Source organism: Pontibacter beigongshangensis (assembly GCF_014332515.1).
Lineage (GTDB): Bacteria > Bacteroidota > Bacteroidia > Cytophagales > Hymenobacteraceae > Pontibacter > Pontibacter beigongshangensis.
In genome coordinates this window covers 1-57,671 of sequence record NZ_VFSD01000007.1, presented here as the reverse complement: position 1 = coordinate 57,671, position 57,671 = coordinate 1, and the positions used below count along the sequence as shown (strand labels likewise).

General features: G+C 51.7%; 29 protein-coding genes (1 of these 29 running past the window's edge). 4 read left to right on the top strand and 25 right to left on the bottom strand.

Annotation, left to right across the window (positions count from 1 at the left end; all coding sequences use genetic code 11):
* A protein-coding gene (gene ccsA / locus FJM74_RS07835; protein ID WP_187262036.1) for a cytochrome c biogenesis protein CcsA crosses the window boundary here: on the top strand, window positions 1-716 show its final stretch. It extends 2,422 nt beyond the left edge of the window; 716 of the gene's 3,138 nt are visible here — the last part of the coding sequence; its start codon lies off the left edge, out of view; its stop codon occupies window positions 714-716.
* A gap of 336 nt (window positions 717-1,052) precedes the next feature.
* Here the strand turns inward: ccsA and FJM74_RS07830 are convergent, their stop codons facing one another.
* Window positions 1,053-2,267: a DUF4861 domain-containing protein gene (locus FJM74_RS07830; RefSeq protein WP_187262035.1), complete on the bottom strand. Its 1,215-nt coding sequence runs from the start codon at window positions 2,265-2,267 to the stop codon at window positions 1,053-1,055.
* 250 nt (window positions 2,268-2,517) lie between these two features.
* Complete coding sequence (locus FJM74_RS07825) at window positions 2,518-2,853, bottom strand: L-rhamnose mutarotase (RefSeq protein WP_194349963.1); 336 nt, start codon at window positions 2,851-2,853, stop codon at window positions 2,518-2,520.
* 503 nt (window positions 2,854-3,356) lie between these two features.
* On the opposite strand from FJM74_RS07825, the gene FJM74_RS07820 reads away from it, so the two are divergent.
* Window positions 3,357-3,569, top strand: coding sequence for a hypothetical protein (locus FJM74_RS07820; RefSeq protein ID WP_187262034.1), 213 nt, complete (start codon window positions 3,357-3,359; stop codon window positions 3,567-3,569).
* On the opposite strand, the gene FJM74_RS07815 is transcribed toward FJM74_RS07820, so the two are convergent.
* The 20 genes from FJM74_RS07815 to FJM74_RS07720 form a co-directional block, all read right to left on the bottom strand.
* A complete protein-coding gene (locus FJM74_RS07815; RefSeq protein ID WP_187262033.1) occupies window positions 3,541-4,545 on the bottom strand; it encodes a glycoside hydrolase family 5 protein in 1,005 nt (334 codons plus the stop codon). The genes FJM74_RS07820 and FJM74_RS07815 overlap by 29 nt on opposite strands.
* Window positions 4,546-4,806: 261 nt before the next feature.
* Window positions 4,807-7,269, bottom strand: coding sequence for a glycoside hydrolase family 3 C-terminal domain-containing protein (locus tag FJM74_RS07810; protein WP_187262032.1), 2,463 nt, complete (start codon window positions 7,267-7,269; stop codon window positions 4,807-4,809).
* Window positions 7,270-7,502: 233 nt separating this feature from the next.
* The gene (rbsK, locus tag FJM74_RS07805; RefSeq protein WP_187262031.1) at window positions 7,503-8,459 is read right to left on the bottom strand and encodes a ribokinase; all 957 of its coding nucleotides are present in this window, start codon (window positions 8,457-8,459) and stop codon (window positions 7,503-7,505) included.
* A gap of 502 nt (window positions 8,460-8,961) precedes the next feature.
* Window positions 8,962-10,173, bottom strand: coding sequence for a glycoside hydrolase family 88 protein (locus tag FJM74_RS07800; RefSeq protein WP_187262030.1), 1,212 nt, complete (start codon window positions 10,171-10,173; stop codon window positions 8,962-8,964).
* A 69-nt stretch (window positions 10,174-10,242) separates the two neighbouring features.
* A complete protein-coding gene (locus FJM74_RS07795) occupies window positions 10,243-11,250 on the bottom strand; it encodes a nucleoside hydrolase (RefSeq protein ID WP_187262029.1) in 1,008 nt (335 codons plus the stop codon).
* Between the two features lie 96 nt (window positions 11,251-11,346).
* Complete coding sequence (locus FJM74_RS07790; RefSeq protein ID WP_317175543.1) at window positions 11,347-13,347, bottom strand: heparinase II/III domain-containing protein; 2,001 nt, start codon at window positions 13,345-13,347, stop codon at window positions 11,347-11,349.
* 272 nt (window positions 13,348-13,619) lie between these two features.
* Complete coding sequence (locus FJM74_RS07785) at window positions 13,620-15,008, bottom strand: BNR-4 repeat-containing protein (RefSeq protein WP_241738991.1); 1,389 nt, start codon at window positions 15,006-15,008, stop codon at window positions 13,620-13,622.
* A gap of 76 nt (window positions 15,009-15,084) precedes the next feature.
* Window positions 15,085-17,460, bottom strand: a complete 2,376-nt coding sequence (locus FJM74_RS07780) for a cellulase family glycosylhydrolase (protein WP_187262027.1) — start codon at window positions 17,458-17,460, stop codon at window positions 15,085-15,087.
* Between the two features lie 464 nt (window positions 17,461-17,924).
* Window positions 17,925-18,911, bottom strand: a complete 987-nt coding sequence (locus FJM74_RS07775) for a DUF4466 family protein (protein ID WP_187262026.1) — start codon at window positions 18,909-18,911, stop codon at window positions 17,925-17,927.
* Window positions 18,912-18,938: 27 nt separating this feature from the next.
* Entirely contained in the window at window positions 18,939-19,343 is a 405-nt protein-coding gene (locus FJM74_RS07770; protein WP_187262025.1) for a DUF5018 domain-containing protein, read from the bottom strand.
* A gap of 46 nt (window positions 19,344-19,389) precedes the next feature.
* Window positions 19,390-21,240, bottom strand: a complete 1,851-nt coding sequence (locus FJM74_RS07765; RefSeq protein ID WP_187262024.1) for a RagB/SusD family nutrient uptake outer membrane protein — start codon at window positions 21,238-21,240, stop codon at window positions 19,390-19,392.
* A gap of 15 nt (window positions 21,241-21,255) precedes the next feature.
* Window positions 21,256-24,429: a SusC/RagA family TonB-linked outer membrane protein gene (locus FJM74_RS07760; RefSeq protein WP_206684015.1), complete on the bottom strand. Its 3,174-nt coding sequence runs from the start codon at window positions 24,427-24,429 to the stop codon at window positions 21,256-21,258.
* A gap of 1,008 nt (window positions 24,430-25,437) precedes the next feature.
* Window positions 25,438-26,493: a glycoside hydrolase family 5 protein gene (locus tag FJM74_RS07755; protein ID WP_187262023.1), complete on the bottom strand. Its 1,056-nt coding sequence runs from the start codon at window positions 26,491-26,493 to the stop codon at window positions 25,438-25,440.
* Window positions 26,494-27,643: 1,150 nt separating this feature from the next.
* Entirely contained in the window at window positions 27,644-32,356 is a 4,713-nt protein-coding gene (locus tag FJM74_RS07750; protein WP_187262022.1) for a cellulase family glycosylhydrolase, read from the bottom strand.
* A 792-nt stretch (window positions 32,357-33,148) separates the two neighbouring features.
* On the bottom strand, window positions 33,149-36,808 hold the full coding sequence (locus tag FJM74_RS07745) for a cellulase family glycosylhydrolase (RefSeq protein WP_187262021.1): 3,660 nt from the start codon (window positions 36,806-36,808) through the stop codon (window positions 33,149-33,151).
* 738 nt (window positions 36,809-37,546) lie between these two features.
* Window positions 37,547-38,917, bottom strand: coding sequence for an alpha-L-fucosidase (locus FJM74_RS07740; RefSeq protein WP_187262020.1), 1,371 nt, complete (start codon window positions 38,915-38,917; stop codon window positions 37,547-37,549).
* 313 nt (window positions 38,918-39,230) lie between these two features.
* Window positions 39,231-40,643 (bottom strand): alpha-L-fucosidase, encoded by a 1,413-nt coding sequence (locus tag FJM74_RS07735; protein ID WP_187262019.1) that lies wholly within the window; start codon window positions 40,641-40,643, stop codon window positions 39,231-39,233.
* Between the two features lie 857 nt (window positions 40,644-41,500).
* On the bottom strand, window positions 41,501-42,502 hold the full coding sequence (locus FJM74_RS07730; RefSeq protein ID WP_187262018.1) for a multidrug DMT transporter permease: 1,002 nt from the start codon (window positions 42,500-42,502) through the stop codon (window positions 41,501-41,503).
* Window positions 42,503-43,777: 1,275 nt separating this feature from the next.
* The gene (rbsK, locus tag FJM74_RS07725; protein ID WP_187262017.1) at window positions 43,778-44,713 is read right to left on the bottom strand and encodes a ribokinase; all 936 of its coding nucleotides are present in this window, start codon (window positions 44,711-44,713) and stop codon (window positions 43,778-43,780) included.
* 588 nt (window positions 44,714-45,301) lie between these two features.
* Window positions 45,302-47,440: a glycoside hydrolase family 3 N-terminal domain-containing protein gene (locus FJM74_RS07720; protein WP_241738995.1), complete on the bottom strand. Its 2,139-nt coding sequence runs from the start codon at window positions 47,438-47,440 to the stop codon at window positions 45,302-45,304.
* Between FJM74_RS07720 and FJM74_RS22360 the strand changes: the two genes are divergently transcribed.
* Both FJM74_RS22360 and FJM74_RS07715 read left to right on the top strand, forming a co-directional pair.
* Complete coding sequence (locus FJM74_RS22360) at window positions 47,424-47,591, top strand: hypothetical protein (protein WP_241739004.1); 168 nt, start codon at window positions 47,424-47,426, stop codon at window positions 47,589-47,591. The genes FJM74_RS07720 and FJM74_RS22360 overlap by 17 nt on opposite strands.
* Window positions 47,592-48,534: 943 nt before the next feature.
* Complete coding sequence (locus tag FJM74_RS07715) at window positions 48,535-50,073, top strand: hypothetical protein (protein ID WP_187262016.1); 1,539 nt, start codon at window positions 48,535-48,537, stop codon at window positions 50,071-50,073.
* A 289-nt stretch (window positions 50,074-50,362) separates the two neighbouring features.
* Here the strand turns inward: FJM74_RS07715 and FJM74_RS07710 are convergent, their stop codons facing one another.
* From FJM74_RS07710 to FJM74_RS07700, 3 genes are all read right to left on the bottom strand, one after another.
* A complete protein-coding gene (locus tag FJM74_RS07710) occupies window positions 50,363-51,991 on the bottom strand; it encodes a RagB/SusD family nutrient uptake outer membrane protein (protein ID WP_187262015.1) in 1,629 nt (542 codons plus the stop codon).
* A gap of 22 nt (window positions 51,992-52,013) precedes the next feature.
* Window positions 52,014-54,983 carry a SusC/RagA family TonB-linked outer membrane protein gene (locus FJM74_RS07705; RefSeq protein ID WP_187262014.1) on the bottom strand — a complete coding sequence of 990 codons (2,970 nt, stop codon included), beginning with the start codon at window positions 54,981-54,983 and terminating at the stop codon, window positions 52,014-52,016.
* A 465-nt stretch (window positions 54,984-55,448) separates the two neighbouring features.
* Window positions 55,449-57,506: a DUF2264 domain-containing protein gene (locus tag FJM74_RS07700; protein ID WP_206684014.1), complete on the bottom strand. Its 2,058-nt coding sequence runs from the start codon at window positions 57,504-57,506 to the stop codon at window positions 55,449-55,451.
* Between the last annotated feature and the right edge of the window lie 165 nt (window positions 57,507-57,671).

Below are 57,671 nucleotides of genomic sequence, written 5' to 3'. Positions count from 1 at the left end.
GGGGGGTGCTCCTGTTTGGTTTGCTTTTCTCCGGCAAATCGAAATTCACCGTTCCGCTGAGCCTGCTCTTCTCAGGCACCTTACTGTTTGTAGGCTTCCTGGATTGGCTCAACCCCGAAATCACAAACCTGATGCCTGTGCTGCACTCCTACTGGCTGAAGATACATGTGGCTATCATTGTGAGCGGCTATGCCCCGCTGGCGCTGGCCGCCATACTGGCTTTGCTGAGCCTGGCGCTTATGATATTTAAGCCTGCCGCACCAAAAAACAAATGGTGGGTGAGCATGCAGGAGCTGAATATCGTCAACGAAGTGTCTATTACCATTGGCCTGTTTCTGCTCACGGTGGGCACTTTTCTGGGTGGCGTGTGGGCCAACGAGAGCTGGGGCCGCTACTGGGCCTGGGACCCGAAAGAGACCTGGGCGCTGATCTCCATTATCGTGTACGCCTTTGTGCTGCACCTGCGCCTGATCCCGGCCTTCAAAAACGCACTCCTCTTCAACCTGGCCAGCCTGTGGGCTTTCTCTTCTATTATCATGACCTCGTTTGGCGTTAACTATTATCTCTCGGGCCTGCACTCGTACGCAGCCGGAGATCCGGTTCCTATTCCGGTTTGGGTATATTGGGTAGCGGCACTGCTGCTGCTAATTTCGGCCATGGCGGTGCTCAGGTTCCGGCAATTAACGGAAGAGGAGAAAAAGGCGCTGGTGGTGTAAGATAGGTGGCAGCAGGCAGTATTCCAGCTTCAGCGCCAGGCCTGGACTAAATTATTTGAATGGTTTTGGCCCTCCGGCGTGTTCCGCTGCTGCTGCTGCTGCTGCTGCTGCTGCTGCTGCTGTAGGATACTTTGCCAAATCGTTATTAGTTCCTGGCATACTTTCACCACGCCTCTCCCATTTTGTCATCCTGACAAGGATCCTGTGGGCGAGAGCCTAAGGCAATGGCTAACTCCTTATTTCAAATGGCCATAAACAGAAAACTGCCCCTGATTCACCAGCACAACGGCCAGGCGAATCAGGGGCAGTTTTCAGCTACCACAACAAAAAGTCTTCCTAAAATTTTACTTCCAGCGGCGAGGCCATGCGTTTGGCGAAGTCAGCCAGGTAAGCGTCCCATTCGGCAGCGGAGCTAAACTGCCCGCTTTTTAGCCAGCCAAAGCCGGCGTAATAGGTGAGCTTGTTTTGCTGCGGCGTAGTAAGCACCAACAAGTGGCTTTGGTCTTGCGCCTGCACTCGGTGTTCCAAATACTCCTGCACCACTGCCGGATCCACAACCACACCTACCCCCAGTTCCGATCCGTCTATGGGCTCCCAGTAGCGGAACCAGCCCTGCTCCTGGTTAGCTTTTACTTCTCCTTTTGCATCGTGCAGCGTAATGCCGATAGTGGCGTTTGGCAGCGGCTGGTCGCTTTGCAGGAGCACTTCGTAGCGGCTCAGGTTATCGCCCAGGTCCAGGCTGATGCGCTTGGTCTCGGACACGGTGCGGCCACTGGCCTGCCAGAGATCATACCTGAGCTCGAACACTGTGCGGATAGGTCCCTCGGCAATGGTCTTATACGAGACAAAGTTTTTAGACACATGCAGCGTGTCGTTCTCCCATACCCCGATACCACCCATGCCCCGGCTGGGGCCCACATGGTAAGGGTCGTAACCTTCGCCGGTATCTTTGTGGTAAGCCCCGGGGCTGTCGATGTTGTTCTGGTACCATTTGTTGATGATCGGGTAATCCACACGCTTCAGCCAACCGTCTATGCCGCTGGTCAGGGTGCCGCCCTGCTCGTTCCGCTCCACCAGCTGCTGCGCCACCGGCCCGTAGGTTCTAAAAGCCACACGGTCGTTTTCCCAGGTATAGTCGTCGGTGCGTTCGGGCACGAAGCGCGAATAAGTGGTTAGCTTACTTTCGGGGCGCTGGGCGTCGGCATCGGCGGCCCCCACAATGGCAAACTTCTTTTGCTGGTTGGGCTGCATGTCTACCTGGAACAGGATTTCGTCTATTGTGCCGTCAGCGTCAGTATCGATCGCCTGGCTCACCAGCACCTCACCGGTGTCGGCGGTTTTTACCAGCAGGTTCTGCGCGCCATACTTGGTGGCCAGCCCGCTCACTTCGGCAATCGGAATGGCCACGGTTTCGGTGGTTCGTGCTATGTCCAGCTTATTCGTTACCAAAAACGGCTGGCTGGTGATTTCTTTCTGGCAGGAGCTGAAAGAGGCTGAGAAAAGGACGGCTAGGCCCCAGGCGGCCGTCTGTCTTAACTGTTTTGAAAGCATGTTTTTCTGATATGACAATAGTGCTTGGCCAGATTAAAAATTAGAATTTCAAAATTAGAAATTATGGCAGATAGGCTTGCTGGCTGCTTTAAGAGCATTAAACCTTTCTAAAAATCGAATTGGAGGAGTGCTAATATAGTTGTCAGCTAATGGCAGCAATTTAAGAGAACAGCAGAGAATGCTCCCTGGTTTGGAGTTAAAGCAGGTTTTCTGTCGTTTCTATCATTAAACTATTTTATAGCCAGGCTCCTTAGCCGTTTAAGCTGAATAATTTGGCCATCGGCTGCCACTTTTCTCCGGGTTTTGTGCCGGGCAAGGCCTGCTGGTATTTCCACATCAGCTTCTCCCACTCCTGCACCTTGGGGTTGGCGGCATCCAGCTCGTTTTTCCGCTCAAAACTGAAATCTTCTTCTACCTCCATGATCATAAACAGGCGGTTGCCCCATCGGTATATGTCCATCTGGCGGATGCCTGCCTCCTGTATGCTTTCCAGGATCTCGGGCCATACGGCGCTGTGGTGCTGCTCATACTCCGAAATTAAGGCAGGGTCTTCTTTTAAATCAAGTGTGAAACAATGTCTGGGCATACTTATATCAAATCGTATTTAGCTTCTTCCATACTCTCACCCTATAGCCTCCTTTTGTCATCCAGGAGGGATCTTGTGGGCGAGAGCCTAAGGCAATGGTTCAGGAGTTTAAGTTAGAATAGCCGCCTTTGAGCTTTGACAGCTGCAGCAGCTTATTTTATTGCCCATGTCTTTGTTCTTTTTGTCTTGATACAAAAAGAACCAAAAAAATCAAGACGATTTTGTTTGTCGAGGGCCCCTTCCCCCACTCGCTGAACGCTCAAACAAAAAATCGTCAATCGGTGCACCGGGCAACCTCATCTGCCCTGTGGCTCCTGTAGGGTATTCTCTATTTAGCGAAAGAAATATGGAACCTCCTTTTTACCAGATGGTATTATTACTGATGTTACGCAGCAGCAGCAGCCAGAGGGCTGTTGGCGCTTTTAGATAACTGAATAGTTTATTTTTATGGATCTGAAGATGCGGCAGCAACCGTTGGAGGCACTATTTGAGCAGAAGAACTGATGTTACGCAATTATTCTAATCAAATAGTACCTCCAGGCAAATTGCTGCTGCTGCTGCTGCTGCTGCTTTTAAAGCATCGCTGGCAGCATAATGTCAGCTATTCAAAAATTATAGCCGGGAAAGAGTTGCTTCTTTATTTATTCAGGAAAGCATTTTCTGCCCCGATTCTTGCTGAAAGCCGGATTACAAATTTCGCTGCAACACCTTTTTGAAGAAACGACCCTGCCGCGACGGGGTAAAGTTAAAGTCCTCGAGCATGGCTGGCGACCAGGACGGATCGAAACACCAAACCGTGTAAGACACTCCTTTTTTATCGAAATAATTGATGATGGCTTCCGCGTAAACCTCATCGCCGACAACGGGTATGTGCTCCCCACGCTCCCCTTCGCCCACAAAACCAAACTCAGTTGCCACAATCGGGTAATGGTCGGCTACCTTGCCCCAGTCTGCCTCCCACTTGCTCTCCCAAGGCTGCGATCTTTTTTGCGGGTAAGGGTGCGTTACATAAGCCACATTGGCATGGTCTATCGGCTTCTCAATAACTTCGTCGAGCAGGTAAGCCCAATCCATGCCAGCCACCAGAAATATTTTCTGGTCGTCAACGGTTTTGATTTCGGAGATAAGTTTCTCCATTACGGGTTTCCAGGTATCCCAGGACAATTCGCCTTTGTCGGCGGTGGGCTCGTTATACAGCTCGAAGAGGGCGGCTGTTGTATTGCCCTTGTATCTTTCCGCCATCATTTTCCAGAAATCGACCGTCTCCTCCCAGGTGGTGGCATAGTTGGCAGACGGGTATTTACCCTCTACCAGGTTACCGATAGAGTGCCAGTCCAGGATAACATACATGTTGGTTTCTGTTGCCCACTGCATGCCCTTGTCCAGCAGCGCCACATAATTCTCGGGGCCACGCTTGCGCCACGCACCCGGGTGTATGGCAAACCGCACTACGTTGCAGCCCCAGTTGCTGGCCTCCTGGAAAAACTCGCGGTTCCATTGCCCCTCGCTCTCCAGCTTGTCAGGGTCGGCAAAACTCACGCCCTCCAGCCTTACGGTCTGCCCGGTACTGTTCGTAAAAACATTGCCCGACACCTGTAAGGCCGGCAGTCCCTGCTGCCCTTCTTGTTCTGCTGACGCACAGGAGAAACCAAGCAGGACAAGGAGGAGGAAAAGCAAATTGTTCTTTTTCATTACAACTAAAGTTAAATAAGGAGGATAACTAATTACATTTAAATTTTTCGGGTGCGGCGACAGGCACAGGCCATACAAGTAGGCACAAGCGGCCATAAACTATTTGCATAAAGAGGGCCTTTTGAGTGTGTCTCTCCAGACCTCTGAATTTATGATCCGGCAAGTGCTGAATCTTCTGTTTACCCTTTAGCCCATCAGCACCTTCATCAGATTATTCTAATCAAAACAGCCTTCCGGAGCTTTCCGCTGCTGCTGCTGATTTTATTCTGGTAAAATCGCTTTGGATATTTCTTCAGTTATGGTGAAATCGCCTTTCAGCCTGATGTCCTGGGAGGAACTTCCTACCCGAACTTCGAAATCGCCTGGCTCTACTACCCAGTTCATGTTGCGGTCGTACAGTGATAAATCGTCGGGGCGCAGCCGGAACGTGACGGTTTTGCTTTCGCCTGGGGCCAGCATTACCCGCTCAAATCCGCGCAGCTGGCTTTCGTAGGTCGTAACGCTGCTCAGTTTATCCTTTATGTAGAGTTGCACCACTTCGTCGCCTTTCACGCTGCCGGTATTTTTCACCCATGCCTGCACCTCCATTTCGCCGGCAGCCCCTTCGTTAGCCGGGCTTATCACGAGCTTGCCATACTCGAAGGTGGTATAGCTGAGGCCATGCCCGAAGGGATACAAGGGGCCATTGACCCGTGTTTTCCCAAAACCGTTATCTCCGGAGGAGGGCTGGTCGGCATGTGAACCCGGTTTGAATGGAAAGTTCAGCTCCAGCTGGCCTGTTGATTTGGGGAACGTAACTGGTAATTTACCACCCGGGTTGTAGTCGCCGAAAACAGCCTCTGCTATGGCTCTTCCTGCCGATGGGCCGGGGAACCAGGCCTCCAGAATGGCCGGCAAATGTGCATCGGCCCAGTTAATGGTAAGCGGGCGCCCGTTAATCAGGATAACGACAACAGGCTTTCCGGTGGCGTGCAGCGCCTGCAGCAACCGCTCCTGATGGCCCGGCAGGTCTAAACTGGTTCTGCTCAGGCTCTCGCCAACCCGCTCCTCGTCTTCGCCTACCACGGCAATAATCACATCCGACTCCTTTGCCTTTGCTACTGCCTCGGCTATCTGCTGCTGCTCCTTCTGGTTCAGGGGCTGAGGCAGCAGCTCTGTGTTTGGCCAGCCCTCGTTTACGATGTCACAGCCTTTGGCATAATCGAACTGCAGTTGCTCCGACTGGTACTGCTTCAGGCCATCCAGCACCGAAATGCTCTGGTGGTTAGAGGGCCCGTACCTGCTGATCGTATATTTTGTCTCGGCGGCAAGCGGGCCGGTTATCAGTATCCTGCTTTTCTTGTTTTTGTCTAAGGGCAGCGTGTTGTCGGTATTTTTCAGCAGCACCAGCGATTCACGGTTGAGCTGCAGGGCAAACTCTTCGGCAGCTTGGTTATACACCACTTTATCGGCCAGCTTAGGGTTCTGCACGTACGGCTGGTCAAACAAACCCAGCTGAAACTTCACGCGTAGCACCTCCCGTACATTCTGGTCCAGCGTCTCCATCGGCACCTTCCCCTCTTTCACCGATTCACGCAGGTTGCGGATATAAGTCTCCGGTGTTCTGAAATTCGTCCAGACATTAAGCCCCGCATTTACCGATTGCTCAATTGCTCCTTTAAAATCTGCTGCTACACGGTGTTTAGAGGCAATAAACTCCACGGCCTCGCTATCAGACACCACGTAACCGGTAAAGCCATACTGCTCGCGCAGCAGCTCCCGCAAAAAGTAGTGGCTGCCTGACACCGGAATGCCGTCCCAGTCGTTGTAACTGCTCATTATGCCCAGCGGCCTGGCCTCCTGCACCACCCTTCTAAAGGGGTAGAGATACAGCTGGTGCATTTCGCGGGGCGCCACATGCGGGTCGGTGCGGGCATTGCCGTCGCGACCGCCTTTAGGCACGCTGTACACGGCGTAGTGCTTCAGCGTGGAGGCGACTCCTTCGCTTTGGATGCCGGTGACCATTTGCTTGCCCAGTTCAGCAATAAGAAAGGGATCTTCGCCATAGCATTCTACCACACGGCCCCAGCGCGGGTCGCGGGCGGGGTCCAGAATAGGCGCATACACATTGGTGTAACCCAGCGCTTTTGCCTCGCGGCCAACAATGTGGCCTGCCTGCAGCACTAGGCTCTTGTTCCAGGTACTGCCTATGCCGATGGGCGCGCATAAGGGCGTGGCTCTGTCGTGGCAAAGGCCGTGGATACCCTCATTCGTGAAATCAACCGGAATGCCCAGGCGGGTTTCCTCCACAAACCATTTCTGCACGGTATTTATGGCAGAGGCATGCTTGCTGAAAGGATAAGAGTGCTGGCTCTGCGCCCGCGGATGATAAGCGAGGCTGTTGAGGTGCTCATCTATGTTGGCGATGCCGTCTTTCCAGATTTCGTTTTTCCAGGCGGGGGTTGGGAGTTCGTCTTTCAATACTCTGCCAAAACCGTAGAGGGTGGCCGACTGGTTTGTTTTCTCCTCCAGGGTCATTTGCCCGAGCAGGTCTTCTACCCGTTTATCAATGGGTTGTGAGGCGTCCTCAAAAAGGTCTTTTATGCCGTTTTTGTTAAAATCAATCCAACCCTTGTGGTAAATCCTGCTCTGATTAACTTTTTTCTGCGCAAAAGAGCTTTGCTTCCCGATAGCCAGGCAGCAGATAGTGGTTAAAAGTAAAACCGGCAACAAAGATTTTTTCATTATGCAAATAAGGTGAATGGTATGGAATAAGGGAGCTCCAGGATCAGAAATTGCTACAGCTAAAATCAGAGGCTGCGTTGATTTTGATCGAATCTCCAGGGCAGCCTGCTAACACGCAACAACCAGATTATTCAAATAAAAATGGCCTTCCGGAGCTGCTGCTGCTGCTGCTGCTGCTGCAGTTTTTCAGCGTTTGCTTCCGGGCCTCCATATTGGTTTGGCAGCAAGGCCTGCTATGGGGCTGAACTTACTACGCTTGCCTGATTGTCTGCATCGAGCACGGTGGCTACCTCCACTTCTCTGCGGTAAGGAATAGAGGTTTGGGCGCCCAGGCGGGTAACAGAAATGGAAGCAGCCTTACAGGCAAAAGCCACGGCCTGAGCCAGGGGCTGGTCCTCGGCCAGCGCCACTGCCAGGGCACCGTTAAAGCAGTCGCCGGCTGCGGTTGTGTCTAAAGCCTCTACCTCAGGGGCAGGAATCAGCTCCGAAATAGTGGCCGTGTGGAGGTAAGCGCCTCGGGCTCCCAGCGTAATGATAACGTTGGGCACTCCCTTTTCCTGCAGCTTGCTGGCAGCCCGGCGTGCGCTTTCCGTGTCGGTTACCCGGACTCCTGACAGCAGTTCAGCTTCGTTTTCGTTTGGCGTAATCAGGTAGAGGTGCGAGAACAGATCGGGCGGCAACGTTAGAGCCGGTGCCGGGTTCAGCAGCACCCGCAGCCCCTTGTTGTAACTTTCCCGCACCACGTGCTCTACGGTCGGCAGCGGGATCTCAAGCTGCAGCAGCACCAGCGTGTCACTCTCCACCAGCCCCATCGCTGCCTCAATATCTACAGGCCTGAGCTGCCCGTTGGAGCCCGGGGCCACCGAGATGCGGTTTTCGCCTTTCTTGTCTACATTAATAAGGGCAACACCCGATGGGTGATCGGCATCTATGGTTATGTACTTGTCGTTGATCGACTCCTGCCGGAACTGCCGCAGGGCCTGACGCCCGAAAATATCGTTGCCGACTTTGGCGATAAAAGTAACATTGCCTCCCAGGCGGGCTGCCGAGATAGCCTGGTTGGCTCCTTTGCCCCCAGGGTTCATGAAGAACTTCCCCCCCAGCACCGTCTCGCCAGGCAATGGGAATTTCGCGGCTTTAATAACCATATCAGTGTTGGAGCTGCCAACTACCAGAATTTTTCCGTGCATAGTAACTTGCAAATGAGTAGGTGAGAATTAATCATTCCGGCTGCTCCAGTTCTACTTCTGACTGCGTGACCGGCTCGTTTATAAATGTATTGAATTAATTGTTTTTATGACATTAAAATACTGCGCCACCAGACATTCCTGAACTGCCAAAATAATGGCAATTATCAACCTAATGAGTATACTTTTTAATTTATTCCGACATTCCTATTAGCAGAAAGCGCCTGCTCAGGAAACCTTTTAAGCCTGTAGGTAATGGTATGCTAACTATAGTTTTTCTCTGTCGGATTAGATTTTCCAGTTGCCTTTTATAACCAGAAAGCTGCGGTAGGCCAGTTTCAATTATTCGGCTGATGTTATGCAGCTGCCTCCGGAAGGGCAATTTTATTCCAACAATTGCCTGACAGCAGATTATTTGAATAGAAACTGCCCTCCAGACGGTTGCACTGCTGCTGCTGCTGCTGCTGCTGCTGAGGCGCCACCCCAAACCAACAGTTGCACTGCCTTACTTAGCCGCCTTTTTTTCTTTGTTCATCTGCTCCAACCTTACCATGCCTTCAATAAAATAATAGTCGGCGTAGTTTATAGGCACATCAATCTCTGACTTACCTGGCATATGCCCTGTGGAGTGCATCAGCACGAAGTTGTTGTTGGTATTGGGTTTGGCCAGGTAGGCAGGCGAGGCTAAACTGGCCAGCATCTGCGAAGCCGCTTTTTTGTAGGCCTCCCCCTTTGCGCCCGAATAGCCGCTTAATTCCAGCAGACCAGAGGCTGCTACGGCAGCCGCAGAGGCATCTCGTGGCAGGTCGGGGCGCGACGGCGCATCAAAATCCCAGTACGGTATTTTGTCGGATGGCAGGTTTTTGTGGTTGATAAAGAAATCGGCGATACCCTGCGCCTGCTTCAGGAAACGATCATCTTTTGTTTCTCGGTAGGCAACCGTAAACCCGTACAGGCCCCAGGCCTGTCCACGGGCCCAGGAAGAGGCGTCGGCATGGCCCTGGTGGGTTTGCTTGGCTCGTGCTTTGCCGCTCAGCGTATCATAATCAATAACGTGGTAGCTGCTGTAGTCTGGCCGGAAATGGTTCTCCAGTGTTGTGATGGCGTGCGTGGTGGCTACCTTAGCGTAAGCCGGATTGCCGGTTTCTTTAGAGGCCCAGTACAGCATCTCCAGGTTCATCATGTTATCTATAATCACCGGAAACTGCCACACATCCCGAAAAAAGTCCCAGGAGCGGATAGCGCCGGTTCTTTCGTCGAACCTCGACATCAGGGAGTTGGAGCCTTCAATCAGAATATCTCTGTACTTGGGATCTTTGGTGAGGCGGTAGCCGTTGCCGAAGCTGCAATAGAGCATAAAGCCCAGGTCGTGGGTCGTTTTGTTGAACTGCTCCTGCTCAAGGCCGGCAGTCCATTCACGGGCAAGCGTTTCCCATTTTTTGTCGTTGGTGTACTCGTACATGTACCAGAGCGAGCCCGGGAAGAAGCCGCTCGTCCAGTCGTCGGATGTAACGGTGGCCAGGGTTCCGTCTTTGGCAGTGGAACGGGGGTAGCGGGTTAGGTCGGTGTTGGTTCGGGTCATATTTGTTAAGTGCGTCTGCACAGTTTGCATGGCACTTTTCACCGGCACTTTAGCTTTCTGGCCAAATGCGAAGGCAATGACAGTACCCAGCACCCCAACTAACAACACCAGTATTAATTTAGATGATTTCTTCATGCTTTTTTTGATTGTAATAAAACGTTGCATCTAGTATGATTATCTGCGAAAGGTCTTTTCTTAAGCCGCCTATTTCAGACCTGTAACCGAAAGCCGCGACAGTACTGCGTCAAATGCTTCTATCACCTGTTCCGGCTCAACTCCTTCTTTTAAATCAGAAATGTAACTGTGGTTGGGCTGATCCCGGTTTGTTTTCCAGGTATTTCGCCCATACTGGTCTATCTCGTTATAACCCATTGTGGTCTCCTTAAAATAAGGGGCCGTTCCGCGCACCGCCGTCCAAACGGTTATCACATCGGCTGAGTGGTGAGACCAGTCTTTGGAAACATCGCCCTTGGCTAGCTCATAGGCCCTCCGGACAATGTTGTTTTGGGGCAGTTGCTTCAGAATATTGCCACTTTTAAGTTTAGCTGCAAAGTCTCCTCCGCCCGTGAACACAAGCCGGGTAGGCCAGTGCTGAGAAACATAAGCCGTAGAAGCCGGGTCGGGCCTGAAGTTGCCGTAGTAGATGGAGCTGTCTTGTGTGTCGGCGGGGTAGGTTCCGCCCATGCAGTAATAAGATGCCACCTTTTTTGCAACCAGTTCCGCTCCTGTTAGGGGGCTGTATTTGTCTGCCGAAGAAAGCAATAAATCTTTCAGGTTATTCAGATAGCCCAGCGAGATGATCACCACGCTTTTGTCTGGCTGGCTGGCCAACACTTTTCTGTACAGCTCGGCCGCCGGCATGGTCTGTTTCCGTTTTGCCTTAGAAGGAAACTCTTTTAGGAGCGTTTCGCTCTTCAGAGCCCAGGCATGCTTTGGTGCATCGGCCCGGGCGGCTCCCAGCAGAATGCCGGGGCGGTTAAAAGCGGTATTGATGGCATGCACTAACTGGTCTGAGTACCGGTCTGAGGAGCAGGAGACGGTGGCTAATATTTCAACCTCTCCGAGATCCGCAAAATGATGCAGCATGGCCAGGGCAGCCACATCGTCTATATCAGAATCCATATCGGTGTCGAGAATTACTTTGATCGGATTGGCATACAGCATACTGCCCAGCATTACTTGCATTATCAGACTTAAAAAAATTTTCTTCATGCTTAATAGGTTATTCAAATTTCTGGTGTGGTTCAGTTTGGTTTCCTGCCGACCGTTAGCGGCCTGGCGATTTCTCCTTTTTAGTTAGAGGTAAAGCTATTTAGAGGCGACAATCTCAAAATTTAACTTATCGCTTACTTTAGGCTGCGTTATATTAAAGTTGATGCGGTAAATGGTGTCGCCCCACTTCTGCCTTATTCCCTCATCTTCCTTCGACTCCAGCTTCACTTTCTCTACTGTCGGCTGCATCTGGTTCGGGTTATACTTCACCACGAAATTGCGTGCCTTGCCTTCTTTCGGTTTGTAATAGATGAGCAGTTCGCCAGGCTTCTTTACCTCGGCCGGGTAGCAGGTCATCAGGTGCTGGGTAATTGCCTGGGCTTTTGACAGGCTGATGACATCCGACACCTGCACGTTTTTGCCACGGTTTAGCCGCACAGTGCGCTGCCAGCTGTTGATGCCCGCATCGGCCGGGTAGGCCTTTGCTATATCCAGCGAAAACTCGGCAAAGGCCCGCCCCTGGTTGTACTTCACCTGCGATGCCTGGTAGCGGTGCCCCGGCAGCTGTGTTTTGCCGTTTACGGTGGGTGTGTTGTGGTGGTCGGAGCAGTTATTCCATATTTCGTAGCGCCCCTGCTTGCTAAACGTTCTGCTTGTGTAAGTGCCCCGCCCAACATCAATCAGCAGTGGTTGCCCATCGTAGTACACCACGTAGTTGCCGATATCGTTGTGGTTGTGGCTTTCGTCGTTGTGGCCGCCTTTGGCTGCCACGTACAGGCCTTTGGTGGTGCCTGCCTGGTCGCGCGCCACCATTACCTGCAAGTCAGGCAGCCACACATCTTTGGGCAATGGCAGACCGGCTTTGGCATTGCGGAACTCCTCCTGCATAAAAAGGCTAAAGAAGTTGCGGAAAAAATGGAAGCGGTCTATCTGCCCGTTCTCAGGTTCGCGGTAGTAGGCGCCAAATCGCATCATGTCTACATCTTTAATGTCTTTGCCATAGCGGTAAATCATGGTGGCAGACATTTTTGGCTGTGGATCGGCATCGGCAAAATTAAGGAAGTAGGCAGGGCTAATCTGGGCACGGTAAATGAACTTGCCCATGTTCTTAATCTTTTCGTCCTGAAACACATACCCAAAGGCATTGTTGCTGGCCAGGTTCAGCATCGAGATGTTGTCGTAGAGAGAGGCGGCAGCGGCTCCCCAGTAGCTCGGGCCTTCGTCGCAGCCCCCATCCTGCGGGTATGGGTCCAGGAACTCGTCCAGCACGTGCAGCGCCCGGTACACCAGGTCTGCCCGCTTCTGGTCGTCTCGCTCCAGCAGCAGCGCCGTGTTAATCCAGTTCGACGTTATCCAGGGGTTCCAGTTGTTGGGGCCACGCCCGTCCTCGCCTCTCGCCATCCAGAAGTGCGGCCGGCTCATCAGGGGCTTAAACAGGCGGTTGTTGGTTTCATGGTAAATCCGTTTGCGGATTTGCGGAGACACGGCATCCAGCTTCTCGCCCAGGTAGTAGTCTACCCAGGCCAGGTAGGTGCCGGTTTCGGCGGCAAACAGGTCTACAAAAGGCTCGGCCACATTCATCAGGCCAGCATACTCCGGCGAGCCGGGCAGGTGCGCCGGCACTCCCCAGAAAGACTCCTCACAGATAGACCATACCCCGTTGATGATGGGGTCGACAAAGCGGCCTTTGTTCTCATAGATCTCTGCCAGCAGCATGGTGCCCAGCACTCTTCTTTTCATAAAGCTCATGGACTGGTACTCATCGCGGTCGCCGGTGCGCACAATCAGCAGCGACTTGGTGGCCGGAATGTGCGGCCACTCGTAATTCAGGTAGGTTTCGGCCTGTTTTAAGTAAGCCTGCATCATTTCCTGGTCGGCTTTAGACCAGCTCTCGCGGTCCTGCAGCTTCGGGAAGGGCTGCCAGCCAGCCTGCGGAATCAGGTTTGCTTTTAGTTCTTCTTTGGAGTATTTGCCACTGAGCAGTTTTTTGTCCTGTGCTGTGGCAGTTAATCCAAACAGAACGATTACAAATAACAACAACGCGTTCTTCATGTTACATCTATTCATGCAGATGGAGTAGTATGGTAGCAGTCTCATTTTGATTTCTCCGCTTTAGGTTTTTGTGCGTTGCCCCAGACAGGGCACTTTGCGTAAAACACAGTGATTTACTTTTATTTATAATCTGAACTGCCGGCTACAGCAGCTCCTGATAGTCAGTTCGTAGCCTGATGGATTACGGCCTGTTGGCTCAGGAGCAATTATTCTAATCAAACAGGTCCTCCGGAGCGATTTGCTGCTGCTGCTGCTGCTGCTGTAATGATCTATGGGAGGCTCTTATTATCAGCGTAATTTATCTAGCAGGCACAGGCTTACTTTACTCGCCTGGGCTTCATAAGTTCTTTTTCCATCTGGTAAGGCAGCTCCCATACTTTGTTTCCTTTTTTGTTTGTGAAATACAGCTTCGACTCCGAAAACTCATTCGCGTGGCCGTCGGCCCAGAAAGCGTAGAAGTCGGGATGGGCGTTTACTGGCCTGCGGACATAGGAGTGGTTGCGGGGGCTGTTTTTGGTCAGGTCGCGTTTCTTTTCCCAATCCTTGCCGTTGTTTTTGCTTACCCAGAGGGCTGTTTCGCCACCTGTGCCATGCTGCTGCGGCCCCGGCTCTGTTGGCCCGATGATCTCCCAATAATCTCCGTTGATGTACAGAGAGCCTACATCGTAATTATGAGTCGACTCCAGCACTTTTGAGATGTTCCACTGCCCGTTTTGCCAACGGATTAGCTGCCACTCGCGGGGGCTGCCTTTGGGGCCCGGTTGGTAATGGCCGCTCACGATAGCCAGAATAACAGGGTTCCCGTCTTTGTCGAAGTTCAGGTCGTTCATGTACACCAGTTTTCCCTCGGCTTCGTAGTTTTTCACCAGGGCCTCGTTGCGGATGTCAGCTAGGGGCGTTTGCACAGGAGTGCCGTTCATGGTTTTCCAGGTTTGCCCCATATCATCGCTTTGCAGAACGTACAGGTTGGTGCGGGTGTCGGCATTGTCGTTTTTAAGGTATACGAACGATGTTACCAGCTTCCCGTTGTTCATGCCCGACAGCTGATACTGCCCGCCCATACTGGCCAGCTTCTGAGCGGGCTGCCAGGCGGTGCCGTCGGGGCTGGTGCTCCAGTACAGCTCACGGCCCTTGGTATAGCGGGTAAACAGGTACAAAAAGCCTTTGCCGGGCACCCACCAGGGCTGCGGATAGGTCATGTCGCCTGTATACATTTTATCGAAAGCGTCGATCTCGTACGGTCGGCGGCTTTTAAAAATATGGCCCAGCCGCGATACGTTGCGTCCGCTCACAAACACCCAGATGTGCCCGTTTTCATCAATCGAAAGTGAGGCATTGTCGTGCGGATCGTCTACGCCCAGTTTATCGAAAACGACTACCGGTTTAGGCACCTGCTTTTTTTTGTGGTCGTAATACGAAAGCATGATGAGCAGGTGCTTCTCGTTTTGATGCCGGGTGCCGCCATATACAAAAAACGTTTTGTCTGCTTCGGGCGAGTAAACCGCTATCGGGTTATGGTTAGCGGTATAGGTGCCAAGCCCACCCGAGTACTTGTCGCCATACTCCGAGAACTGATCCAGGGTAAACCAAATCCCTTTATAGCCGTCTATCCTGCTTTTGTTAGGGTTTTTATTCTGAGCCACCGCCGGAGCCGTCAGCATTACCAAGCTCACGCACACGTAAATAAAATTTCTTAATGTAAGCATATTTCGTTTCATCAATATCAGGTTTGTCGGGCTGGCTGCGGTTAAGGCTAACCAACCACCACTGCCCAAAGCTTCTTCAGTTTTTCTTTTTCTTTGCCGGTTTGGCGACCGTATATTTTTCGAGCACTTTCATTTGTGGCTGGTCTTTGCCCTCCCGGGGTTCTACTGCCATAAAATGCTTGCCCCACCAGGGGCCGGCAGCCCAATAGGTGCCCCCTACTCCATTCTGCTGCAGGTAGCGCATCAGGTTGTCCAGTGTTACAAACCAGCGTTCATCAGAGTCGGGTATGCCGTATTCGCCCACAAAGCCTTTTAGATTGTGCTTTTGCAGCCACTCCACAAAGGGCTTTGCTCTTTCTACTCCTGTTTCGGGAGAGCCGCCTTCCTGCTCGTAGCTTTGCCGGTAGGTTCCGGAGCCGTCGGCATCAAAGTAAAGGTGGGCCTCAAACACGAGGTTGTCCGAAGGGTCTTGCAGGTCTTTTAGGTTATCGCTTACACTCAGCCACCTGGAAGCGCCGCTCCACTCGTCGCCGCCCACCACGATGGTGGTCTTTTGGTCGGATTCCCTGATGGCGCTTATGCAGGCCTGTGCTATGTTAAACCAGGGAGTAGAGGGCAGCATGTCGTGTGGCTCGTTCATGAGGCCATAGCCCCAGATATTGTCGTATTCCTTAAACTCATGGGCCAGCCTTCCCCACAGGTCGGCTACGGCAGCTACGGGCAGGTCAGGAGAACCTATAATGGCGGAGGCTCCGTTTACTTTGCGTCGGCCGTAGTTGTGCAGGTCCAGCAGCACCCACTGGTTTCGCAAACGGGCGGCTTCCACTACAGCTTTCATTCTGGACAGTTCCCCCTGATGCAGCTCTCCATGCAAAGACCGCTGTATGCGCTCCCACTTAAAAGCAAACCGGATCAGCGAGAAGCCTTTTTCCTGCATATAGTCGAGTTGCCGGGTGGTGGGGTACGCATAGTCTACAAGGTGCTCGCCCGGCTGGTTTTTACCGAACTCGGCACCTGCCTGGTTCAGGCCAAAATACATGATGTCTTTATCGGGCATCTGGGGCAGGGCGGTTAACCTGTATTCGTGCTCGGCCGGTTTGTTGATGCTGTAGATGGTTTTGTTCAGTTCCTGCAGCTTTGCCTCCAGCGCTGCTTCCTCAGGTTTCAGCTGCAGGTAGTTGTCGTAGAACTTTTTCGCCTCGGCATACTTCCTGCCGTTGCTGGTGTTCAGAAAATCCAGCCGCTCGGTGATGTGTGCCTCTACCTGGGCGATATCTGTGTTCCAGAGGCCTTTGGGCAGATGCCGGTACTGCACCCATTTAATGTCGCGCAGCTGTTGTTGCACGGCTCTGTAACTGGCGGCAAGTTCTTTTACCTTCAGCGCCTGCTGATACTGTGGCGTGTTGTGGTATAGCGCCAGGTTTACGCCCCTGGCCAGGTCATCGCTGCCGAGCGTGGCTATAAAGGTGCCATCGATGCTGAGCGCATACCTGCCTTTTTTTAGTTTGTTTATCTGCAGCATCTCCCGGTTTAGTTGCTCCACCAGGGGCACCAGGCTCAGCGCGCGGGTAGTCTGCGGCTCCTGCGCCAGCGGAAACGGCAGGCTTTCGGATTTCATTTTAAAGCTCATGCCCTGCTTATTGGCTTTAAGGGCGGAGACCTCACAGTTGGTGCATTTCTTAACGGTATTTTTCTCCAGCTCTACCGCCGACACGGTTGATGGGGCCCCTGTTTCTTTCAGGAACTGGTAGGCCATGATCAGGCTGCCGGTGCCCCAGGGGTGCACGCGGTCGATGCTGATGATGGTAGCTTTAGGGTCTTTTTGCTGTAGCCGCTGGTTTGTTTCGTTCATAAAACTCCAGTAGTCTACCACATACGTATTATACTTTTTTGCGAGTTCATCTACAATGCTGGCGCATTGCCCCAGGGCATCGTTTACCCCCACCAGATTCTCGGAACTCAGCTCAGCTGTCTGGTCGTAAATAGTTGGTTTCTGCAAAATAATGGTGGTGCCGGTCTGCGACAGCTTCTGCAGCACCTTGTCCAGGTGGTTGCGGTAGTTCTGAATGGCTTGTCGCTTTTGCTCTTCCAGGCCTGCTTCTCCCTGCCGCGCAGGGGCGTATAGGGCGCGGTTCACATCGTTCATGCCAGCCATTATGACCGACCAGGTGGCTTGCCTGGGCAGTATATCTTCGTCGATTCGCCGGAGAATGTCGTTGGCATTGTCGCCGCTGATGCCGGAGTTGTAAAACATGATGTTGGCCTGAGGGAAGCGGGTGGCGTAGTACAGCAGCACATCGTTATGAAAACCGCCACTGTGCGTGATGCTGTTTCCTATAAAATTAACTTTGTCGCCGGCTTTAAACACAGCGTCTCCGGTTCTCTGCGAAAATCCGGATACAACGGAGAGCAGCGCCAGCAACAGGCACAGAACTATTTTAGGTGGATTCATGGTAAGAAACAAAGGTTTTGGTTAAGGCCAACCTGACGGTGTGGCAACCAAGCCAGAAAAAAGTAACTGGAAATTCAATTTCCAGGTGAGGCCCCGGGGCAGCAGCCCCGATAGCCCAAAACAATGAGTTACGGCATACACTTTTTAGCACCAGCACCCCGGACAGCCGGAGCGCAATTATTCTAATGAAACCGGCCTTCCGAAGCGTTCCGCTGCTGCTGCTGCTGCTGCTACCTGGTCATTCTTTAGAAGAAGTGAGTTGTTGGAAAGCCTCCCAGAGGCGCCGCTGACAACACTTCTAATTTGGCGAAGCACTCGTGCGACGGGCATCAAACAAGTAGCCGTTTATTACCAACTGCAAATCCGGGCTCAGGCCTCACTTCCGTAACCTGCCCCCTGGTAAATAAATGTCTACGAATTCGATGCCCGTTGCCTAAGTGAGCTCACCATGCGTTAGCCGCTATTTACAGCGCATAGCGTTTAATGCTAATCCGGGCGCTCTTGTTAGCGTTGTCCACTGCATTTATAAAAATGTAGGCTCTGTACCGCCCGTCGGCCGTCTCTACCCATGCGCCAGACTCAGCACGCATGTTGATCCCGTAGTTAGGGGCATCAGAGAGGTCTATTTGCTGGAAGTCAAGGTCGTCGATAAAAATACCGAATTGCAGGCGGGCCAGTTGCTGATCGCGCAGGCCCCAGGCTTTTCTTAACCTGGTGTTCTTGTTTACCCCGGCTGGCAGCGTAACCTCCGGCAGGTACTGTGGATCGGCCGCAGGCGCTACAAGAGCATGCGCAAACGAGATGTTAGGCAGCGCACGGTACAGATACACCAGGTCTATCTTATCGGCATTGGCGGCGGCAGCTGTAGCATCGTACACAGCCATGTCAGCAATAGAAATATAGCTGGTCTCGCCATCCTTCACGTTCAGGTCCAGGGCGATATCCATTCTGGAGATATCGTATGGCCCCATGGTGTAGGAAACGTTTTCGCCGGTGCTGCTGCTGGCAGAGAAGGTAAAGCTTACCTGCTGGCCGCGCGCCTCGTCTGGAATTACATAGTAATAGCGGAGCGTGGCGGCACTGGTGTCTGCCGTAAAATCGACTCTGGTTACCTTGCCGGCTGTTTGGGCGGGCTCCCCAATCGGAACCCCTATATCCACACGACTGGCGTCGGTATGGAATGAGCGGTTTTCGAGATAGGTACCTGGTGCTCCCGCAATGGAAGCCTCTACCTGCGCCGACAATATCCGGCCCCTGTTTGGCGGAAGGGCCATGGCGTAAGCGAACTCCATTTTGTTGCCTATCAGGTTGGGCCCCAGGTTGCGTTTAATGCAGTCGTTCTGAAATTCGGACCGCAGTGTCGGGATGGCATATTCTTCTTCCTTGCAGGCCCCCACTAGCAGGAGCAACGACAGCAGGAAGGATATATTAAACAGATATTTACGTTGCATAGTTATTTTCTTTAACAATCTAACTTCCTATTGTTGAACTGTGATATTAACCGTGTAAGGCTTCCTTACTTTTCTGTTTCCGGAGACCACCGTAAAAACCTTAGGAGTAGCCAAGTCAGAGAAGTCCATCTTGCCAACTATTTTTGGGTCGAGCTTGGCATCTGTTACCAGCGAAAACTGCGGATACACATTTGTAAGGTCGGTGCCATAAAACACTTCTACATCAATGGTGCAGGCTACGGTGTCTATCACCGGGTTTTTTGAGCGCACAGTCAGGAAATCGGCTCCCAACAGCTCGAAATTGCTCACAAAGCACTGCGACCGTTTTGTAATGAGCAGTCCATCATCATCAATCGGGAAATCGTCTTTGCAACTAACCCAGGCAAGCGGTGCAAGTAAGCAGAGGACTATTAGCTTTAAATATCTTTTCATGGCAATAATTTCTATTTCTTTCTAAATGATTCTTAAAATTCGCTTCTTATAACCACGGGGTATTTTGAGTCAGATTCGGGTTGCGGTCGCGCTCGCCGGGAGGGATCCTGAAAATGTAGTTCTGCTGGTATTCCCGCTCCTGCGTGTTCTGGTAGTAGCGTTCCACGTTAGAGCCGTAGGTATTCTGGCTCCACACACCATCTCCGCCAGGCATTCCCCACACTCTTTCCAAAGCTCTCCATCTGCGAAGGTCGAAGGGGCGATGGCCTTCAGCGTATAGCTCAATAATGCGCTCCTGCTCTATAGCTGCAAAGAAAGCCTCTTTGCCGGCAGTTTTGTCGGCTGCCAGTGGCGGCAGGTTACCGCGGTGGCGAACCCTGTTCACCAGTTCTATCGCATCTGCCTGCGGGCCGTGTACAGCGTTTGTCGCCTCGGCGTACATCAGGTAAACATCAGCTAGGCGCATCACAGGCCAGGCAAAGTCGCCTTCGCTTCGGCCCTGGCCGGCATAGTTGCGCACAAACTTGCGGAACACGTAGCCGGAGTTCGTGCCGTCGGTGTTATAAGTGGTGTACTGCACGCCATCTATGGTCACTTTGGCACCCCAGGTCCTGAAGATGAACGGCACCATACCCGTCTCTTTTAAGGAATTCATGCCCATGCTCATTTCGTAATCCCACATAATAGAGGACTTCATGCGGTAATCGCGGTCGGCATAGCTCTGAGGGTTTACGGCCGAGTTTGGCGCAGTTCTGGCGCCGGGAGCATTCGCCTCCATCGGGATCAGCTTAGGCAGGAAATCGCCGGTATTGGTAGATTGATACCTGTCGGCAATCTCGTAGCGTGGCGATACCCAAACCTGGGAGTTTTCGTGCGAGCGGCCTGCAAAGTCACGCATCAGCTCTTCGCCCTGACCAGTGCCTACACCGCCATGCGTAAACGCCATAATATGCTCAGGGTCGCCGTTGGCAATCGGGGTGAACAGGTAATAGTAGTTCGGCAGTTTATTGGCTTTGCCCAGCTCATCTATCTCACCCGGCTCTCCGTTGCGGAAAAGTGTTAGGCCATAATCCTCTACCACTGCCTTAAAATCGGCGGCAGCGGCAAGGTAGGCTGCATCGGCCTCAGCTGCACTAGGAGTAAAAGTATCCAGCTCAGGCCAGCCAAATTTATTCCAGCTAGCCCAGTAAAGCTGCAGTTTGCCCCGGAAAGCCAGTGCTGCGGGCTTGCCGGCACGTCCTAAAGCCGTCGAGCGGGCAGGCAGTTTCTCGAAAGCATAGGTAAAGTCGGCCATGATAGAGTCTTTTACCTGCGCCATCGGCATACGGGCGATGTTTGCCACCTCCGAGTTGTCGAATACCTGCTTGCCAATGTAAGGCACATCGCCCCACATAGAAATCAGGCGGAAATACACCATACCGCGCAGCAGGCGTGCTTCGCCGAGAATGGTCTCCAGTTCAGCCACATCGCCGGGGGCGGCGGCAGGCAGCATCCGCTTAACATTGTCGATCACGTAATTGGTTCTGTGCACCCCGCCATACAGAAAGCGGTACATATCGTCGAAGCTGGAGCCGTAGCCGGTAGGGCGGAAATTGCCATATGTGTAGGCAGCTCCAAGCCTTAAAGTTCCGCTGGTGCTGGCGCTGTTGCCCCGTATTCTTACATACTCGCCCTGGCCATCGAAATAATAGTCGCGGTCGAAGAGGGGTCTGATGGCGGCGTAGGCCCCATGCAGTGCAAAAGTGGCATCTTCCTGTGTTTTCCAGAAGGCGACAGCACCTAACTCTGTGGTTGGCTGCTGGTCGAGCAAGTCATCTTTACACGAGCTGTGCCCAAGTACCATCGCAGCCAAAACAGGCACAATAAGTAATTTTGATTTTATTTTCAGTCTATTCATGACAAGTAAGCTTTTTTAAAGACTCAGGTTAATACCAAGTGAATATGATTTAACAATCGGGTACAGATCGTTTCTGTTTCCTTCTTTTTCCGGATCGAGCCCACGGAAAGAAGTGAAGGTTGCCAGGTTCTCGGCAGATCCGAACACACGCAGGCCTTTTACCCCAACCCGGCCTAGCAATGCTTTAGGCAGGTTATAACCAAACTGCATGTTCTTGATGCGCAGGAAGCTCATATCATCCAGCCAGAAGGTTGTCTCCACCTGGTTCGAAGTGCCGTTCAGGCGTGGCCACAGCCCATCTCTGTTCTCCACAGACCAGGGGTTATTCCAGTGCTCCCAGGTAGAGGCGTAGCGGCTTGATGGCAGGTTCACGGTATTATGGTTATTGAGCCAGTAATCCTTGCGTCCGGCAGAGCCCTGCAGGAAAACAACCAGGTCAAAGTTTTTCCAGGCCACATTGGTGTTCAGGGCAAAGTTTGTGGTTGGTCGGTCACGCTGCACTTTAGGGTCTGCTTTCCTGTCGTTGTCATCAATGCGGCCATCGCCGTTCAGGTCTTTGCGAAGAATGTCGCCTGGTGACGCGCCTTGCGGTGTCGCGTTGTAGATATCCTGCCAGGTTTGTGCTATCCCCATATCCTCATAGGTATACAGGAAGTGGTAGGGCATATCTATAAACACCCAGCCCCTGCCAAGAAATTCGTTCCAGAGCTCCAGCGTAGTGGTATTGAAAGAGGCATTCAGCCTGGCACCATAGCTTACCTCCCCAATTTTGTCTCTCCAGGTCAGGTTGGTTTCGATGCCCCGGTTGCGGAGGTTACCGATGTTTCTGCGTGGCGGATTGTAGGCGCCTCTCAGGTGAATAGACAAGTCAGAAGGACGGTTCATGCCGGTAGTCAGACGGTCGTAGTAATCGACCTCAGCCGTTAAGCGGTTGTTCAGGAACCCTAGCTCCAAACCCAGGTTGAACACATTTGTTTTTTCCCACGACAGGTTCCGGTTTACCATCTGGCTGTAGGCAAATCCTTTCACGATATTACCGCCAACCATGTAATTGCTAGTAGTAAGGATCTCCTGCTGCTCGTAGCGGCCCACGCCGCTGTTATTGCCTAAGCTACCATAAGACACACGCAGCTTGCCATCGCTCAGCACACGGCCAGCCCATGAGTTAATAAAGCTTTCTTCCATGAACCGCCATCCTACCGAGCCAGAAGGGAAGAAACCATAGCGATGGCCATCGAGGAATTTAGATGATCCGTCGTAGCGGAAAGACGCCTCGAACAGGTACTTATCAAAAGCGGCATAGTTTAAACGGCCAACGTAAGACCTAAGTCCCTCTGCGCTTGAGTTACCGCCCGTAGTCTGAACATCTGTGAGAGCGGCATCAATCTCTTTAAGCGATGGATGCAGGCGGTCGTTTCTTGAGCTTGACTGTGAACGCACATTCCAGTATTCTTCGCTATACACTGCCAGAGCCCTGAACTCATGATTTGAGCCAAAGTTCTTGGTATAGTCTAACCTGCCGGTAAACATGGTCTTGTAACCAGTGTCGGTAAAGTTCTGCACAGGCGCGTTAGGGCCTACGTATACCCGGCTGCCATAGGTGTTGGTTTGGAAGTTGAATGCCCGGTTAGGCATATCGGCCCTTCTGCGGAACTGGTTGTTGTAGTTTACGGCATAGTCCACACGCGCCGTTAAGCCTTTGATAGGAGACCAGTCCAGGAACATGGTTGCGTTCGCCTCCTGGCGGTCCTGCTTGGTCATGTTGTTCTGGAAAACAGTGTAAGGGTTAAACGCCTGCGGGTCTTCACCATATGCCATCACCCCGCCATAATGCCCTGTAACCGGGTCGTAAGGCAGGATGCCGGCAACAGCAAACTGCATGTCGTAGCCACTGCTTGTACCCCCATCGGTAAAGCCCTCGCCAAATGAATAATCGAACCTGGAGGTGTTGCCGTTCAGCTTAACTCCCACATTCATGTTCTGCCGCACTTTGTAATCGTAGTTGATGCGGGCATTGTACTGTTTGTAGTCGTTGTTGATCTGCAGGCCCTTCTGGTCCAGCACCCCTACCGAAATGTAGAAGTTAGACTGGTCTGTTCCGCCAGATGCAGACAGGTTGTGGCGCTGAATAGAGCCCGTGCGCATCATCACATCCCACCAGTCGGTGTTGGGGTATCTTACCGGGTCTATCATGCCCATGGCCATCCATTGGTCAATGGTGCCGTTTCGGAAGGTGGTGTTTTCAGGCAGCGTATTCACGGCCGATGCCCGCTGGTGCACTGAGAGTGCACGGGCATAGTCCGACATAAAATCGTAGGCCTTGGTAGGAGTCTCGAACGCATTGGTGCTGGTGAAGTTGATGCTTGGCTGCTTGCCCCTGCCTGATTTCGTGGTGATCAGAATTACACCGTTAGCCCCTCTTGTACCATAAATAGCGGCAGAGGCCGCATCTTTAAGCACAGAGATGCTTTCCACATCATTCATATCGATCCGGTTGATATCCACATCGGGCATACCGTCTACCACCACCAGCGGGCTGCTATTATTCACAGTTCCCAGACCGCGAATAACCAGGCTTGCCTGGTTGCGGCCAGCCATACCGGTAGACTGCGTAGCAGCCAAACCTGGAACGAGGCCTGCCAGGCCGGAAGACACGTTAGGCACGGCACGGCTTGAGAGCTGCTCATCCACTGTAACCATTGACACAGCACCGGTAGCATGCGTTTTCTTCTGAGTGCCATAGCCCACCACAATCACTTCGTCCAGCACCCTCTGATCGGAGTCTAAGGTTACATTCAGTACCGCCTGGTTGCCCACTACCACTTCTTTAGCCATAAAACCAACAAAAGAGAAAACCAGGACCGAGTTATTATCCGGCACAGACAAAGAGAATTCACCCTCTATATTAGTAGTTGTACCAACCGTTGTTCCTTTCACCAGCACGTTTACGCCCGGCAACGGTTCTCCCTTACTGTCTACTACTTTACCTCTAACATCAATAGCAGCTGAAACTGTCAGTTCCAGTATTCCAATTTCAGCGTTTGCCTCATTACCGCGGAGCGAGAAATGGGAAGCATCGACAGCCGGAGCACGTCCCTCCAGGCTGTAAGCGCCTCCCGAAAGACTAAGGCAAACCATCGCTGAAGCCAGCCCGAATTTGCCAAGTCGGAGCGTAATTATTTTATGCATAGAGAAAATATTAAGTGGTTGATAGTTGAATACTTTTAATTATTGGTATCTGCATGAATTTGAAGCGCTGCAGCAAGCTACACGAACTTGCTAACTAACATTTGTATGAATAAAAAAATAAAATTCGGTTATCCGGGCCCCTCCTCGACTTATAACCGGCAAAAGCATCTGTTTCAAACAGGCAACGCTGTCCAATACAGGCCAAAAAACTTTCCGGCCGGATGCTACTCCTGACGGTGCGGTTTTTCTGCCTCCAACCTGAACCTGGTATTAAACAGGTAGGAAATCATAAAATCTGGTTTGTTGTTACTGCGCTAAAGCGATAAATCCCTGCAACCGGAAAGTACTTTAGCAGGCCCATCAAGTCTGCCCTCCATTTCAATAAATAGTTTGACGATTTAAAGCTATTTATTTAAAAATAAATTATACATCTAAAAATATTCAGTTTAGACATTCCTACCATTCAGGAGCTGTTCATACTACCTGCTTCTGCACCTTTGTCGCCTACATCATTTGGCAGTAAATAAAGATAAATTATTAAAGCAGGCAACACAAAAGATGATGGATAGGCGCTAAATCCAGCTTAAACCTTCGCAAGCCCCCCTATTTATAGCCCTCCAGATCCTGCTCATCCCGACGCTCCTGTTTAACACACCCGCATTAGCAGCACAACTCTAACAACATTTTATGACATTCCTGAAATCAATATTAAATTAATTCAAGCCTGGCTATCAGTTTTTTTAAATCATTGACAACTGCTGCCTGGCACACGACCGCCAGCCCCAAATGGCAATTAATAGCCGTAAACAAAGCAGACTTAATATTATAATTATATCTGCAAGTGCTGAAACTACACACAGGCCACCTGAAGCGGCAGAGGAGATGATGACTGCCTCTGTTCCTGAATTATTCTTTAATAGACACTATTTACAACCGTTGTTATATGGCTAAATATTACCTTACCTGATTGCCAGGTTCCTGGCCATGTTAAGGACAGGTACTGTTTGCTTATTTGCTTTTCTTCCTGCCCATGGCAGATGGCAAGGGCTCTGCGTAAGTATATTTTTCGAGCACCTTCATTTGCGGACGATCCTCTCCGTTGCGCGGCTCTACCGACAGGCGGTACTTTCCCCACCTTGGGCCAGCAGCCCAGTAAGTACCGTTCACATGGTTTTGCTGGAGGTGCGCCAGCATGTTGTCCAGCACCACCAGCCACCGTTCGTCCTCTGCCGGCACACCATACTCCCCGATAAAGCCCCGGAAGTTATTTTCTTTGAGCCAGTTTATAAACGGTGTTACCCGTTCTACGCCTGTAGCAGGCGTTGTCAGTTCTTCTTCGTATGAGTTTTTGTAGGCGCCCGAGGCATCTCTGTCGAAGTAAACATGGGCCTCAAAAATCAGGTTTTTGCCGGGGTCTTTCAGGTTCTTCAGGTTAGCGCTCTCGGTTTGCCACCTGGCTGCCGAGCTCCAGCTGTCGCCGCCTACGGCAATAGCCGTCTTTTTATCCACGCGCCTGATGCTGGTTATTATTCCCTGTGCGATATTAAACCAGGGGGTTGACGCCAGCATGTCGTGGGGCTCGTTCATGATGCCATAAGCCCAGATGTTGTCGTAGCTTTTAAATTCTGTTGCCAGCTTTTGCCAGGCATCGGCCACATGCGCTATCGACAGTTCCGGCTCCCCGATAATGTAAGACTTGCCGCTCATGTGCCTTCTGCCATAGTTATGCATGTCCAGGATAACCCAGAGCCCACGCTTGCGCGCCTCATCCACAAACTCCCGCATCTTTGCCAGTTCCTCCGCATCGAGGCCGCCGTTCAGTTCCGGTTGGATCCGTTCCCATTTAAAAGGCAGGCGGAACAAGGTCAGGTCCTTTGATTTAAAATAGTCCAGCTCTTCTTTTGTAGGATAACCATATTCCTTGCCGTCAATTTTGCCAAACTCTGCCCCAGCCAGATTCACTCCGAAAGGAGCAGGCTCCAGGGCAGGCATTGCCGGGCGTTGTGCCCTGCAACTGACACTAATGAAGAGAACAGCAAAGGCACACATCCATAATCTGATCATAATAGCTTTATTTAACAGGAATAATATAAAATTTCAAGAAGTATTAAACCAAGGTTCAGGAGCAGCAAAGCCACTGTTCACCCATAGCGCCTCATCGCGGAAGCAACTGCAGCACGGTTATAAAGCTTATGAATGGTTGTTCTCCTGATTGGTTGATTAAAACTAGAGAAACGATAATCTATATAAAAGCTAAACCTTTTCGATTCAGACATTCCTATCATCACCAGAACAGAATATATAAGGACCTGAAAGCAATTATTTGGGATGCATTTAAAATGGCATACGCATCAACAACACCCAAGCTAACCCGACGAAAAAGCTGCTACGGGAGCTATTATCATCTCCTTTGATCACCTCATACAAACACCACAACAGCTTTTTTCAAGCTTTTAGACCCTATTGCCATAAATAACATTACCCGGGCTCCACCTCTTATCCTGAAAATAGCAGGCTTCCAAACAACAGCTACCGCCAGTATTCACCGTTCCTTAGCGCCAGGGCATATTTACCATAAATCAATATTTCTACAATGTATTATAAAGGCTAATTAAGGCTATTTTTTTCCTGAAAAAAAGAACAAGCGTTAGCAGCACCCGCACAATTATCCCGGACAGGTTTGTTACAACGACCCTGGGGCTGCTTTTATAGCTGATGGTCGTGTTCTATAAACAGCCTCTTACCAGCCAACGCAAACCTATTGCATCGTAAACCTGCTGGCGACACAAGTGATGCAGGCAGGATTAACGGACGGTTCTTTAGCAGTAGCAGCAGCAGCAGCAGCAGAGGCATCTTGGAGGCTAATTTTGATTAGAATAATTGCTCTGATAGCCGGCAAGCCATTGTTTGTGGCGCACTAAGTCTAGGCTCGTAAATCTTGTCGCAAAGCAGCCGGAGCAGCAGCAGGAGAAGAGGTCTCCGGAGGGTGTTATTGATTAGAATAATTTACACTTCCGGCCCCTTACCGCTCTGCTAATGCCCTGACGGTACTAAGTGATGCTGCGCTGTGCCTTAGTATCAGTTATAAAAAACTGCCTCTTAACCGGCAGCTGACCTGACCAAAAGCACAAAAGCCAGGCAAGTTGCCTGGCTTTTGTGCTTGATGCATGAGCGCCTCTACAGGAACGGGTGCCGTTCCTGTAGAGGAGTCTCCTTATCTTTTCAGGATAGATTTTGCCTGCGAGAAGTTACCTACGCTCACTCTGATGTGGTACATACCCGCCACCAGGTGTTCCAGGTTAAGCTCTTTCTGGTAAGCACCCTGTTTCACGTCGGTAAATTGCTGCACTAATCCGCCTGCCGTGTTGTAAACAGAAATCGTGATGGCTCCATCCTGCAGATTGTTTACACTTACGTTTACTCTGCCCTGCGTCGGGTTCGGATAGGTTTCGAAGCCTTCTGTGCCAATCTTCAAAGCTGCAGTAGCTGTATGGCTAATAGTCTCTGTACCATCGTAAATGGTGAGCAGCTGCTCATCATAAGGCCCGTTAGATGATGCGACCCTGTTGCTTGCGGCCGATACATTACCTGCCGCATCAAAGGCTTTCACAAAAAACACATAAACATCTCTGCCAAACGGACGCTCTGTCAGGTAACTTGTTGCAGTTGCCGGTAGTGTAACCAGCTTTACGCCATTCTGATACACATCGTAACCGGTTACAGCGATGTTGTCGTTAGACGGCTGCCAGGCTAAAGCCACTTTGTGCTTGTTCGTTTTATCAGCTGTAAGTTGCTGTGGCACGGTTGGCGCCTGCGTATCGGAGGCAACCACCAGGGTATGCGCCACATCTGGCGCCGGGCCGTACTCGTTGTTACCTGCCTGCGTGGCAGTGATGACAGTGGTGCCTGCTCCTTTAATGGAAACAATGCCATTGGTAACAGTAGCAACAGCAGGATTTGAGCTGCTGAAAACAACCGGAAGCCCTGAGCTGGCAATTGCCGAAATGCTGAAATCAGGCTCACCCAGCGACACCTCCGGAAGCGATGCAAACGTAATGAACTGAGCTTTCTGACTCACCGTTAGCTCTTGCGACACAGGCGCTGCGGGAGCGTAAACATTGTTTCCGGGTTGTGTGGCGGTGATAGTAGTCGTGCCTGCGCCTACCAATTGTACCAGGCCTTCTACTACCGTGGCTACGGCCGGGTTAGAGCTCTCGTACAAAACCGGCAGCCCCGAAGATGCAGTAGCAGCAAGTGCAAAGTCAGCAGCGCCCAGGAGTTTTTCTTCAAGCGGGGCAAAGCTTATTTCCTGCCACTTCTGCACAACCGTCAGCACCTGCGACACGGCGGCAGCGGCTTCGTAGTTTGCGTTGCCTGCCTGTGAGGCAGTGATCGTGGTGGTGCCAGCTCCAACAATTTTAACCATACCGTCTTCTACAGTGGCTACCTCAGGGTGAGAGCTTGCGTAGGTCACCGGCAGGCCTGAACTGGCTGCGGCGGTCAGGGCAAAATCAGGATCCCCAACCTCTTTCTGCGGCAGTGGACTAAAGGTGATGCTTTGTTCGAAAGTAGGGTTCAGCAACCCCTGGATGTCTTCCGGGCTGAGCGCCTTGCTGTAAATCCGAAACTCATCTATCAGGCCCCTGAAGTTCGGGTCGTTCGGAAACTGCGACTTGCCAATATAATTGTTCTCTGTGAAGCCCAGGTCAGAAGGCTTCAGGGTCATGTTATTATTGCGGCCCACCTCTCTGCCATTGATGTACATAATACCCACGTTGCCAGACAATGTAACAGCTATATGCACCCAGGTGTTGGTAGAAAGCGTGATGGCACAATTAATTTGTTGCGCCGGGGCGCTGCCGTTCCGGATGGAGTAGCGCACGCGGCCGTCGGTGCCGTTGCGTGGCACTAAGTACATGTAGGAAGTACTGTTGCCGAAGTCAAACAGGCGACCCCAGTTAGTGTTGGCAGAAGGTCTTACCCAGCCGCTGATGGTGAAGTCATCGAGTGTGCTCACGATACCCTCTGGCAGTTTGGCGTAAGACGCTGCAGTACCTGTCAGGCTAAGGGCGTTGCCTTGCCGACCGGCAGCAAAGCTGGCCTCTGCCTCCAGGGTTGCCACCTGGCTGCTCCATATATCTGTTGCCGTTGAACCGCTGGTTTCATTAAAGGCCCAGTACCCAACCCTCCCGCTGCCGGGTGTGGCGGCGAACTCATGGCTGTTGCTACCTTCGCCCAGGGCGTTCGTGGCTGAAACCACATAGTAATAGGTGGTGCCATTCGTAACAGTTCCGTCCACAAACGCTGGCTCGGCAGTTGTGCCCACCACCTCATAGCCGCCTCCAGAAACGACAGCGCGTTTGATGTTGTAAGAAGCGACATCTGGCATAGCAGTCCAGGAAAGCGTCACAAGGTTTTCGCCCGTCACACCGCTTAAGCCCTCCACGGCAGCAGGGATCGTGAAAGCAGCTGTGGTAACGGAGACCATCGCAGAATTCGGGCCCTCGCCAACCAGGTTGGTACCAGACACCATATAATAATAGCTTGTCTCCGGGGCCAGGTTTTCATCTTCGTAGCTCGTATCAGTCAGTCCCTGCGCGATAACCTCGTAAGTACCGTTTTCTGTTGCAGCGCGTTTCAGGGTATAGCTCGCTGCGCCCTCCACAGCAGACCAGTTCAGCTGCACCTTACTGCTGCCGAAAGCTGCCGCTGTCAGGCCAGCCGGGGCATCGGGCGCGGTATTCACCCGGAATGTAAACCGGTCGATATCGAAGCCTTCGCTCACCACGTGCAGCTCCAGCGTATGCACACCCGCGGCAAGCACCGGGAGTTCCAGGGAAGCTTCCTGCCAGGTGTCGCGGTTCGTAGTGGGTTCCAGCGTGGCATCAGCTGTTAGCGCCGCGCCATTAAGTTTGAAGTTTACCACGCCGCTTGCGTCTGCAGTAGAAGTGGCATAGCGCAGTTTCACGCTATAGCTTCCCTCCTGCTCCACGTTTACGGTGTACTTCAGCCACTCGCCGCTGGCAGTGGTGTTTACGGCAAAGTTACCGGGGGTAGCTGTGGTGCGCAGGTCTACGTCATCGTGGCGGTAGGCGGCGTTGCCGGAGTTGCCAACGGTGGTGTCGAAGTAGCCCACATTATTTCCGCCATCGTTGTAATGCTCCGCCTCCACTACACCCGGAAGTGTCAGGCGCATGCCCCGCAGTTCCACCTCCCGGATGTTGCCGGTACCGGAGGCATTTGTTGCACTCAGCTGCACCGTATGCACCCCATCCGGCATAATGCCAGTTATCAGGTTGCTGCTGCTGTTATAGGTTAGCCCGGCAGGAAGCCCCGTCACCGTAAAACTTGTCGGGTTATTTGTCGCTTTCAGCTGGTAAGATACGTTGCTGTTTACATTATAATTTGCAGCATAGGGGCTTGTAATCTGAGGCTGAGGTGCGGGTGCATCGGCGTAATGGTATTTTTCCAGCACCTGCATCTGCAGACGGTCCGAGCCGTTGTTGTTCGGGTGCACCGACATTTTATGCGTTCCCCACCTGGAGCCTGCTGCCCAGTACGTACCGTTCAGGTTATTTTCCTTCATGTAGGCCAGCGTCTGGTCCAGCACCGTGAGCCAGCGCACATCATTGTCCGGGATACCATATTCACCCACAAATCCACGAAGGTTGTATTTCTTAAGCCAGTCTACGAAAGGCTTAAGCCGGTTCACGCCTGTGGTGGGCGAGGCTTTTTCTTCGTCATAGCTTTTAGAATAAGAACCAGAGGCATCGTTATCAAAGTACACGTGCGCCTCAAAAATGAGGTCGTCGGCAGGATCAACCAAACCTCTCAGGTTGTCGCTTTCGGTCTGCCAACGGGCGGCAGAGCTGTAGCTCTCGCCTCCTACCATAATGGGCGTGTGCGTGTCTACGGTCCGGATAGCGTCTATCATGCCTTGTGCAATGTTCACCCAGGGGGTGTGCTTCGTCATGCCATACGGCTCATTCATCAGACCGTACGCATAAATATTGCCGAAGTCTTTGAACTCCTCGGCAATCATCCGCCAGGCATTGGCCGCGTCGGCCACCGAAACACCAGGGTTCCCGATAACGGTAGTTACATCGTTTACTTTGCGCCTGCCATAGTTGTGCATATCAAGCAACACCCAAATACCGCGGGTCCTGGCTGCCCATACAATGTTTCTCAGATCGTTTAAGTCTCTTTCAGAAAAGGCTCCGTTCAGCTCCGGCTGCAAGCGCTCCCATTTAAAAGGAATGCGCATCAGGGTTAAGCCTTTTTCCTTGAAATAATCCAGCTCCGCAGCGTGCGGGTACTGGTAATCGTCGTTGGCAAAATCGCCTCCCGCCAGGTTTACGCCAAAAGGGGCCGGCGTAATGGCAGGCATGGGCGCAGGAGCCGCAGGGGCTTTCAGCAGCTTGATGTAGTCTATGCTGACGATGGTTCCAGTAGAGTTCGACGGCACCGGCATCGGGATTTCAAACCGGATGGATTGTAAAGTGCCGCTCCAGCGGCTGTCGTGCGACAGGTCTATTACGTATTCCTTAAACTCGGTGTCTTGTACCGATACCAGGAAGTCGTGCCTTACCTGCACCCCGTTTTTTACCCAATAAAAGCGACACCTCCTGCTGCTGGTACCGTTTTTGAGCCTGATCACTATCTGCTTCGAAACGGCAGGGTCAATCACATCCCCAGGCTGCAGCTTGTACTCCAGGTCCGGGTATCCAAGACCGGCATCGGCGGTCAGGTGCAGAATGCCATCCACTGTGTTCGGGTTGCTATAGTTGATAGCCTCCCAGCCTTCCGACTTCTTGTTAACGACGGGAGCGTCGAACTCCCAGACATGGGTAGTCTCCGCTTCCTGCGCCCTGGCACTGAAGCCGAGGCACACCAGCAAAACTAAACTACATATAAGCGTTTTCATCATGTTAGAAATGTTAAATAGTTTAAAATTTATTTAGTAATAACAATAATTCAGACCAGGCCATATAAGGCATTCCAGATAGTTTAGCACTATTTCTGCTGCCTTATTAGGTAATCGGGACATCCAGGAATAAAGCATGCTGCACCAGCCGCCATACCCTCCGCTCCTGCCAGAAACAAGGGTGCATAAGGGGCAGCATGGTTGGGAGAGAAAGGAATTAAGCCAGGACCAGATGCCCTGGCTTAATTAAATCAATCAGAAGGAATGGAAAATTTGTAGCGGCAATGGCTTGGCGTCTGCAGCAGAAAAGGCTGAGACAATATTTACATGTTGGTTTTGCAGCACAAAGGGCAGTGTTGAACCATGGGCTAACCTTGCCTTCGCTGCTGAAAACAGGTTACCCGATCATCATAGACGTTGCTCGGGCAACAAACAGAATTAACTGCCGGCTCCTTTAGCAGCAGCAGCAGAAAGAATAGCCTCTGGAAGGGCATTTTGATTTAAATAATTGCCGCGGCACCAGACACGCTGTCCACACTTGCTTTGATGCTATACAACCAGCGACACCACATATCGGCATCAGAAATTGTAGTGCCTCAGGAAACAGGAGGCAGGATTTTTTAATCCTTCTGTTGAAATTGAAAAAACTAAACGTTGAATTCCGGGATTCGTGTGGCTGGCTGTAAACACCTGCACCATACAGTCTGTTACAGGCATTTCATCTTCAGAAAGATTAAAAATAAAACAGCCCGGCCCAGGATACCGGTAAGTATCCTTTGGGCCGGGCTGCCTTCATTATCTGATGATGGTTGTTTTTGTCTGCGTAAAGTTGCCCACATTCACGCGGATGTAGTAAACTCCTGCAGCCAGACCGCGAAGATTTACCTCCTTCTCGTAAGCGTCGCGCTTCACATCTTCGATGCTGTGCACCAGCACGCCCAGGGAGTTGTATACCGAGATGGTCAGCTTGCCATTCTGCGGCGTGTCCACACTCACCCGGAAGTCTCCGTTCGATGGGTTAGGGTATGCTATTACAGCGTTTTTATTCAGCTGCTTGTTGCTGTGCACTGAAAGCGGCGCACTTGCCTCCTGCTTCAGGGCAGCCACTTCGTCAGCAGAAAGGGCTTTGCTGTAAATCCTGAACTCGTCTACAATGCCTCTGAGATTAGGGTCTGATGAGAACTGCGACTTACCAATCCAGTTTTGAGGCGTAGGGCCCAGGTCTGCCGGCACAATTGTAATGCTGTTGTTACGGCCGACCTCTTCCCCGTTCACATATATAATGCCTACTCCATCTTTTTGTGTAACCGCAATGTGGTTCCACTCATTTATAAGCAGCGTGGCAGTGGTATTAATGCGTTGCTCCAGAGCGCTGCCATTTCTGATGGCAAACCGAACGTGCCCATCTTCGCCATTGCGTGGTGTCAGGTACATGTACGAGGTGGTGTTGTTCTCATTCGAGCCGAAGTCGAACAGGCGTACCCAGCTTGAGTAAGTGCTCATGTTTAGCCATGTGCTGATGGTGTAGTCTTTTAAGCCACTGGCTACTCCCTGAGGCAGCGTCACGAAAGACTCCGAATTCCCGTTCAGTTCTACGGCATTGTTCAGCTTGCCGCTTACCAGACTTGTGGCTGAGCCGAGGGTGGCTACCAGGTTACTCCAGGAGTCTACGGCAGTTGTTCCGCCAGTTTCGTCGAATGTCCAGTAGCTATAGCGGCCGCTTCCAGGGGTTGCAGCAAACTCGGCACTGTTATTACCTATACCCAGCTCATTCTCGGCAACCACTACATAATAGTAAGTTACTTCGTTTTCAGCAGTGGCATCTACATACTCCGGACTGGTAGAGGTACCGATTTCAGTATAGTCGGCACCGGATACAGTTGAGCGCTTGATGATGTATTTCGTAACATTAGGCACGGCGGCCCATTTCAGAACCACACGGGCATCGCCTGCAATACCGCTCAGGCCTGTAACAGCAGCCGGACCGGCAAAAGCGGCGGTTGTGGCCGAAATTTTGGCAGAACTGGCTCCTTCGCCTACCAGGTTGGTACCTGATACGACATAGTAATAGGCAGTTTCAGGAGTCAGGCCCTCGTCAGTGTAGCTTGTAGCCGTCAGGCCCTGGGCTATGATCTCATAAGTACCGTCTTCGCTTCCGGCGCGTTTCAGCGTGTACGTGCTTGCACCGTCCACAGCATTCCAGCTTAGGTTAATTTTGTCGCTGCCGAATGCTTCTGCAGTAAAGCCTGCCGGAGCAGCGGGGGCAGCATTGATAGAGAATTCCAGCTTGTCAACATCGAACCCTTCGTTCACAACAAGCAGTTCCAGCACGTGCTGGCCCTGGGTAACGGCAGGAATATCGAACACAACTTCTTTCCAGGAATCTTTGTTGGCTGAAGGAGACAGCGGTATTTCGCCGGACAGTTCCTCGCCGTTGAGCTTAAGGCTAACCACGCCACTGGCTGTAGTTGTAGTGGTGGCATATCTTAGTTTTACGCTATAGCTGCCCTCCTGCTCCACATTTACGGTATATTTCAGCCACTCGCCTGCAGTGGTCTTTGTTACGGCAAAGTTGTCAGATATATCGGTGGTACGCAGGTCCACATCGTCGTGGCGGTAGGTGGTGGCATTGCCGGCATTACCAAGGGTATTGTCGAAGTAGCCCACATTGTTTCCGCCATCGTTGTAATCTTCTGCCTCTATCACACCCGGAAGGGTTAATTGCACTCCTCTCAGCACTACTTCTCTGGTTCTGCCGGCTCCCTCTGCATTGGTGGCGCTCAGCTGCAGCGTGTGTACACCGGCAGGAATAGTACCCGTAATCAGGTTGGTAGTACTGTTAAAGCTAAGGCCTTCGGGCAAACCGCTCACGGTGAAGCTTGCCGGGTTATTTGTAGCCGTAACTTTATAGGAAACAGTATTGGCCACATTAAAGCTGGCGGCATATGGACTGGTGATCTCTGGCTTCAGCGATGGGGCATCAGCGTACGTGTATTTCTCCAGCACGGCCATCTGCGGTCGGTCAGAGCCGTCGTTGTTCGGGTGCACCGACATTTTGTGCGTTCCCCATCTGGAGCCTGCCGCCCAGTAGGTGCCGTTCAGGTGGTTCTCTTTCATGTACTGCAGCGTGTTGTCTAACACCGTCAGCCATCGCTCATCGTTATCAGGCACACCATATTCTCCTATAAACCCACGCAGATTATACTGCTGCAGCCACTCTACAAAGGGCTTAAGACGATTGATGCCTGTGGTGGGCGTAGTCTTCTCCTCATCATATCCTTTGGCGTAAGTGCCGGAGGCGTCATTGTCAAAATACACGTGCGCCTCAAAAATCAGGTTATCAGAAGGGTCAACAAGAGATCTCAGGTTGTCGCTTTCGGTCTGCCACCTGGCTGCAGAGCTGTAGCTCTCGCCCCCTACCATAATCGGCGTGTGCGTATCTACTGTTCTGATGGCATCTATCATCCCTTGGGCAATGTTCACCCATGGTGTGTGCTGTGTCATGCCGTAAGGCTCGTTCATCAGGCCGTAGGCGTAGATGTTACCAAAGTCCTTAAACTCTTCGGCCAGTTTTACCCACACATCGGCCGCATCGGCTATAGAAAGGCCAGGATTGCCGATTACGGTGTTCACGCCGTTAACGGTGCGCCTGCCATAATTGTGCAGATCGAGCAACACCCACATGCCACGGGTTCTGGCCGCCCACACGATGTTCCTCAGGTCGTTCAGATTGCGTTCGTCCAATGGACCGTTTATCTCTGGCTGCATACGCTCCCACTTAAAGGACACACGCATCAGGTTCTGCTCTTTCTCCTTAAAATAGTCGAGCTCAGCTGCGTGCGGATACTGATAGTCGTCGTTGGCAAAGCCTGCTCCCGCCAGATTCACACCAAACGGAGCCGGTGTCATGGGCGGCATTGGAGCGGGGGCGGCAGGGGCTTTCAGCAGTTTAATGTAATCCACACTTACAATGGTGTTGTGCGAGTTAGCCGGAACCGGCATCGGGATCTCAAACCTGATCGACTCAAACTTTCCGCTCCAGCGGCTGTCGTGGGTTAAGTCGATCACATACTCCTTGAACTCGGTATCCTGCACAGAAACCAGGAAATCGTGCCGTGTCTGCACCCCGTCTTTTACCCAGTAAAAACGGCACCGCCTGCTGAGCGTGCCATTCTTAAGTTTGATCACGATTCGTTTTGACACTTCCGGGTCGATGGTGACGCCAGCCGGAATTTTGTATTCCAGGTCGGGGTAGCCCATGTTCGTTACAGCTGTAAGGTGCAGGATGCCCTCAGAGGTGTTGGGGTTGGCATAGTTAATGGCTTCCCAGCCTTCTGCCTTCTTATTTACGACAGGAGAATCGAATTCCCAGACATGGGTGACTTCAGACTCCTGTGCCCGCGAACTAAGGCAGAAGAACAAAAAAAGAAATAAACTAGATAAAATTTTTCTCATAATAAAATTACTTTAAACATATAAAACAACAATTATTGATAATGAATACTCGATTCCACACGCTGCCTGTGCCTGCCCTTTAGAGGAGCAAAGGAGCTAGCAATGCACCCGGCAATGCGTAGGCTGCCTTCCATGCCCACCGCTTCAAAGTAAAAAATGCAGGTACCCGGGCATCCGTTGGTCAGCAGAATGCCTTCTGCCGGCACAGAATCCTGCTGCTAAGCCTACCACTACCCTTGAGGCAAAACAGCTTCCGCAGAAAGCAGTTTTACCCTGTTTATACACAGAATAACTATATTTTATTTCGATACATCCGATGTTACCGGCACGGGTTAGCCTGCTCTTCAGAGCGCTAAGGAGCCAACATGAAACCCACAGTCGCTTCTGAGCAGATGCAGCTCCACCTACAGAGGCACAGTGCTGCGAATGGTCTCCGGGAGGTCAAATGCGCCAGCTGGCATGGCCGTATAATCAGGCCCTGCGTCTGTAACTGGCGCTTCCCCGTAAACAGCGTCTCTTTGTGCGTTCTATAATCGTTACATTTTTTTAAGCCAGAAATGCATTATACATTCTATGTTATATGGGTAATTATTTTGTGTCGTTTCACAGAACAGGGTTGTATTTTCCGGAGTAAATTCTGCTAATCAAATAGCCTCTCCGGACTTTGCTCCGCCTGCTGCTGCTGCTGCTGCTGCTGCTGCTGCTGCTGCTGCTGCTGCTGCTGCTGCTTGTAGGATATTAAATGCCCTGCTCCTCTTTGGCGGATGCTTTGTAGAACCCGACCTCCGACAGCTGAACCGGCAGCTTTGCTTTTTGAACCGTAACCCTGACCTTGGTGGTTGATACCAGGGGCAGCCTGAAGAGCCGTTTATGGCCGATAGTTGTAAACCGGCTAAGCTCTTTCCAGCTTTTACCGTCCCAGTACTCGAGCAGGGCCTCTGCGTTCCGCTGCCCTTCCGCAATGTTCTCCTGCAGGGCCACCCGGTCGAACGAGATACTCTTTTTAAAGTCGAGGACGTAGGGCTTGCCTGTCTTCAGGGTAACATAGGAGCTTAGTTCTTTATCTGTCAGGGTTTTATTTATTTTTTCTGTGGCAAAGTTCTCACGGAAGGTCTCGTTCAGGATGGAACGGAACTCGTAAAGGCTTTGCTTATCTATCTCCGAAAAGACTCCCCTCTTGTTTGGCGGGATATTGAGCAGCAATAAGCTGTTGCGCCCCACAGATTTGTAGTACAGCTCCACCAGTTCCGGTCCGGTCTTTACCTTGCTGTCTTCTTCCTCGTGGTAAAACCAGCCTGGCCGGATAGACACGTCGGTTTCTGCCGGCAGCCACAGGGCACCCTCCGGATCACCGATGTTGAGGTAGGAAGGCGACATTTTGCCGGGCGCATTCTCAGCTGTTACATTGATAGTAGACCAGCAGGTTTCACCGGCGTTTCCAGTCTCGTTGCCTACCCAGCGCACATCCGGCCCTACATCAGAGAACATAACCGCCCCGGGCTGCAACTCCCGCACCATTTGCCAGTAGCCATCAAAGTCGTACTGCATGTCTTTCGCGTTCTCTCCTTTGGCGCCGTCAAACCAAACTTCTGCCACTTCGCCATAGTTGGTAAGCAACTCCTTCAGCTGGTTTTTGTAATAGGCATTGTAGGCCGGCGTTCCGTAAGCAGGGTTGTGCCGGTCCCAGGGCGACAGGTAAAAGCCAAACTTCACTCCATACTCCCGGCAGGCTTCCTCTATCTCTTTCACCATATCGCCTTTACCGTTGCGCCAGGGGCTGTTCTTCACAGAATGCTCGGTATAGGCGCTGGGCCACAGGCAGAAACCGTCGTGGTGCTTGGCCGTGATAATGGCCATCTCAAAGCCGGTTTCCTTTAGCGTCCGGATCATGGCGCGGGCATCAAAATCAACCGGGTCGAAGATGGACGGACTTTCAGTGCCGTCGCCCCACTCTTTGCCCGTGAACGTATTCACCGTAAAGTGAATAAATGCCGTGGTTTCTAATTGCTGCCACTCCAGCTGCCGAACAGTGGGTTTGGGCAGTTCCTGTGCAAATGACGAAAAGGCGACCGTGCTGAGCAACAAAGCGGCCAGTATGTTCTTTTTCATTGAAAAGGAGCGTTTATAAGTAAAAAGACCATAGCCATCAGGCTAAGAATTCAAAGGCATTCAGACGCTTATTGGATGCTTGTAAAAATTGAGCAGCAGCTGTGCTTGTTGGTAAAAAACACCCGACAAGAGCTAGCGGTCCAGCTTTTTTGGAATAACAGTATCAGAGCGTTTTGCTGAGCCTGACGGCTATGGTAAAAAGACACAAGAATTTGATGTCATCAGCTATAGGAGAATCAGCAAGCTGTGCCTGCTTATGCCTTACAGGATAATTCGATCTGGTTTTGCCTTCTTACTTCAAAAGTACAACGGCTTATAGTTTGCTAAGCTCAGTCTGCCTAAAATTTTCCACTTTAAACACCCAGGCATGTTCACTTGGGGCGTTTCCGGGGTTTATGGCCGGTGGCGTAATGGTTAGTTTATCTTTCGAGGCTTTAAACTTCACGGCTTCCTTAGCCCCCAAAAGGCTTACCCGGCTGGCTTTGTTCACTCCGCTGATGGCCAGCGGCGCCTGAGGCCATTTGGTGCAGATCACATACAGGTCATCGCCTTTCAGGGTATAAAACACGTCGGTTTCTTTCATGTTGTCGGGGCGCATGCTCCATGCCCGGGTGCCGTATATGGCCTCGCCGTTTACATTCAGCCACTTGCCTATGTCCAGCAGCCGCTGCTCCATAATTACCGGAATAAGGCCGCTTGCCGTTGGGCCTACGTTCAGCAGCAGGTTGCCGCCATTGCTTACTTTATCTATCAGCAGGTCGATAAGCTCTTTGGACGAGGAATAATGCTCCAGCGTCTCGAACTGGTTGTAGCCGTAGGAGGTGCCGATGCCTCTGCTTTCTTCCCAGGGGTGCTCTATCTTGCTGGAGTTTAGTTCGTCGCCTATCAGGTCGTATTCGGTGGTATAGTAGCCGCCATGCTTGCTCCGCGATTCTTTGCCCCACCTGTCGTTTACCACTACCGTATTTTTTACGGGAGAGTCGTTATAAAGCCAGCCCAGGAACTCCTCGCTTCGGAGCTCGGTGCTGGTATGGTCCCATTCGCCGTCAGAAAAAATAATTTCAGGCTTGTAGCGGTTCACCAGGTCTTTCATCTGCGGTATCATGTGCTGGGTGGTCCACTTGTCAATCGTTTCGGGCTTGTAGAGGGGGTTATCCCATTCCAGCAGCGAGTAGTAGAGGCCCATCCGTAAGCCTGCTTTGCGAACCGAGGCAGAGAGGTCGTTTATCAGATCGCGCCTGGGGCCTGTTTCCACGCTGTTCCAGCCGGGGCTATGCTCACTGGGCCATAGGCAGTAACCGTCGTGGTGCTTGGAAGTCAGTACCACATAGCCGGCACCGGATCTTTTGAACAGGTCCGCCCATTTATCAGGCTCAAAAAACTCCGCTTTAAACAGGGGCACAAAGTCTTTGTAAGTTGAGTTCTCGCCGTAGTTCTGCTTCTGGTACGCCGTAAAATACTTGTTCCCCTCAAGCAACTTAGTTAAATAGTGCTCGGCATATTTTTCGTATACACCTTCCACCTCATTTACGGGGGCGTAGGCTGGCACCGAGTAAAGCCCCCAGTGCACAAAAATCCCGAACTTGGCGTCAGACCACCATTGCGGCACCGGCCGCTGGTTCAGGGAACTCCACTTGGGCTGATACTCCTGCGCCGCTACTTTTTCAGCAAAGCAGGAAAAGGTCAAAAGAAAAAGAAAGGCTTTCCAGGGTAATTTTTTGAGCATGGTTTTGACGTTAAGCTTGAATGGTGAATTGCAGGGCAGCAACAGAATTATGCTGGCACAGCAGCTGCCTGTTTTACATTTTAAAGCTATACATTTTCAGGAGCAGGATAAACTCATTCATAGTTGATTCAGACATTCCTACCGATAAAATACCCTGACTTCGGCAACCAAAAAAATAGTTTCCAATACAGCGTAAAGAAGTACGAACCGGCGCGGGCGCAGGAAAAACGGCAACCGCAACAGGCACCGCCCTCAGTCAGATAAAGCAAAAAAGCAGGATTATAGTACATTATAGCTATTTTACAACCTCTAGCCAGGGTTTTAAATAATCTGAAACTCTGTGCTTCTGCAGGGAGAAGTTTTATTTCCTGTTGAAAAATATATCAAAACCAAACCTCTAAAATCAGACATTTCAACCTACGCCAGAACAGCTTTTATATAACTAATATTCATTAGTATCAGAAAGATTTTACTGTCCGGATTTTCAGGAAGCCACTGACCAGCCGTTGCTGCCCCCTGCCAAACCTCCGGAAGCAGAGAACAGGATGATGCCACGCAGCTGATGCTCTGGTTTATTTAATTAAAAAAAGGCAAGCGGAGGTGCTTGTGCAGCAGCAGCAGAAATAGCCTTTGGAAGGGCATTTTGATTTGAATAATTGCCCCGATACCCGATAGGCCATCATATGCCAAGCGTTACCGAAACGTGCTTGTGCAGCAGCAGATCAGATAGGCCGGAAAGGGTGTTTTTGATTGGAATAATCGGGGTGCGGCAAAGGCAATGCTCTCTCCAAACAGCTGACCCGCAGGCACAGATCGGGCACCTGCGCCTGCGGGTCAGCTGTCAGCCACCAATGGCTTTATATAGAGCGGGAGACGATGATGAGCCCAATGCCGATAACATAGAACAGCAGCATGGAGTTTAACAGTTTGCCGGTGTTCTGCGGAGCCGCCTTAAACTCACGCCATATATAAATGCCCCAGACAGCGGCCACCACAGTAGCGCCCTGGCCCAGGCCGTAGGCAATGGCCGGACCTGCCTTGCCCGAGGCGACTATATTAAACGACATGCCAATGCACCAGATGGCCCCGCCCAGAACTCCCATTAAGTGGCTGCGGCCGCTGCCCTTAAAATAATCGGCATACGAAACCGGCGCGCCCTCAAACGGGAATTTCATTAATATCGTGTTCACGATAAAGTTGCTGATAAACACGCCCACCGCAAAAAACACCACGGCGGTATAAGGAGTCAGGTAGCCCGCCTCCGGGTTGGAAAAGTCCTTGGCCATAGAGGTTGCCACAAACCCATAAAACAGGCCCATTAAGCAGCCGCTAATGACGGCTAGCAGCAAGCCCTTGGTCGATACTTTTTTTACAGTGCGTGTTAAACGTCTGTAAGCTGCCGCATTCAGAAGTATGGCCAGCGCCACCAGCCCCACACCACTAAAGAGCACTGTGGCATTACCGATTGGGTTATCAGCGTAGTTATCGATTACCCCTAATATAAGCGCTATGCCGATACCGACCGGGAAAGCCACCGACATGCCGGCAATAGCGGTAGCCGCTACCAGCAAAATGTTGGATAGGTTAAAAACAACCCCACCAATAATGGCCGACCGGATATTGGCACTGTCTGCCTGGGCAATATCATCCAGGAAACCACGTCCTTGCCCGCCGGTGCTGCCCAATGTAAAAGCAAAGACCAGCGATAGTGCTAAAATACCGATCACATAATCCCAGTAATACAATTCGAAGCGCCAGTTTTTGTCGGCTAGTTTCTGCGTGTTGGCCCAGGACCCCCAGCAAATCATTGTAACAAGGCAGAAGGCAACTGCCAACCCGTAATTTTCTAGAATGAACATGGTATATTAGCTTAATGCTGAAATTATATAATTATTTTAACCCATTTGTGCGGTAGCTACCCTTCTTCATCTATTGCGGCAGGCAGCTACATTGCACGGTGCACCGAATAAAAAGCAGATTTCCTGAGCGCTCAGGTAGTTCCTATTTTCATGATTTCTCTGAAACTCCCCTCCTTTTTTCAAGGAGGGGCAGGGGTGGTCCTTGTATCAAAGACCACAGCCGCCAGACTAAGAAGGAAAAAGGCCTTCAGACGCTGATTTGCTGTTTTTACAAATTGAGCAGCAGCTGTGCTTGTTGGTGAAAAACACCCAACAAGGGCTAGCGGTGCAGCTTTTTTGGAATAACAGCATGAAAGCGTTTTACTTAGCCTGACAGCAATTGCATCAAGACAAAAAGAACAATGACACCAGCCATGAAACAGCTTTAATCCGTTATCTCAGCCAAAAAGCTAATCTGCTAACTTAACCTATATTACCCTATCACTATGGCTGACGGCCCTCGCCCACAAGATCCATCCAGGAGGACAAAAGTGGGACGGTGGTAGGAACAAGTTTTAACTTCTTCCTACCGCACAACTTAGATTAATCTAATCAAAATACCCCTCCGGAGCTCTCTGCTGCTGCTGCTGCTGCTGAAAAGGATACAGGACCCAAGTCACATGCCTTTTTGTAAGCTGATTTGCGCACCAGGCATAGAGAGAGCCTGAACGTTTCGGCATCAGAAGTAAAATCTCCTTGAGAAAACGACACACCTAGCACGACGCACGACCTTTACTAAATTAAATAAATGGTGAAACAAACACCGATACGTTACAGCCAGCGACACCACCTCCCGAAACTCAAGGTTTGGTTTTTTCAGTTTCAACAGAAGGATTAAAAAGTCCTGCCCCTGTTTCCCGAAGCGCTACAATTTCGGATGCCGATGCGTTCAAACGCTGTCTACCCATTAAAGTAATTTCTGTCGCGTTGGAGTGGCAGCATCAGGAGCAGCAGCAGCGTGCTCCGGAGGGCCTTTTTGATTAGAATAATCCGGAAATCAGGACCATTTCTCCCACCTAAACTTAGCTGACAAAACGCGGATGATTGCACCTAAAAGACCTTTTCAGATTTCCGGATTTTAGGATCAACTATACAACCACTCACCCTTCTGGTTATTTCAGGCCACTCCTAAAACGCTGTTTCTAAATAAAATTCAGCTTCATTTCTGATAAATAAATCGGGCGCCAGTTTTCAGGTTCTCAGGAGTGGCCTCTGATTAAATAAGCTCTCCTGCCATTACGACAATTTCTTTTTTTCTAAAGCGGGCGCCGCGTCCACCTCCTTGCGGCTGGGCAGGGAGCTTTGCGCGCCCATCCTTGTTACAGAGATCGAGGCCGCCTTGCAGGCAAACTCCACCGCCTCCTCCAGTGGGAGGCGATCTGCCAGCGCCACAGCCAACGCTCCGTTAAAGCAATTTCCCGCCGCAGTCGTATCGATGGCCTCCACAACCGGGGCCGATATCAGCCACGAAGCTGTTTCCGTCTTCAGAAAGGCTCCTTTCTCCCCTAAAGTTATAATAACATTGGTCACTCCCATCTCCTGCAGCTTCAGGGCCGCGTCGAGCGCAGAATCCGCATCCGTCACCCGGATGCCGGTCAGCAATTCGGCTTCCGTGTCGTTAGGTGTGATCAGGTACAGCAGCGGGTAGATATCCGGCGGAAGTATCTGGACCGGTGCCGGGTTCAGCATCACCAGCAGCCCCTTTGCATGGCTCTCCCGGATCACGTACTCCAACGTGGGCAAGGGCATCTCCATCTGCAGCAGCACAATCGTATTGTTATCTGCCTCCGCCAGGGCCTTCTCAACATCTGCCGGCTTCAGCTGCCAGTTAGCCCCGGGAGCAACCGATATACAGTTGTTTCCCCTGGCATCCACATTAATCAGCGCCACTCCTGAGGCGTTATCCGGGTCCACGGTTATAAATCGGGTATCGATGGACTCCCGTTTGAACTGCTGCAGGGCCTGCCGCCCAAAAATGTCGTTCCCGAGCTTGGCGACGAAAGCGACATCGGGCCCCAGTCGCGCCGCTGCCACTGCCTGATTGGCCCCCTTGCCGCCAGGGTTCATAAAAAACTTACCACCCAGCACAGTTTCCCCAGGTAGCGGAAACTTAGGCGATTTAATTACCATATCGATGTTAGAACTGCCTACTACTAGTATTTTTCCACGCATAATATTTAGTTAACTGGATGCACCGACTTTGATGTGAATTAGAACTTGTGCTTAACCTACTGTTTCTCTACCTGAAAAACAATTGTTTTAACATAAATATACCATTTCACGAAAGGCCATGTTGAAATAGTCCCTTGCCCCAGCGATCTCAGAAAAAAGGATCTGCGCCTAAAATTTCTCTGTCGGCCGCTAATCCTGCCTGCTTCCCATCTGCAAAACTAACTTAAACAGGTGTGGGGCAAATCGTCAACATCAGTCATTTCAAAACCTCCTGATACATACACATCAAGCCAATAAACCAAAGAACTAACAACGCTCATCAGAGGCAGCAGTTCTCCCTGCTTTGCCCTCTCCACAACTTATAACCTCCGGCTTATACTTTCGCAGCCGTCGTAGCCAGCTGCATTTCCCGGATCTCATTTATCCCGCCGATTCTCCCTTTGTCTTTTACAGCCAGAAGGCCACCTTCAACTTTATGTAGCCGGAAAGCTTGCATGGCAGGACTGCGAACAGCCATCCCATGCAAGTAACCAAAGGTTCTACCTATTCGCCCCAATCCTAAAGTCAAACAGAATCCGGCTCTTGCACTCATTTTAAAGAAGCTTTCCCCTGCTCCTGGTAGTTGACCGTCACCTTCAGGTCCCCGATCATCAGGTCGAAGGCGCCCGGCTCGGTTACCCACTGGCCCTGCTCGTTCACAAAGGCCAGGTCCTTAGCGCCAATCTCGAAACGCACCTCCTGCTCCTGGCCCGGCTGCAGCTCCACCTTGGTGAAGGCCCGCAGCCGGCGCGCGCTCGGCGTGACGCTGGCGTACTGGTCGTGGCTGAAGAGGTCGATGGCCTTTTTGCCGGCCCGGGTGCCCGTGTTCCGCACCTTTACCGACACCTGCAGCCTGTCCCCGGCGCCGAAAGTGGCCTTGTCGGTGCGCAGTTCGGAGAGGCTGAAGGTGGTGTAGCTCAGGCCGCTGCCAAAGGTCCACTGCGGGTTGAAGCCCGCATCGCCGTAGGTGTTGGGCACGTCCTCCCGGATGCGCTCGGTGCCCTTGTGGTCGTAGAGGACGATGTCGCCGGCGTGGCGCGGGTAGGTGAAGGGCAGCACCCCGCTCGGGTTGTACTCCCCGTAGAGCACCTCGGCGATGGCCGGCGCCCCGAAGGTGGAAGGCCGGTAAGCCAGCACCACCGCATCCACCAGCGGCTCAATGGCCGAGACAATACGCGGCCGCCCCTCCAGCAGCACCAGGATCACAGGCTTACCGGTCTCTTTGGCAGCCCGTGCCAGGGCCAGCTGGTCAGCCTCCAGCGTCAGGTCGTCTATCACGCCGGGGCTCTCGGCGTAGGCGTTCTCCCCCAGCACCAGCACGATGGCCTGCGCCTGCCTTGCGTCTCTTTTTAGCCGCGCCACATCATAATTAGCGGCGGCCTTGTAATCTGCCACCGAGCCGGAGACAACATTGCCTTTTCCCGCCTTGGCAGCAAGGGCGGCCACCACTGTCTTGGCCTTGTCGGGATACCGGCTCGCGTCGGTGCCCTGCCAGATGTAGGACCAGCTGCCGTGCAGGGCCGGCAGGCTGTTGGCGCCCGGACCGGCCACCAGCACCTTGGTGCCCTTGCTGAGCGGCAGCACCTGCTTCTCGTTCTTGAGTAATGTTATGCTCTCCAGGGCCGCCTGGTAGGAGACCTGGTCGTACTCGGGCTTGTGCAGCTGCGCCCGCAGCTCCGGCTTGGGGAAGGCATTTTGGAATAGGCCCACCCTCTTCTTGAGCAGCAGGATACGGCGCACCGAGGTGTCAATGCGCTCCTCTGTTATCGTGCCTTCCTTCACCAGCTCCACCAGCAGGTCGTAGAAGGAGTAGTCGGTGGGCACCATGCTCATGTCCAGGCCCGCCTCCACGGCCAGCCGCACGGCTTCTTTGGGCGAGTCGGCCACCCGGTGGCGGGTGTGCAGCCGGATCACGTCCTCCCAGTCCGAGACGGCCACGCCCTCAAAGCCCAGCTCGCCCCGCAGCAGCTCCGTCAGGTAGTACTTGCTGCCGTGCACCGGCACCCCGTTCACCTCCCCCGAGTTGATCATCACCGTGGACACGCCCGCCTCCACGGCCGCCTTGAAGGGCGGCAGGAAAATCTCGCGCAGCGTCTGCCCGGGGATGTAGGAAGGCGTGCGGTCCTTGCCCGAGCCCGGCACGGAGTAGCCCAGGTAGTGCTTCATGCAGGAGGCCACGGTGTGGTCCTGCCCCGGCCCGTCCTGCTCGTAGCCCTGGATGGCGGCCACGCCCAGAGTGGTCACCAGGTGCACGTCCTCGCCGAAGGTCTCCTCGAAGCGCGGCCACAGCGGCTGCCGCCCCACGTCCAGCACCGGGTCGAAGTTCCAGGCGATGCCCGAGGCCCTGGTTTCGAGGGCCGTGATTTTGGCGGCCTGGCTCACCAGCCCGGGGTTGCGGGTGGCGGCCATGCCGATGTTGTGGGGGAAGAGCGTGGAGCCGGCGATGTAGTTGGCCCCGTGAATAGCATCAATTCCATAAAGCACCGGCACCTTCAGCCGCGACTCTTTGGTGGCCACGTTCTGGATGGCCGTCAGGACCTGGTGCCACTGCTCCACGGTATAGGCGTGCTCTTTTACATTGAGGATGGAGCCGACGTGCTTCTCCAGGATGGCTTTCCGGAGCCTGGCCTCGTCGATGGCCGTGGTGGTGCCGTCTCTGAGGATCAGGTCGATGGTGACCTGCGTCATCTGCCCCACCTTCTCCTCGATGCTCATCTGGGCCAGCAGGTCCTCTATTTCCTTGTCCAGCGCCTTGGACGGGGCGGCGGCAGGCCCGGCGGCAGCCGTGGCAGCCGCTGGGTTCTGCGTAGCTGATGGCTGCGTGACGCCGCAGGAATGAAGCGCCAGGGCCAGGGACAAAGCCAGTATACTATACTTTTTCATAAATATGTTACCAAGTAAAAAGAACTTCTATGCATCGTTTTAGGCACACCAGCTTATGCGCTGCTGCATTACTTTAGTTCATGCAGCGATAATTTCAGGTTGGCCACCATTGGCAGCAGCAGTTGCAGCCAGCTCCGGAGGGCCAGTTTTGTTCGAATAATCTGTTTTTGCGGTAGCAGACACCGTTTCCGCCCGCTCCTTTTGCCTTTCCGTAGCGACCTTATGGGCAAGGTGCATGGGCTAAGGATTGTGTGCCTGAGTTAACCGCGCCTCATCCATGCTTTGCCAGGCAGTCTGCGTTACGGGAGGTGCCATTGCTCCTGTTTCTTGTGCCAAAAAGAAAACAGAAACTGAGGGCCTTAAAACAGCACAAGCAGCTGAGCACAGAACTATATTATGGCTACCGCATCAGAAAATCTAAACTTGTTACCTTTCCGGATACAGTAAAACAGAGAATCTTAACCCTGGTGGTGCAGTAGCTGCCCTCCATAGTTGTAGTAGGGCAAGCAACTGCAGATGCCCTGTGCACCTACTGACAATTATTTGTTGGCGGATTGGTACCTCGACAAAAAATCGTCCTGAATTATTCTAATCAAAAAGCTCCTCCAGCGCTATGTCATGCTGCTGCTGCTGCTGCTCCTAAAGTTTCCGGTCATGCCTTTCTCCTGCACCTCTTTCTGCTGGCACGCATTCCCGGAAGGGGGCTCAGGTGCTTACTAACGTTAATTTTGCTTTAGAACTGGCAGCGCCACAAGCGTCAGCCTGATAAACATCTAAATATATCTGAATAAATATTTCTGTTAACAGCAAAAAATCTATATTTTAGACATTCCTATTCGAGACAATAACCTGTTGGTTGCCGTCATGTCCGGTTTTCAAAATGCATTTTTTATATTTCTATGGCTAATATAGAACACCTCACAACGCTGATAAAATCTTTGTCGAAATCTGAGAAGCGCTATTTCAGGTGGAGTTATCCCTGGCAGTCCGGCGATAAAGTGTATGGCGATTTGTATGACATGCTGGAAAAAGGGAACCACTCAAGCCAGAGCATCAAAATTAAACTGAAGCAGGCTTATCCCGATGCGGTTCTGGAGCCTGCCTGCAAGCACCTGTACAAGATGCTTATGCGCAGCCTGCGCAATTACGAGGCCGAAAAATCGGTAGAAAACAAGCTGATAAACCTGCTCGGCGATGTCAGGATATTGTTTAACAAAGGAATATTCGAACTCTGCTTCTCTGAGATAGAAAAGGCGAAGAACATGGCCTACCGACACGAGAAGTTTGGCTATTACCTGCTGTTTGCCCGCCTGGAGCTACAGTACCTGACCAGCCTTGAGTTTCCGAACACCGACGAAACCACCCTGCTGGAAAAGCAGGAAAAGATAAATGACCTGCTCTACCATGAGCTGTTCATAAACCGCCACGCATCGCTATACGAGTTGCTTACCTACAGGTACCACAAGCAGGGCAACGTGCGCAGCGAAACCGAGTCTGCGCTTCTCTACGACCTGCTGCTGGAGGAGTCGCAGGTGAGCTCAACCAAAAAATACAGCTCCTTCGAATCAGACAAACTCCACCTCCATTTTCAGTCTACCTATTTCTTAATGTCGGGCAGCCCGGAGCATAGCCTGCAGATATTCAGAGAGCTGAACGATCTTTTCCTGAAAAATAAGTCCCTCTGGGCCGATTCGCCCGTATATTACGTGTACCTGCTCCACGGCATCTTAACGGATCTGCACCTGATAGAAGAGCACGAAAACATGCCTTTTTTCCTGGAAGAGCTGCAGCAGGTACAACCCAATGCCAATAGCCTCCTCATCCTGAAACAGCACCTGGTGTACTTTCATCAGCTAGGATTCCTGACCGCACAGGGCAAGTTTAATGATGCGCTGGCTACTGCCCGGGAGTACGAAAAACAGTTTATGTCAAAAACAGTTATGGTTCCGCCCAACACGCTGGCCGCCATGTATTTCCGGTTGGCAGTGGTTTATTTCAGCATAAAAGACTATACCAAGTCGCTGCAGCTGGTAAACACCATCCTCAACACTTCCGGCTCCTTTATTTCGTCGCAACTGTATGTGCTGGGCCGGCTGCTGCACCTGCTCATTCATCTGGAACTGCGTAACGAGGACTACCTGCACTACGAGATAAAGTCGGTGGAGCGAAAGCTGAAGAAAAGCAAAAAACTGTTTACGCTGGAGAAGATCACGCTCCAGTTTCTGAAGAAATGGCTCAGTATGCCCGACAGGAACAAGGCCTTGCAATATTATGCCGGCGCGCTGGCCGAACTGGAAGAAAACAACTACGAGAACCAGCTCCTGCGGCAATTCCCCTTCCGGAGGTGGGTGCAGGGACATTTGCAGAAAACACCATTCCTGGAGGTTGGCCTGAAACAAAACACATCCACAAAAAAGATGTCGGTGCCGCAAGTATAACGAAGCGCGCATGTGGCTTTCAATGCCGGCAGGTTCTTGAAAGTGTGCAACAGCTCCCCGATGCTGCCGCCTCCTAAACCCTGCCCCTATTTCTTCGATAGGCATAGCCTTAACTTATCGGAATCAGAACTTGGAGCACTTCGGAAAACAGTCGGCAGGACATTTTAATCCTTCTGTTGAAATTTAAAAAACCAAACCTTGAATTCCAGGATTTGTGTCGCCAAACAGCAAGGCCTCTGATACAGTATCAGAGGCCTTGCCTGAAAAAAGTCTGGAAAAAATAATTTACCTATCTGATGTAACCAGGGTTCTGCTCTATCACGGCATCCTTGTTCAGGTCTATTTCGTTTTGCGGAATAGGTAGCAGCAGGTGCGTTTCTGTTAATCCGATTATTTGCCTGTTGGCTGGCAAACCAGGTATATTGGTGTTTAAGCGGGTGGCCCGGTCTATCAGCTTGCCAGTGCGCATCAGGGTTAACCGGCGGTTTTCCTCGCCAATCAGCTCTCTGGCTCTTTCATCCAGGATAAAGTCCAGGCTTATGTCGGAGGCAGCTACGAGTGGCGCATTGGCTCTTTCTCTTAGCATGTTGATAGATTCTGCCGCACCAGCCAGGTTCCCTTGCTTAAACTGTGCCTCTGCCTTTAGCAGGTATGTTTCGCCAAGGCGCATCAGAATAAAATCTTTCCACATGCCGTAGCCAAACACATCCTGCGGATCGAAATGGCCCCACTTGGTTATATACGGGTTTATGATAAAGAGCGTATCTGGCCCCTGGTACGGCACTTTAGTTTTGTAAATGTTGCTGTACTGCGGGTTAGGGTCGTTGTAGTAAAACTCCCGACGGATGTTGTGCTTTGAGTTACGCATATCTCCGGCATCATACAAATCGTACAGCACCCAGTTGTTGAGGCGCATTCTGGAAATGCCCCGGCCACCGAGTGAGTCGGCAGGAACCATACCGGCCCGGCTATGGTAAGAGGCCCCCCAGTTCCGGCGGTGCTGCGGGTTATCGGTCATACCGCCTGGTACGTCTCGGGGGTTTTCGGCCTCCATTACCCAGATAGCTTCCATATTGCCCTGGCTCCTGCGCTGGTTGCCATAAATAAACATATCAGAGAAGGGGTCGCCGGGCTGGCTGGCTTTTACACCATAGCGCGTTTTGATCAGGTTAAACTTACCGCTGTTAATGACGGCATCGGCCTGGGCCTCGGCAAGTGCAGGCTGATTTACCCGAAGGTACACTTCGGATAGCAGCTGGTGGGCCATGTATTTGTTGGCTCTGGCATGTTTGCTGGCAGGTAAGTCGGCAATGTCGGGGAGGTGCTCAGCTGCAAATTGCAGATCGCTTATAACCACCTGGTTAACCTCCTCTAAAGTCGCACGCACAAAATCGGTTTTAGGTGCTGAAAGAGGTTCTGTTACCAACGGCACACCTCCAAAAGCTGTTGCCAAAATGTTGTAGGCAAGTGCTCTGAAGTAACGAGCTTCCGCATTTATTCTGTTCTTGTCAGCCTCTGCGATGCCTGTCAGGTCCGGGCTCTCCACGTTCTGGATAATCACGTTGGCGTTGTTGATCATGGCATATGACCAGTTCCAGGTATGGTCTGCGGCACCATCCAGCGGAGTCAAAGTGTTGTAGTCGTAATAAGGGTTCTCCATGCCCTGCGGTTGTGTAGGCCATACAATGTCGGTGCCTACCTGCCACACTGAAATCCAGCCCTGTGCCCAGCTCACACTGTGAAACGTACTGTTATGGTTATACAGGCCGATCAGCGATGCTTCCAGGCCTGGCAAATCGCGCAAGGTGGCTGGTGAGTAGGAGCTTAATACTTCTTCTTCCAAAAACGAATCGTCGCATGCCGTAAAAGCCTGCAAGCCAACACAGGCACAAACAAATAGTTTTATATATTTTTTCATCTGATTAAAGCTTAAGTAGGTATTAAAGAGTAAGGTTAAGGCCGAATGAAACAGATCTTACCAGCGGGTAATTGTTTACCCAAGAATCTGAGCCACTTGTTGAGCCTCTTGGAAGATGCGTACTCTCCGGATCCCAGCCTATCCATTTTGTAAAAGTGTACAGGTTTCTGCCGGCCGTGTAAAGGGTCAGGCCACTGATGCCGAACTTTTCCAGGAATGCCTGTGGCACAGTGTAGCTCAGGCGGGCATCTTTTATGCGCACATAGCTGTTGTCTCTGGCAAAGTTATAGCCGTGCGGGTTTCTGTAGCTCAACGATGGCCATTCGTTGCTCCTGTTCTCGGGAGTCCAGTAGCCAACCTCAGCCGGTATGTTTCGTTTGCCTACTTCGTCGCCATAAAAAATATCGGGGTTGCCTTTCATGGAGCCTTGCGAAGTTTGCAGGAACACGCTCAGGTGGAAGTTGCCATAGTGGAACGTGTTGGTAAGACCGCCATACCATTTTGGCAGCGTAGAGCCTAAATACATCCGGTCGTCGCCGGTAATCCTTCCATCGCCGTTCACATCCTCAAATCGCAGGTCACCTGGTCTGGCGTTCATCGTAGCCGGTATCTCGTCTCCCTCCTGCCATACACCCAGCCAGTTGTAAGAGTAAACAGCTCCTAATGATCTGCCAATGAACCAACCATTGTTTATATCATCCTGTCCATCGCCATAGAGGTCGATAATCTCGTTTTTGTTTCTGGTGAAGTTAATATCGGTTTCCCATCTGAATTTGCCTGCCTCTATGTTAGCAGTGCTTAAAGTAAATTCCACGCCTTTGTTTCTAACTTCGCCCAGGTTGTACCACACACTGGAGTAGCCGGATATGTTAGGGATTTGGCGTTGCAGCAGCAGATCGTCTGTTTTGGCGTTATACACCTCTACAGTACCTCTGATTCTGTTTTGCAGAAAACCGAAATCAAGACCGAGGTTACTTGATGTGGTTGTTTCCCAGTTCAGGTCAGCGTTTCCGAGTCTTCCGGCCAGTACCCCAACGCTGCTGGCGCCTCCAAACGGAAAGCGAACCGGGTTATAGATAGTGGCTGTCTGGTTAACCCCAACTGCCTGGTTACCCGACTGACCATAAGAGAACCTAAGCTTAAGCTCTGTTACCGCACTAAAATCCTGCATAAAACTTTCGTTGGCGATGTTCCAGCCTACAGCCATAGATGGGAACAAGCCAAATTTGCTTGTGTTAGCACCAAAGGCAGAGAATCCGTCGCGGCGTGCAGTTAAGGTTAACAGGTAACGGCTGGCGTAGGAGTAGTTAATACGGCCCATCTGCGAGAGCAGGTTGGTGCGGTCGCTGTAAGAAGAGGAGGTTCTGTTTTCGGCAGCACCCAGGTTGTAGAACGACAGCTGGTCGTTAACAAACGTATTTGCCTCTGCACCAGACCGGAAATAATCAGTACCCTGGGCACTGTAAAGGCCCGTAAAATCGATGTGGTGCTGGTCGAAATCCTTTGAGTAGGTAACTATATTTTCTAATACCCAGTTGTTGGTTTCGTTGTTGTTGGCGTAGGCAGCGCCTACCATGTTGTTACCTGCCCTGCCAGTGTAGCCCGACTGGCGGCCAATCTCATAGGTGTACGAAGCATTCAGGCGGTATTTCAGGCCTTTGGCAAACCCAGGAGACAGTTCAGTATAGGCAGTTCCGGTAATTAATTTCCTTCTGTCTATTCTGTCGGTGGTTAAGCCCAGGAGCGGGTTGGCAAACAACAACTCGGGGTACATCGGAAAGATCTCGAAACCGCCTGTTGCGCTGTAGACCTGGCCATAAGGGCTCATGGCCGTTGCGTTCAGTAAGTTGGCACGCCCCCCATCGGAGTTATGATCTGCAAAGTATAACGAGGTACCGGCTTTCAGAAAGCTGGTAATGGTGGCATCGAGGTTAGACCGAATACTCGCCCGCTGAAACTCGTATCCTTTTACCACACCATCCTGGTTCAGGAAACCACCGGTCAGGTAATAGTTAACTTTGTCGGTGCCGCCGGTTATGCTTAGGTTATGCTCCGTAATTTTACCGGTTTGCGTAGCCTCATCGAGCCAGTCTGTTACACGGCCTGCATTATAATTCTCAACCTCATATGTGTTTGGCAGCACCTGAGTTAAGGCTAACCCCTGGGCTCTCTGGTAATCGGCAAATTTCTGCACATAGGCTTCCGGCGACATGGGCTTGAACTTGTTAGCCAGGCCTTCTACGCCAGTATACCCGCTGTAGCTGATGCGTGGCTGTCCGCTAAGGCCTCTTTTGGTTGTAATCAGGATTACACCGTTCGACCCACGTGTACCGTAAATCGCCACGGCAGAGGCATCTTTCAGAATCTCGATAGACTCGATGTCGCTGGCGTTGATGTCGTTTATCTGGCCGAAAAACGGGCTGCCATCCACTACAATAAAAGGAGATGTATTGGCGCTGATGGAGTTTACGCCTCTTATCTGCATGCCACCGGAGCTACCTGGCACCGAAGACCCCTGGGTAATGTTGAGGCCTGCCGTTGTACCCTGAATAGCTTGCGTAAGGTCGGTAACCGGCAGGTTAGAAAGCCTGTTCTTAGGCACTGAGGCTACTGAGCCGGTTATATCGGAACGTTTTTGTGTTCCGTATCCTACTACCACCACCTCATCAAGTGCCCGGGCATCTGTGCCTAGCTGCACATCTACTGTTGTGCGATTGTTTATCGGCACCTCCAGTGTCTGAAAACCCACAAATGAAAAAACCAGTGTTCCGCTGCCACCCGGCACCTTAATAATGTAGTTGCCTTCAATGTCGGTAGGCGCAGCAGTGGAAGTACCTTTCAGAAGTACCGTCACGCCAGGCAAGGCGGCACCAGTATTGTCGGTTACCTTGCCTTGTACTGTTATGCCCTGGGCAAAAGCCCCGGCAACAGCCAGATATAACATGGGGAGCACCAACAGGCACCTCAGCCCCTTAAGTAAACAATGTTGCATAGTTTAGTCTTTAAATTTGTAATGAAAAATACATAGTCAGTCACTTGAAATTCCGGTTGTGTCGCCAAGCTTTTTTTCTGTTTAATACATTTTAATCAATCAAATCCTCCTGTATTATTACCACATAAATTTGTGCAAGCATTATAAAGTCAGAACATGGATGGCACATCACCTTAACTAACATTTGTTCTTATTTTCACAAATATGCAGCCTCTGTAGCAGAAGCGAAGGGGGGTAAATCTTACTTTTAAGGGGGAATTCTGGTAATTGAAACAATAAAACAATCGTTGGTTTAACAATGATATTTCACCTCCTTCCAACTTCAGGAAGCCTGTGAATATAGAGTGTTAGCCATACAGAGCAGGGGCAGCAGCAGAGGCAGCAAAGCCTGCTGAGGAGCAATTCTATTCAAATAATCTCTGGCAGAAAGTCCCTAATCTACTGTAATACCAACTGAAGCGTATCTTATTCCCACCGGACTGTTTTGGTAGCGCCATTTCTGAACTGGATGTCAATACTGCCGTCTTTATCGGAGTGCTGTATCTTTTTAACAGGTACAAGCTCGTTTGCTGTCCACTTCTCGCCTGCTTTTTTCCAGAGCATGAGCGTGGCATACACCTGTTGTTCCTTCTGATCAGGAGAAAAGCTGTCGGTTACATTTATTACTGTGCTCACGTTGCTGACAGGGTGCAGTCCGGTGGCGTTCACCGTCTCCATGCCGTCCCAGCCGCTAAGAGGCACCATGGCCAGCTGGTACTCGCCGTTGCTGATGATCTGTATGTCATGGCCTTTTACCTTTCGTGTCTCTTTTTTTACCGGCCCGCTTAGTTGGGGCAGCGCATAGTGGCCCAGCCGTACCTGCACGGCATCGTTGCTGCTGTTTTTATCTACACGTAGAATACCGTTCGGAAGCGGAATGTCGGCCAGTTGCAGTTGTATGTTCTCGTTTGTCTCCAGCACCACGTCCCGGTAATAAATTCCATCCTCAAACTTCCTGAATGTGTACAGCCGGAGGGCCTCCCACTGGTCTTTTTTGTTTTTAAAGACATAGTTCATGGCTACTTCCCCGTTCTCGCCATCGGCCTGCCACGGAAAGGCGCTGTTGTAGGAAAGCCGGTTGTAGTTCTCCGTAGATCTGAACTTCTGCCAGTCGTCGGCTACCTTTTCGTGGCACCAGGCACGCACCTCGGCCGCACCTATAGTAGGGTAGTCGGTAATCAGGATGTTGGAGCCCTCCTGAAACTTGTTATACACTTTTCCTTTTGCAAGCTCCTTTTCCCAGGCACCTTCGTTTTCGGTTTCGGTCCAGAAAGGATTGTCTTCCGGCACCATCAGGCCCAGGAATGCTTTACCCATCCAGTACACGCTGCCCCGGGCACTGTATACCTGCACAGCTGGCTCAAAAGCGCCGTAAAAGCCTAGTGTCGGGATGTTGTCGTCGGCAATGAAGTCGGGGTTCTGCAGGAACTGCAGCAGTACGCCTGAAGATATTCTGCGCATCCAGCCATAGTTGGTGCCCGGTTGACTGGCAAGGCCCATGAGCGGGAACGGCACCACCGAGGCGAAGCGGTAGGCCATGCTGCGGCCCCACATAATCATCTTGCCGTCGCGGCTGAAAAGGTACGGGTAGTTATCTCTCATGTCATTGAAATTCGACATGAATTGTGCGGCATGCCCGGGAAAGTGTTTCTTACCGAAGAACTCCGACCACAGCGGGCCATACATCTGGAAGGCCCACATGCTGTAGAAGTCGTAGGCCGGGCTGTCGTGGTACCAGCCATCGCCTTTGTAGTGCTCCAGCGACTTATCGAGGTACTCTACCAGCAGCTTTTCGTTTACCGGGTAGCCCTGCTCCTTAAAAAAGCTCAGCACAAAAATGTTGAAAAACCGCCAGTTAGAACTGATGGTGGGCCCATCGCCATAGCTGAGCATGGTTTTGGCCAGGGCTTCCTTCTGCTCCTGTGGTAATGGCTCCCAGATAACTTCCGGTATGTAGAAAAGTGATACGGCCAAAGCTCCAAACTCCACCAGAATCTGGCTGGGTCCTCCGTTTTGCGCCCGCGGCTTTATATAGGTGTCGCTGGCAGGGTCCAGCAGCTTTGCGATCTGGTGGCGGTAATAATCAGCCACTTTAACTCCGTTTAGTTGCAGGTCCGGGTTGCCTTTGAGCAGGGGGGCTGCCACAAAGAGCGTGCGGCAAAGCCCTTCCAGCTTTTCGGTGTTATTTCCGCCGTAACTCTTTCCGGGCTGCTTGGGGAACTGCATGGGGTCGTCCAGGTTGTTTACGTACCCGAAAGCGCCTTCCAGCAGGTATTGCGCCGCGTCTTTCCAGTGCTGGCGCGTCATGCCGGTATGCGGGCTCACTTTGTAGTCCGGATTCTTGAGCACGAATACTTTCTCACCCTCTTTCTGTTTTTGTGCGGCAGCGGCCGAAGCAGGCATTGATGCCACTGTTTGCGCCTGTGTCAGCACCGGGCCCATCACAAAAGAAAAAACCAGTAATACCTTAATCAGCTGTTTCATATACATTATGCCTGTTCCTGTTCAAGACCTTTATCAAGCCTCTGTTTTAATTTCGTTTTTCACCTTGAAAACGACTTTTACCATCGTTTAAACTGTAACGGCATTTGACTGAATTACCTGGCTGCTGCCGTCCACGATCTGGGCCACGTACACCTTCGGCTCCCG

Excerpts from the sequence above, each read along its gene's own strand:
- FJM74_RS07710 (WP_187262015.1), bottom strand. The coding sequence starts at position 51,991 with ATGAAAAAATATATAAAACTATTTGTTTGTGCCTGTGTTGGCTTGCAG.
- FJM74_RS07800 (WP_187262030.1), bottom strand. The coding sequence starts at position 10,173 with ATGAAGAAATCATCTAAATTAATACTGGTGTTGTTAGTTGGGGTGCTG.
- FJM74_RS07765 (WP_187262024.1), bottom strand. The coding sequence starts at position 21,240 with ATGAATAGACTGAAAATAAAATCAAAATTACTTATTGTGCCTGTTTTG.
- FJM74_RS07740 (WP_187262020.1), bottom strand. The coding sequence starts at position 38,917 with ATGAAAAAGAACATACTGGCCGCTTTGTTGCTCAGCACGGTCGCCTTT.
- FJM74_RS07760 (WP_206684015.1), bottom strand. The coding sequence starts at position 24,429 with ATGCATAAAATAATTACGCTCCGACTTGGCAAATTCGGGCTGGCTTCA.
- FJM74_RS07720 (WP_241738995.1), bottom strand. The coding sequence starts at position 47,440 with ATGACGCAGGTCACCATCGACCTGATCCTCAGAGACGGCACCACCACG.
- FJM74_RS07820 (WP_187262034.1), top strand. The coding sequence starts at position 3,357 with ATGTTACGCAATTATTCTAATCAAATAGTACCTCCAGGCAAATTGCTG.
- FJM74_RS07705 (WP_187262014.1), bottom strand. The coding sequence starts at position 54,983 with ATGCAACATTGTTTACTTAAGGGGCTGAGGTGCCTGTTGGTGCTCCCC.
- FJM74_RS07780 (WP_187262027.1), bottom strand. The coding sequence starts at position 17,460 with ATGAATCCACCTAAAATAGTTCTGTGCCTGTTGCTGGCGCTGCTCTCC.
- rbsK (WP_187262017.1), bottom strand. The coding sequence starts at position 44,713 with ATGCGTGGAAAAATACTAGTAGTAGGCAGTTCTAACATCGATATGGTA.
- FJM74_RS07815 (WP_187262033.1), bottom strand. The coding sequence starts at position 4,545 with ATGAAAAAGAACAATTTGCTTTTCCTCCTCCTTGTCCTGCTTGGTTTC.
- FJM74_RS07775 (WP_187262026.1), bottom strand. The coding sequence starts at position 18,911 with ATGCAACGTAAATATCTGTTTAATATATCCTTCCTGCTGTCGTTGCTC.
- FJM74_RS07715 (WP_187262016.1), top strand. The coding sequence starts at position 48,535 with ATGGCTAATATAGAACACCTCACAACGCTGATAAAATCTTTGTCGAAA.
- FJM74_RS07770 (WP_187262025.1), bottom strand. The coding sequence starts at position 19,343 with ATGAAAAGATATTTAAAGCTAATAGTCCTCTGCTTACTTGCACCGCTT.
- FJM74_RS07750 (WP_187262022.1), bottom strand. The coding sequence starts at position 32,356 with ATGATGAAAACGCTTATATGTAGTTTAGTTTTGCTGGTGTGCCTCGGC.
- FJM74_RS07730 (WP_187262018.1), bottom strand. The coding sequence starts at position 42,502 with ATGTTCATTCTAGAAAATTACGGGTTGGCAGTTGCCTTCTGCCTTGTT.
- FJM74_RS07745 (WP_187262021.1), bottom strand. The coding sequence starts at position 36,808 with ATGAGAAAAATTTTATCTAGTTTATTTCTTTTTTTGTTCTTCTGCCTT.
- FJM74_RS07795 (WP_187262029.1), bottom strand. The coding sequence starts at position 11,250 with ATGAAGAAAATTTTTTTAAGTCTGATAATGCAAGTAATGCTGGGCAGT.
- FJM74_RS07700 (WP_206684014.1), bottom strand. The coding sequence starts at position 57,506 with ATGAAACAGCTGATTAAGGTATTACTGGTTTTTTCTTTTGTGATGGGC.
- FJM74_RS07810 (WP_187262032.1), bottom strand. The coding sequence starts at position 7,269 with ATGAAAAAATCTTTGTTGCCGGTTTTACTTTTAACCACTATCTGCTGC.
- rbsK (WP_187262031.1), bottom strand. The coding sequence starts at position 8,459 with ATGCACGGAAAAATTCTGGTAGTTGGCAGCTCCAACACTGATATGGTT.
- FJM74_RS07785 (WP_241738991.1), bottom strand. The coding sequence starts at position 15,008 with ATGCTTACATTAAGAAATTTTATTTACGTGTGCGTGAGCTTGGTAATG.
- FJM74_RS07735 (WP_187262019.1), bottom strand. The coding sequence starts at position 40,643 with ATGCTCAAAAAATTACCCTGGAAAGCCTTTCTTTTTCTTTTGACCTTT.
- FJM74_RS07790 (WP_317175543.1), bottom strand. The coding sequence starts at position 13,347 with ATGAGACTGCTACCATACTACTCCATCTGCATGAATAGATGTAACATG.
- FJM74_RS07825 (WP_194349963.1), bottom strand. The coding sequence starts at position 2,853 with ATGCCCAGACATTGTTTCACACTTGATTTAAAAGAAGACCCTGCCTTA.
- FJM74_RS22360 (WP_241739004.1), top strand. The coding sequence starts at position 47,424 with ATGGTGACCTGCGTCATCTGCCCCACCTTCTCCTCGATGCTCATCTGG.
- FJM74_RS07830 (WP_187262035.1), bottom strand. The coding sequence starts at position 2,267 with ATGCTTTCAAAACAGTTAAGACAGACGGCCGCCTGGGGCCTAGCCGTC.
- FJM74_RS07755 (WP_187262023.1), bottom strand. The coding sequence starts at position 26,493 with ATGATCAGATTATGGATGTGTGCCTTTGCTGTTCTCTTCATTAGTGTC.